This window comes from Wolbachia endosymbiont of Muscidifurax uniraptor (assembly GCF_054149795.1).
Genome location: NZ_CP083727.1, coordinates 519,042 through 576,712, shown reverse-complemented (window position 1 = coordinate 576,712; position 57,671 = coordinate 519,042). Strand labels below are relative to the sequence as shown.

General features: G+C 35.5%; 44 protein-coding genes and 6 pseudogenes (2 of these 50 cut by a window edge). 26 read left to right on the top strand and 24 right to left on the bottom strand.

The features are described 5' to 3' along the window. On the top strand, positions 1-593 hold the final stretch of the coding sequence (locus LA754_RS02970) for an MFS transporter (RefSeq protein WP_006279889.1). 670 nt of this gene lie to the left of the window's left edge; only the last 593 of its 1,263 coding nucleotides appear in the window; its start codon lies off the left edge, out of view; its stop codon occupies positions 591-593. A 7-nt stretch (positions 594-600) separates the two neighbouring features. Here LA754_RS02970 and LA754_RS02965 read toward each other — a convergent pair whose 3' ends face one another. Beyond that, a complete protein-coding gene (locus LA754_RS02965) occupies positions 601-1,524 on the bottom strand; it encodes an RluA family pseudouridine synthase (protein WP_006279888.1) in 924 nt (307 codons plus the stop codon). A 408-nt stretch (positions 1,525-1,932) separates the two neighbouring features. Next, a complete protein-coding gene (gene pdhA, locus LA754_RS02960) occupies positions 1,933-2,913 on the bottom strand; it encodes a pyruvate dehydrogenase (acetyl-transferring) E1 component subunit alpha (RefSeq protein WP_006279887.1) in 981 nt (326 codons plus the stop codon). Positions 2,914-2,968: 55 nt separating this feature from the next. Between pdhA and hemJ the strand changes: the two genes are divergently transcribed. The 3 genes from hemJ to tnpA (LA754_RS02945) all read left to right on the top strand — a co-directional run bounded on the left by hemJ (position 2,969) and on the right by tnpA (LA754_RS02945) (position 4,515). After that, positions 2,969-3,397, top strand: a complete 429-nt coding sequence (gene hemJ / locus LA754_RS02955) for a protoporphyrinogen oxidase HemJ (RefSeq protein ID WP_006279885.1) — start codon at positions 2,969-2,971, stop codon at positions 3,395-3,397. Between the two features lie 88 nt (positions 3,398-3,485). After that, a complete protein-coding gene (gene tnpA / locus LA754_RS02950) occupies positions 3,486-3,923 on the top strand; it encodes an IS200/IS605 family transposase (protein ID WP_006279602.1) in 438 nt (145 codons plus the stop codon). 154 nt (positions 3,924-4,077) lie between these two features. Next, the gene (tnpA, locus tag LA754_RS02945) at positions 4,078-4,515 is read left to right on the top strand and encodes an IS200/IS605 family transposase (RefSeq protein WP_006279552.1); all 438 of its coding nucleotides are present in this window, start codon (positions 4,078-4,080) and stop codon (positions 4,513-4,515) included. Between the two features lie 2 nt (positions 4,516-4,517). Here the strand turns inward: tnpA (LA754_RS02945) and LA754_RS02940 are convergent, their stop codons facing one another. Together LA754_RS02940 and LA754_RS02935 are read right to left on the bottom strand one after the other, a co-directional pair. Continuing rightward, positions 4,518-4,715, bottom strand: a complete 198-nt coding sequence (locus LA754_RS02940) for a hypothetical protein (protein WP_457923716.1) — start codon at positions 4,713-4,715, stop codon at positions 4,518-4,520. A 33-nt stretch (positions 4,716-4,748) separates the two neighbouring features. Beyond that, positions 4,749-5,697 (bottom strand): annotated as a pseudogene (locus LA754_RS02935) (IS5 family transposase). 72 nt (positions 5,698-5,769) lie between these two features. Between LA754_RS02935 and LA754_RS02930 the strand changes: the two are divergent. Both LA754_RS02930 and miaB read left to right on the top strand, forming a co-directional pair. Continuing rightward, entirely contained in the window at positions 5,770-6,024 is a 255-nt protein-coding gene (locus tag LA754_RS02930) for a hypothetical protein (protein ID WP_006279601.1), read from the top strand. 550 nt (positions 6,025-6,574) lie between these two features. Next, positions 6,575-7,894 (top strand): tRNA (N6-isopentenyl adenosine(37)-C2)-methylthiotransferase MiaB, encoded by a 1,320-nt coding sequence (gene miaB / locus LA754_RS02925; protein ID WP_006279599.1) that lies wholly within the window; start codon positions 6,575-6,577, stop codon positions 7,892-7,894. A 139-nt stretch (positions 7,895-8,033) separates the two neighbouring features. Here the strand turns inward: miaB and LA754_RS02920 are convergent. Then, a pseudogene (locus LA754_RS02920) lies at positions 8,034-9,500 on the bottom strand (peptide MFS transporter). A gap of 98 nt (positions 9,501-9,598) precedes the next feature. After that, entirely contained in the window at positions 9,599-10,036 is a 438-nt protein-coding gene (tnpA, locus tag LA754_RS02915) for an IS200/IS605 family transposase (protein WP_006279552.1), read from the bottom strand. A 232-nt stretch (positions 10,037-10,268) separates the two neighbouring features. Here tnpA (LA754_RS02915) and LA754_RS02910 point away from each other — a divergent pair, with 232 nt between their 5' ends. Beyond that, positions 10,269-13,637, top strand: a complete 3,369-nt coding sequence (locus LA754_RS02910) for a class I tRNA ligase family protein (RefSeq protein ID WP_457923715.1) — start codon at positions 10,269-10,271, stop codon at positions 13,635-13,637. 54 nt (positions 13,638-13,691) lie between these two features. After that, positions 13,692-16,439, top strand: coding sequence for a hypothetical protein (locus tag LA754_RS02905; RefSeq protein WP_457923714.1), 2,748 nt, complete (start codon positions 13,692-13,694; stop codon positions 16,437-16,439). On the opposite strand, the gene pheT is transcribed toward LA754_RS02905, so the two are convergent. Together pheT and LA754_RS02895 are read right to left on the bottom strand one after the other, a co-directional pair. Continuing rightward, positions 16,430-18,769 (bottom strand): phenylalanine--tRNA ligase subunit beta, encoded by a 2,340-nt coding sequence (gene pheT / locus LA754_RS02900; protein WP_077190135.1) that lies wholly within the window; start codon positions 18,767-18,769, stop codon positions 16,430-16,432. The two genes, LA754_RS02905 and pheT, sit on opposite strands and share 10 nt — an antisense overlap. A 120-nt stretch (positions 18,770-18,889) precedes the next feature. Next, complete coding sequence (locus LA754_RS02895; RefSeq protein ID WP_006279257.1) at positions 18,890-19,177, bottom strand: hypothetical protein; 288 nt, start codon at positions 19,175-19,177, stop codon at positions 18,890-18,892. A gap of 229 nt (positions 19,178-19,406) precedes the next feature. Here LA754_RS02895 and LA754_RS02890 point away from each other — a divergent pair, with 229 nt between their 5' ends. The 6 genes from LA754_RS02890 to LA754_RS02865 are packed head-to-tail and all read left to right on the top strand — an operon-like array spanning position 19,407 to position 24,009. Further along, positions 19,407-20,132, top strand: coding sequence for a F0F1 ATP synthase subunit A (locus tag LA754_RS02890; protein WP_006279256.1), 726 nt, complete (start codon positions 19,407-19,409; stop codon positions 20,130-20,132). A 58-nt stretch (positions 20,133-20,190) separates the two neighbouring features. Next, a complete protein-coding gene (locus tag LA754_RS02885) occupies positions 20,191-20,418 on the top strand; it encodes a F0F1 ATP synthase subunit C (protein ID WP_006014985.1) in 228 nt (75 codons plus the stop codon). Between the two features lie 3 nt (positions 20,419-20,421). Then, positions 20,422-20,901, top strand: coding sequence for a F0F1 ATP synthase subunit B family protein (locus LA754_RS02880; protein ID WP_077188072.1), 480 nt, complete (start codon positions 20,422-20,424; stop codon positions 20,899-20,901). A gap of 8 nt (positions 20,902-20,909) precedes the next feature. Beyond that, positions 20,910-21,386 carry a F0F1 ATP synthase subunit B family protein gene (locus LA754_RS02875; protein ID WP_077188071.1) on the top strand — a complete coding sequence of 159 codons (477 nt, stop codon included), beginning with the start codon at positions 20,910-20,912 and terminating at the stop codon, positions 21,384-21,386. A 14-nt stretch (positions 21,387-21,400) separates the two neighbouring features. Further along, on the top strand, positions 21,401-22,999 hold the full coding sequence (locus tag LA754_RS02870) for a glycosyltransferase family 2 protein (RefSeq protein WP_006279479.1): 1,599 nt from the start codon (positions 21,401-21,403) through the stop codon (positions 22,997-22,999). Then, entirely contained in the window at positions 22,981-24,009 is a 1,029-nt protein-coding gene (locus LA754_RS02865) for a COX15/CtaA family protein (protein WP_006279478.1), read from the top strand. Before LA754_RS02870 ends, LA754_RS02865 begins: the two co-directional genes overlap by 19 nt. On the opposite strand, the gene LA754_RS02860 is transcribed toward LA754_RS02865, so the two are convergent. Continuing rightward, positions 23,958-26,033 carry an acetyl-CoA carboxylase biotin carboxylase subunit gene (locus LA754_RS02860; protein WP_006279477.1) on the bottom strand — a complete coding sequence of 692 codons (2,076 nt, stop codon included), beginning with the start codon at positions 26,031-26,033 and terminating at the stop codon, positions 23,958-23,960. The genes LA754_RS02865 and LA754_RS02860 overlap by 52 nt on opposite strands. Before the next feature lie 61 nt (positions 26,034-26,094). Next, entirely contained in the window at positions 26,095-26,757 is a 663-nt protein-coding gene (locus tag LA754_RS02855; protein WP_077190134.1) for an aankyrin, read from the bottom strand. 149 nt (positions 26,758-26,906) lie between these two features. Here LA754_RS02855 and gltX point away from each other — a divergent pair, with 149 nt between their 5' ends. Beyond that, on the top strand, positions 26,907-28,259 hold the full coding sequence (gene gltX / locus LA754_RS02850; protein WP_077188067.1) for a glutamate--tRNA ligase: 1,353 nt from the start codon (positions 26,907-26,909) through the stop codon (positions 28,257-28,259). A gap of 334 nt (positions 28,260-28,593) precedes the next feature. On the opposite strand, the gene LA754_RS02845 is transcribed toward gltX, so the two are convergent. Further along, the gene (locus LA754_RS02845; RefSeq protein ID WP_186811184.1) at positions 28,594-28,731 is read right to left on the bottom strand and encodes a hypothetical protein; all 138 of its coding nucleotides are present in this window, start codon (positions 28,729-28,731) and stop codon (positions 28,594-28,596) included. 176 nt (positions 28,732-28,907) lie between these two features. Between LA754_RS02845 and sdhA the strand changes: the two genes are divergently transcribed. Further along, on the top strand, positions 28,908-30,713 hold the full coding sequence (gene sdhA / locus LA754_RS02840; RefSeq protein ID WP_006279700.1) for a succinate dehydrogenase flavoprotein subunit: 1,806 nt from the start codon (positions 28,908-28,910) through the stop codon (positions 30,711-30,713). Here the strand turns inward: sdhA and LA754_RS02835 are convergent. The 5 genes from LA754_RS02835 to LA754_RS02815 all read right to left on the bottom strand — a co-directional run bounded on the left by LA754_RS02835 (position 30,685) and on the right by LA754_RS02815 (position 37,356). Further along, the gene (locus LA754_RS02835) at positions 30,685-33,048 is read right to left on the bottom strand and encodes an ankyrin repeat domain-containing protein (RefSeq protein ID WP_077190133.1); all 2,364 of its coding nucleotides are present in this window, start codon (positions 33,046-33,048) and stop codon (positions 30,685-30,687) included. The two genes, sdhA and LA754_RS02835, sit on opposite strands and share 29 nt — an antisense overlap. A gap of 282 nt (positions 33,049-33,330) precedes the next feature. Next, complete coding sequence (gene gmk / locus LA754_RS02830; RefSeq protein ID WP_077190137.1) at positions 33,331-33,939, bottom strand: guanylate kinase; 609 nt, start codon at positions 33,937-33,939, stop codon at positions 33,331-33,333. Then, a complete protein-coding gene (locus tag LA754_RS02825; protein ID WP_077188063.1) occupies positions 33,923-35,728 on the bottom strand; it encodes a pentapeptide repeat-containing protein in 1,806 nt (601 codons plus the stop codon). Before LA754_RS02825 ends, gmk begins: the two co-directional genes overlap by 17 nt. Next, a complete protein-coding gene (locus tag LA754_RS02820; RefSeq protein ID WP_077188062.1) occupies positions 35,721-36,914 on the bottom strand; it encodes an ankyrin repeat domain-containing protein in 1,194 nt (397 codons plus the stop codon). Before LA754_RS02820 ends, LA754_RS02825 begins: the two co-directional genes overlap by 8 nt. Before the next feature lie 82 nt (positions 36,915-36,996). Continuing rightward, on the bottom strand, positions 36,997-37,356 hold the full coding sequence (locus LA754_RS02815; RefSeq protein WP_457923713.1) for a transposase: 360 nt from the start codon (positions 37,354-37,356) through the stop codon (positions 36,997-36,999). Between the two features lie 60 nt (positions 37,357-37,416). Here LA754_RS02815 and tnpA (LA754_RS02810) point away from each other — a divergent pair, with 60 nt between their 5' ends. Next, positions 37,417-37,854, top strand: coding sequence for an IS200/IS605 family transposase (gene tnpA, locus LA754_RS02810; RefSeq protein WP_006279552.1), 438 nt, complete (start codon positions 37,417-37,419; stop codon positions 37,852-37,854). Positions 37,855-37,915: 61 nt separating this feature from the next. Here the strand turns inward: tnpA (LA754_RS02810) and LA754_RS02805 are convergent. Then, positions 37,916-38,600, bottom strand: a pseudogene (locus LA754_RS02805) (IS630 family transposase); the annotation flags it as partial. Between the two features lie 144 nt (positions 38,601-38,744). On the opposite strand from LA754_RS02805, the gene LA754_RS02800 reads away from it, so the two are divergent. Further along, complete coding sequence (locus LA754_RS02800) at positions 38,745-39,128, top strand: hypothetical protein (RefSeq protein WP_457923712.1); 384 nt, start codon at positions 38,745-38,747, stop codon at positions 39,126-39,128. A 42-nt stretch (positions 39,129-39,170) separates the two neighbouring features. Here the strand turns inward: LA754_RS02800 and LA754_RS02795 are convergent, their stop codons facing one another. Beyond that, on the bottom strand, positions 39,171-39,365 hold the full coding sequence (locus tag LA754_RS02795; RefSeq protein WP_410529736.1) for a hypothetical protein: 195 nt from the start codon (positions 39,363-39,365) through the stop codon (positions 39,171-39,173). Continuing rightward, complete coding sequence (gene ychF / locus LA754_RS02790) at positions 39,358-40,452, bottom strand: redox-regulated ATPase YchF (protein ID WP_077188061.1); 1,095 nt, start codon at positions 40,450-40,452, stop codon at positions 39,358-39,360. Before ychF ends, LA754_RS02795 begins: the two co-directional genes overlap by 8 nt. 117 nt (positions 40,453-40,569) lie before the next feature. On the opposite strand from ychF, the gene LA754_RS02785 reads away from it, so the two are divergent. The 4 genes and pseudogenes from LA754_RS02785 (at position 40,570) to LA754_RS02770 (ending at position 43,366) form a co-directional block, all read left to right on the top strand. Next, a complete protein-coding gene (locus LA754_RS02785; RefSeq protein WP_457923711.1) occupies positions 40,570-40,746 on the top strand; it encodes a hypothetical protein in 177 nt (58 codons plus the stop codon). A 78-nt stretch (positions 40,747-40,824) separates the two neighbouring features. Then, positions 40,825-41,262, top strand: a pseudogene (gene tnpA, locus LA754_RS02780) (IS200/IS605 family transposase). 64 nt (positions 41,263-41,326) lie between these two features. Next, positions 41,327-42,106, top strand: a pseudogene (locus tag LA754_RS02775) (hypothetical protein); the annotation flags it as partial. 87 nt (positions 42,107-42,193) lie between these two features. Further along, entirely contained in the window at positions 42,194-43,366 is a 1,173-nt protein-coding gene (locus LA754_RS02770) for a CCA tRNA nucleotidyltransferase (RefSeq protein WP_006279937.1), read from the top strand. On the opposite strand, the gene LA754_RS02765 is transcribed toward LA754_RS02770, so the two are convergent. The 5 genes from LA754_RS02765 to LA754_RS02745 all read right to left on the bottom strand — a co-directional run bounded on the left by LA754_RS02765 (position 43,363) and on the right by LA754_RS02745 (position 53,488). Continuing rightward, entirely contained in the window at positions 43,363-43,752 is a 390-nt protein-coding gene (locus LA754_RS02765) for a hypothetical protein (protein ID WP_077188059.1), read from the bottom strand. The two genes, LA754_RS02770 and LA754_RS02765, sit on opposite strands and share 4 nt — an antisense overlap. Positions 43,753-43,760: 8 nt before the next feature. After that, positions 43,761-44,744 (bottom strand): hypothetical protein, encoded by a 984-nt coding sequence (locus LA754_RS02760; protein ID WP_457923710.1) that lies wholly within the window; start codon positions 44,742-44,744, stop codon positions 43,761-43,763. A 58-nt stretch (positions 44,745-44,802) separates the two neighbouring features. Next, positions 44,803-45,240: an IS200/IS605 family transposase gene (gene tnpA / locus LA754_RS02755; protein ID WP_006279602.1), complete on the bottom strand. Its 438-nt coding sequence runs from the start codon at positions 45,238-45,240 to the stop codon at positions 44,803-44,805. A 1,037-nt stretch (positions 45,241-46,277) separates the two neighbouring features. Then, the gene (locus LA754_RS02750) at positions 46,278-50,867 is read right to left on the bottom strand and encodes a hypothetical protein (protein ID WP_457923736.1); all 4,590 of its coding nucleotides are present in this window, start codon (positions 50,865-50,867) and stop codon (positions 46,278-46,280) included. 29 nt (positions 50,868-50,896) lie between these two features. Continuing rightward, complete coding sequence (locus tag LA754_RS02745; protein ID WP_457923709.1) at positions 50,897-53,488, bottom strand: leucine-rich repeat domain-containing protein; 2,592 nt, start codon at positions 53,486-53,488, stop codon at positions 50,897-50,899. Between the two features lie 389 nt (positions 53,489-53,877). On the opposite strand from LA754_RS02745, the pseudogene wmk (LA754_RS02740) reads away from it, so the two are divergent. The 4 genes and pseudogenes from wmk (LA754_RS02740) to wmk (LA754_RS02725) all read left to right on the top strand — a co-directional run. Continuing rightward, a pseudogene (wmk, locus tag LA754_RS02740) lies at positions 53,878-54,800 on the top strand (WO male-killing family protein Wmk). A 171-nt stretch (positions 54,801-54,971) separates the two neighbouring features. Further along, positions 54,972-55,640, top strand: a complete 669-nt coding sequence (locus tag LA754_RS02735; protein ID WP_341810163.1) for a JAB domain-containing protein — start codon at positions 54,972-54,974, stop codon at positions 55,638-55,640. 351 nt (positions 55,641-55,991) lie between these two features. Continuing rightward, a complete protein-coding gene (locus LA754_RS02730; RefSeq protein WP_457923735.1) occupies positions 55,992-57,191 on the top strand; it encodes a hypothetical protein in 1,200 nt (399 codons plus the stop codon). Between the two features lie 170 nt (positions 57,192-57,361). Continuing rightward, positions 57,362-57,671, top strand: the beginning of a protein-coding gene (gene wmk, locus LA754_RS02725) for a WO male-killing family protein Wmk (protein WP_457923708.1). Its footprint extends 647 nt past the window's final position; only the first 310 of its 957 coding nucleotides appear in the window; the start codon lies at positions 57,362-57,364; its stop codon lies off the right edge, out of view.

The window sequence follows — 57,671 nt, the reverse complement described above, 5'->3', positions numbered from 1 at the left end:
AACTAGTAAGAAACTATAAAAGACCGCTTATTATTTCAATCAATCTGGGAATTGCTCAGAATGCAATTGTCTACGCAGCAATAATGTTTTATAATATATCAATAAAAGAGCTAGTTATTTTATCTATTAGTGTTAAAGATTTAATGAGGATAGTAGTACAGGTTGTATTTGCAGCATCTGCGGTACTTTTTTCAATTTCATCTGATAAAGTTGGAAGAAAACGCGTAATGATTCCTGTACTGATTATGCTATCTCTGATTGGTACATGTGTATTACCATTATTATCTTCCGTTAACCACTATGTCGTAATAATAACTTACTTATTGATTACTATACCAGTAGGTGCATCTTTTGGAATATATGGCTCTGTTATTTGTGAACTGTTTCCAACAAAAGTAAGATGCACTGGCGTAAGCTTAGCAAATAATATATCTGCAGGAATTTTTGGTGGCCTTTCTCCATACATATGCATGTGGCTTATAGAAAAAACCGAAACAAAACTTGCAGCAGGCATTTATCTTACTGCCTGCGCATTAATTAGCCTAATATCTGTGCTTCAAATTAAAGCCAAAGACAGAAAAGTTGATTGGTGAAATCGTTTCAGTCGAAAAATAGCGCTTCAATGGATTTTTCGATGTGTTTAGTGATAGGAGCGGTGATAGTGATTTCTTTATTGTTTGGCAGTTTTAAAGATAAAGAATGCGAATGAAGGTGAATTTTATTTGCTATCCCATCAATAAAAGCTTTTTTACCACCATATTTACCGTCACCAAGAATAGGGCAATTTATATGAGCTAAATGTGCACGTAACTGATGGGTTCTGCCGGTAATTGGTTGTAATTTTAAATAAGCAACATTGTGTTTGGATTTTGCTATAATTGAAAAATGCGTAGTGGCATTCTGAGGTGAATTTTCATCAACGACCACTTTTTCTTGACCTGAAACATATTTTTTCACCAATGGATAGTCTATTGTTCCACTATCCTTGCTCGGTATGCCAGAAGTTAATGCTAAATAAGTCTTTTTTACTCTTCGTCCTTTAAATTCTTCCATAAGGTATCTGGCAACATTAGCGTTGCGTGCGAATATTATCACTCCACTCGTATCTCTATCTAGCCTATGGACAATTTTAAATGTTTCTCCCTCTCTTATTTGGTCAAGCAAATCACTCATGCTAATCTTTACTTTTACGCCACCTTGAACGATGACCCCTGCGGGTTTGTTTATAGCTAGTATATATTCGTCTTCATATAATATGTTCTCTCTTAGTAGATTCACTAACTTTTCATTATATTTGCGATCAGAATTAGCGTTTTCAATATAATTCAAGTGCTTCAGCGTTATAGTTTGCCCAGAATTTACTCTATCACTGGACTTTGCTTTGCAATCATCAACTTTGATTAATCCTTTCCTTAAAGATTTTTCAATTACAGATTGCTTTAGATCAGGAAAGATTCTTCTGATGTACCTATCCAGCCTCACGTTATCGTCTTCTATTAATATGGTTTTTATACTTTGTAGCATTCCATTATTTATAATGAATATCTAGTGAAATGTCAATTATTGGTGTCATTCCAGTGTCAAGCACTGGAATGACACCGAAGGGGCTACTGCCGTCATAAAGGAACCAGTGTCAGCTACTCGGATGACAGGAGAAGGAGACTACTGAGATGACAGCTAGCCTGACAACCGTCATCCCGCTGCTTGTTAGCGGGATCTAGAGATACCGCGAATGAATCGCGGTATGACGGTTCGCGGCGGCATGACGTAGAGCTTGCGTTAGCTATACTTTTATACTCACCAACTCAGCTGGATCCAAGTAGTCGGAGCACTGGGATGACAAAAAAAGGAGGGCACTTGGATGACGGGAGAAGGAGCTATTTGGATGACATCGTTTACTATACAATGTTTGTACAGTTCTGGATAAAAAAATTAGCTAACAAATTTATAAACATCAGTATACAGCTCATCAACGCTTGGTTCTTTACTATTTTTGGCAAAATCTTCCGACTTTTTTACTAAATCACGTATTTCCTTATCAATTACTTTGCACTCTTCTTCTGAAGCCATTTTATTATCTGTCATGTATTTCTTTAAAGTGCTTATAGGGTCATGATTTTGCTTCATATCTTCAACTTCTTCTTTTAAGCGATAAGTAGCAGGATCTGACATTGAGTGACCGCGATATCGATATGTCTTCATTTCAAGCAGGATAGGCCCTTTTCCGCTGCGTGTGTGTTCCGCTGCTTCGCTTGTAGCCTCATAAACAGAGAAAAAATCCATTCCATCAACTTGTTTTCCAGGAATACCAAAACTTTCTCCTCTTTTATATAACTCTGTTACTAAAGTTGATCTTTGCACGGAGGTTCCCATTGCGTATTCATTATTTTCTATGATGTAAACCACAGGCAACTCCCACAAAGATGCCATATTAAACGATTCATATACTTGTCCTTGATTTGCAGCACCGTCGCCAAAATATGTAAATACCACATTATCTTTTTTCTTATATTTATTAGCAAATGCTATTCCTGTGCCAATTGGAACTTGTGCTCCCACTATTCCATGCCCGCCGAAGAATTTTTTTTCAACGTCAAATACGTGCATCGAACCACCTTTACCTTTCGAGCATCCTGTTTCTTTGCCGGTAAGCTCTGCCATTACAACATTTGGATCAGAATCACATGCGAGCATTAAGCCATGGTCTCTATAACTTGTGATAAAAGCGTCACCTAATTTTGATGCAGCTTGAGTTCCAACTGCAACTGCTTCTTGTCCTATTGATAGGTGACAGAACCCGCCTATTAATCCCATCCCATATAATTGTCCTGCTTTTTCCTCAAATCTGCGTATGAGTAGCATTTTCCTGTAGAATCCAATTATCTGTTCTTTAGTGAAATTTTCTGCTTTCATATCGATTTCTTTTTCATTAAACTAACACAATACCAGGAATTTTAAATTTTTGCTAATGAACTATTACCACTGGCTTGAGGCTTTTCATGTTATCTCTGTTATCATGTGGATGGCAGGTATGCTTTATTTACCCAGGCTTTATGTCTACCATGCAACTGTAAAACCGGGATCGGAAAATGATAGCTTGCTTCAAACAATGGAAAAGAGGCTACTTAGACATATCATAAACCCTGCAATGCTTTTCTCACTTGGTCTTGGAATTACACTAATGGTTATTAGGGAAGCATATCGTGAAGGATGGTTTCATGTAAAAGCATTTGCAATACTTTTGATGTTAATTATTCATATGCTACTTGCAAAATATAGGAAAAATTTTGCAATGGGTTCGAATAAGAAGTCACATATTTATTTTCGCGTTTTAAATGAAGCAGTTACAGTATTGATAATAGTTATAGTTATTATGGTTGTTGTAAAACCTTTTTGACTTTCCATAAGATGGTACAAGCCTCCACCTTCTAGGTGGAGAAACTTTAGTTTGTCAATGTCATAACTGTACTTTATAAAGTATAGTTATGACGGAATATGACAAAGGAAAACACACTGTATTTTATCATAGGTACCATATAGTCTGGATTACAAAATATCGGTACAGAGTATTAACTAAGGCTATGAAGGAGAGAGTACGAACAATCATAGCAGAAGTATCTGAAGAAATGGGGATTAAGATAGAAAACGGAGTAATATCATCAGATCATTTACATTTATTCGTAGTAATACCTCCTCATATAGCTGTGAGTGATTTTGTTCAAAGAGCCAAAGGCAGGTCTTCACGCAAAGTTCAACAAGAATTTCCAGAGCTAAATAAAATGTACTGGGGAAAGCGTTTTTGGGGAAGAGGATACTTTAGTGCTACCAGCGGACATATCACAGATGAAGTCATTAATGAGTACATCAATAAACATACAGATGCACATCAGCCTCATTCTATATCTAGTATAAGATTGGAGTAGCTTTAGCTTCTCATCGCGCTTCCAGCGCTATATCCAACCTTTCGGCTCTCAGCCGATAGTGGTTGAGTTTCCATAAGATGGTACAAGCCTCCACCTTCTAGGTGGAGAAACTTTAGTTTGTCAATGTCATAACTGTACTTTACAAAGTATAGTTATGACGGAATATGACAAAGGAAAACACACTGTATTTTATCATAGGTACCATATAGTCTGGATTACAAAATATCGGTACAGAGTATTAACTAAGGCTATGAAGGAGAGAATACGAACAATCATAGCAGAAGTATCTGAAGAAATGGGGATTAAGATAGAAAACGGAGTAATATCATCAGATCATTTACATTTATTCGTAGTAATACCTCCTCATATAGCTGTGAGTGATTTTGTTCAAAGAGCCAAAGGCAGGTCTTCACGCAAAGTTCAACAAGAATTTCCAGAGCTAAATAAAATGTACTGGGGAAAGCGTTTTTGGGGAAGAGGATACTTTAGTGCTACCAGCGGACATATCACAGATGAAGTCATTAATGAGTACATCAATAAACATACAGATGCACATCAGCCTCATTCTATATCTAGTATAAGATTGGAGTAGCTTTAGCTTCTCATCGCGCTTCCAGCGCTATATCCAACCTTTCGGCTCTCAGCCGATAGTGGTTGAGTGACCTTACCCAAAAAAAAGCAGAAAGCTCGTATCTGTTCAGATGCATGGCTAATGTACAATACTGAAATAAAAATTCCAGTGCTCCCTTTCTTGTCATCCCAGTGCGTGACACTGGGATGGCTTTGTTGCATCGCTCTTCGGATAGTAGGTAACGTACAATAAATTCATGAAGCTATCTCAAACTTAGCCATGCCTATTTCAGTAAATTTGTTAAGCAAATAACACTTGAGTAGCAGTTCCTTCTCACGATTAATTTCAGATTTGCTCCTAAAACTAAACCCAAATATTCGCTTCAACCTTGAGAAAAATCCTTCAATATACGATCTTTTTCCGTAATTTACTTCTTCTTTCCATCTTTTTATACCATTCTCACCATGTAATTTCATTAACTGAATAGCGGCATTTCTATCAAGCATATAATCCAATTTTGGATGCTCTGCTGCGTTGTTTTTCGGAGGAATTTTCGTTTTTATACCATATTGATTACACAGCTTATAGAGCTTTTCTCTGTCATATGCCCTATCTGCATATAGTACTTTTATGACATACTGAAAATCGACTTCTTTTAGCAAATCACAAGCTCCATAGTGATCAGAGTAGACACCGTTACTGTATTTTACAGCTATGGCTTTTTTGCTGTTTGTATTCAACATTACATGCAATTTTCTTGTCTGTTCATAGCTGCGATACTTTCTATCTTCGCTATTTTCTTTGCTATGACCAGGAGTGTTGTTGTATATACTAATTCCTGTACTGTCTATAGCAATTTCGATATCTTCCATATTATTTTCTGCAATCATTGATCTTAATATTGAGTTTCTTAAACCTTCTTGATGATTGTGAATAGCTGATAACTTGCAAATTTTTCCCAATTTGCTCAAGGTATCCTGCTATAAACCCAACTGTTTGCCTCAGGCCTATTCTAAATAAACAAGTTATTATGTGCACCAAAATTACAACTTTATCGCTATAAATATTGTTGCCACCTGGTATTTTTGGACCATTCTCGTACCACTTTTCTATGGCTTCGTTGATATAATGAAAAATATTTCCTCTTTTTTCTAGAAATTTGTTATATTCGCTATGGTTACTGACCCTCATTTTTTGTGGCATATTTTTTCTTTCAAGGTTAAATGGCTATTTTATAATGAATTTTGTCAGTAGCCACCAGATTTTTCAGTTGCTATGCAACAAAGCCCACTGGGATCCAGCTTTCTTTACAAATTCACCAAAAGTGCTTCATTCTATAACGCAAAACCCATACTCACCAAACTCAATGCATTACTTGCAATTAAGTTTCCTGGATGCCAGTGTCAAGCTACTCGGATGACACCATTCTTTTTCCTGGATCCCAGTGGGCTTTGTTGCATCGCTAGCTATGATGGATTAAAGATAAAAAAGATGGAGAATATCAGTAGCTTATTATTCTGGTATTTATAACAAGAACGGTCAGTGAATACCTAAATTTGAGTAAAAGAAATTTCACTACCACTCACTAATCCGGCTAAAATTCAAGAATTTCAATGCTTTAGCTATTTTCAATAGAATTAAATTTATTAATGTAAATAATAAATTACTATTCTTAAATTTGATCAGATTGATTGCAAAAAAACAAGATTTTCAATAGGTTGCTTATAATCCTAACTATAGTTAGCCTTTCATAAGTAGCGATGCAACAAAGCCATCCCAGTGTCAAGCACTGGGATGACAAGAAGAGGGCACTGCCCTCTTGGATGGAAGCCAGTGTTAGCTACTTTCATGACACCCTGACAACCGTCATCCTGCTACTTGTTAGCGGGATCTAGAGATACCGTGATGGTATGACGTAGGGGTTGCCGAGAACTTGTCATCCCAGTGCTTGACACTGGGATCCAGTTTTTCGTATAATTTTGTCAAAATCTATTGTGCTAGCAAGTTCACTAGCGTCACGCGCTGGTCTGTTAGACATTTACGTGTAGGGTGAAGAAATTTTGAAAAAGACATACCAAATATGAAAGGCCTATATATTAAAACTTACGGCTGTCAGATGAACGTTTATGACTCCGTTTTAATGGAAAATGTAATTAAACCTTTGGGGTTCAACGTTGTTAGTGATGCAGGGAAAGCCGATTTAGTGATACTGAATACTTGTCACATTAGAGAGAAGGCAGCAGAAAAACTTTACTCAGAGCTTGGGAAGATTCATTCGTTACGAAAAGAAATGACTATAGTGGTGGCTGGGTGTGTAGCGCAAGCAGAGGGAGAAGAAGTGTTCAGAAGGGCTCCTTTTGTTGATATTGTTGTTGGTCCGCAGAGTATCGCTACCTTACCGGAGCTGATAGTCAAAGCAAGCAGAAGTAAAGGTCATGTAATAAACACTGATTTTCCTGAAGTTGCAAAGTTTGATAAATTGCCAGATGAATGCTATGGCAATAGCCAGGGGTCTTCTGCGTTTCTTGCCATACAAGAGGGTTGTGATAAATTTTGTACGTTTTGTGTAGTGCCCTATACTCGTGGAGCTGAGTATTCACGGCCAGTGAATGAAATATTTCATGAAGCATTGAAATTAGTTGCAAATGGGGCAAATGAGATCAATTTGCTTGGTCAGAACGTCAATGCTTACCATGGGGAGTGCGAAGGGGAAGTGTGGGATTTAGGAAAATTAATTAGTCATATTGCTAAAATTGAAAAGCTAGAGAGGATTCGTTATACAACTTCTCATCCAAGAGATATGCATGAATCTCTCTACTTGGCACATGCGGAAGAGCCAAAGCTCATGCCGTTTGTTCACCTGCCTGTGCAGTCTGGTTCGAATAAAATATTGCACGCGATGAACAGGAAACACACTGCAGAGGAGTATTTGGAAATAATAGACAGATTTCGCAAATTGAAACCTGAAATCGAATTTTCTTCTGATTTTATTGTTGGTTTTCCTGGAGAAACCGAAAAAGATTTTGAAGAAACTATGAAATTAGTAGAAAAAGTTAGATATGCTCAGGCTTATAGTTTTAAATACAGCCCAAGACCAGGCACACCGGGAGCGGAAAGAAAAGATCAAGTACCAGAAGAGGTTAAAACAGAGCGCCTTCTTCGTTTACAGAAATTAATTAGTAAGCAACAACTTGAGTTTAACCAGAGTATGGTAGGTAAAACTATACCTGTTCTGTTTAGCGATAAAAAAGGTAAACACCAAAACCAAATTATTGGTAAAAGCCCATATATGCAATCAGTGTGCATTGATGATTCTGAAGATAAATACAGGGACAAAATAGTAAATGTGAAAGTGTTGGAAGCTCGGCAGAGTAGTTTGCTGGGGTGTGCATTTCACTGATTTTAAGCAGCGTTAAATATAAATCTTAAGCAAAGAGTATTGAAAAAATGCAATCATAATCTTTTTCAAAAGTTACAAAGTTTAATTGCTACCTCTGCTGAACGGGTACCTTAAACCTACAAATTTGAGCTTACCTATATCAATTTTTTGTACAAGATGAGTTAGTAACAACTTTATGTATAAAATTGAAGAAGAATAAAAATACAATAACGAGCATTAAATTAAATATTCCCACCTTTAAAAAACCCTCTTTATATATTTCTAAAGATTCTAAATAATTTATTTTACCGTTTACTGAAGGAACTGACATAAATTTTGATATTGCAACTCCGGCTAGGTTAGAAAATGCTAACGACATCGTTGTTATACCCATTACTACTCCTTTAAAATTTGGGGGAGCTAGTGCAGTTGATTGTTCTAAAACTAAGGGAGCAATGCATAATTCTCCCAGTCCCATAAAGGAGATAGCAATTATTAAATATAAGTATTCTACTTTACCTTCGCTGTTAGAGTTTAAACATCCTATGTACAGTGTGAAAAAACACATAGCCATTGTCAGAAGGCCAAGGGTAAACATGGAAGTTGCATATTTTTGCTTAAACTTCATGTATGTTCCAAAAAGAAAGCCAAGTATTATAATTGATAAAGGATTTATGGCTTGAGAAACTGAAGCTGGAATTGTTATACCTAATACATTGTTAATAACGTTTCTTTCGGTGAATAAGTTAACCAAAGAGCCAAGCTGCATTTCTAAAGCAAAAAAACACAAGAAAAATACCACAAGAATAGATAATGCCACTAATTTTCGTCTTTGTTCTGCTGATAATTTAGATATTATATAAATAAATATGCCTAGAGCTGTTATTCCAACAAATATGAGCATATTAGTAAAAAATTCACTATGTATAAGCATTTTAGCAATTATTGATGATTACAGAAAGCTTCCTATCAATACTATACCAAAGATTTTAATCCCTAATATGCGCTTATTCATAAGCTCTGGATAAGGAGAAAGGCCGCTATCTCCTAAAAGACTCTGAAATTTGAGAAAAAAGATTAGCCCTATAGACATCCCAATGCCAGCTAAACCAAAGCCGTAGTGCCAACCAAATAAGTGGGCTACATAACCACATGAAATAGAAGCCAATATTGCTCCAAGGTTTATACCTACATAAAATAAAGTAAAGCCTCTGCTACGTTCAGGATCGTCTTTGCCATAGCATGAACCAAGTAAGTTAGTTACGTTTCCTTTAAACATACCAGTACCTACGGCTATTAGAGATAAACCTAAATATAATAAACCTGGTTCAAACTCAACCAATGACATGCAGGCATGACCTGCTATCATCACTATCCCTCCAAGCAATACCATGTTGCGGAATCCCATCAACTTATCAGCTAAAAAACCTCCAAGTATTGGTATAGCATAACCTGTTGCAGCAAATAATGAGTAAATAGTAAAGGCCCTCTCATCAGTGAAACCTAAGTGAGAAGTCAAAAATAGGACCAAAAGTGCCCTCATTCCATAGTAAGAGAAACGTTCCCACATTTCAACAAAGCACAACATTTTTAAAAATTGTGGAAACTTATCTGTCTTCTGATCCATAAAATACCCCTAAAGCTTGGGTTAATGTTAACTCAACCACTATCGGCTGAGAGCCGAAAGGTTGGATATAGCGCTGGAAGCGCGATGAGAAGCTAAAGCTACTCCAATCTTATACTAGATATAGAATGAGGCTGATGTGCATCTGTATGTTTATTGATGTACTCATTAATGACTTCATCTGTGATATGTCCGCTGGTAGCACTAAAGTATCCTCTTCCCCAAAAACGCTTTCCCCAGTACATTTTATTTAGCTCTGGAAATTCTTGTTGAACTTTGCGTGAAGACCTGCCTTTGGCTCTTTGAACAAAATCACTCACAGCTATATGAGGAGGTATTACTACGAATAAATGTAAATGATCTGATGATATTACTCCGTTTTCTATCTTAATCCCCATTTCTTCAGATACTTCTGCTATGATTGTTCGTATTCTCTCCTTCATAGCCTTAGTTAATACTCTGTACCGATATTTTGTAATCCAGACTATATGGTACCTATGATAAAATACAGTGTGTTTTCCTTTGTCATATTCCGTCATAACTATACTTTATAAAGTACAGTTATGACATTGACAAACTAAAGTTTCTCCACCTAGAAGGTGGAGGCTTGTACCATCTTATGGAAAGTAAAACAATAAAAACTGCAAGTAAAACTTAAAAAAAGGTATTGGAAACTCGGCAGAATAGTTTGTTGGGGTGTGAGCTACGGAAATATTTTTGAATTTGTAATTTTTCAGAAAGCCCTATATTCTTTAGTTTTACATAGCGAACATGAAGTCAAAGCATTATCCTGATACAGTAAGTAGTCCTGATTTTTCGTCGTTAGAAAAGGAAATCATAAAATTTTGGCAGGAAAACAAAGTTTTTGAGCGGTCAGTTGAAGAACGTTCCAAGGATAATTGTTTTGTCTTTTACGATGGGCCTCCGTTTGCAAATGGACTTCCGCATTATGGACATTTACTCACTGGTTTCATCAAAGACGCATTTGCAAGATATCAAACTATGCTTCAAAAAAGGGTTGAACGTAGATTTGGCTGGGATTGCCATGGATTGCCGGCTGAGATGGGTGCAGAAAAAGAACTTGGAATATCTGGTAGAACTGAGATAGAGAAGTTTGGTATAGATAAATTTAACGATCATTGCCGTACTTCTGTGATGAAATTTTCATCAGAGTGGGAAAAATATGTCAATAGACAAGCAAGATGGGTAGATTTTCACAATGACTATAAGACCATGGATAAATCATTCATGGAGTCGGTCATGTGGGCATTCAAGCAGCTTTATGATAAGGGTCTAGTGTATGAATCAGTGCGCGTTGTTCCATATAGCTGGGCGTGCGAAACTCCATTGTCTAATTTTGAAACAAGACTAGATAACGCGTATAGAGAAAAGACTAGCAAAGCTGTAACTGTTGCATTTGAGCTTTTAGAAAACCCACAGCAGTTTAAAAGTGTTAAACGAAAGTGTAAATTACTTGCTTGGACTACAACTCCCTGGACGTTGCCGAGCAACTTGGCTTTAGCAATAGGAAAAGATATTAAGTATTGTGCAGTGTCAGTCCACCCTTTGATGTCATTCCAGCGCGTGACGCTGGAATCTATTTCTGGATCCCAGTGTCGAAGCACTGGGATGACAGGGGAGGGGGCTACTGGGATGACAGGGGATAATGCAAAAGATCTAGTTAACGATGAAGTTTACATCTTCGCTGAAAGTTATTTAGGGAAATTTGTCAGCCACTGTGAACAAAGCAATATTCCATATGAAAACTGCAATATAAAATTTAAAGCAGATGATCTTGTAGATCTTTCCTATAAGCCGCTGTTTGATTACTTTAAAGATACAAAGAATGCATTCCGTGTTTTTGTTGCTGATTATGTTACAGGAGAAGATGGTACTGGCGTTGTACACACTGCTCCTGGATTTGGTGAGGAAGATTTTTACCTTTGCCAAAGTCATGATATTCCAGTTATTTGTCCAATTGATAACAGTGGAAAATTTACTGCTGAAATTTCAGATTTGGCAGGGGTTCATGTTTTTGATACCAATGATATAGTAATAAAAAAATTAAAAGAGCAAGGGAATTGGTTTAAAACTGAACAATATATTCACAATTATCCACACTGCTGGAGAACTGACACTCCTTTGATCTATCGCACTATGCCTTCTTGGTATGTTGCTGTTACAAAATTCAAAAGCAGAATGGTAGAGCTAAATAAGAGAGTTAATTGGATACCAAACCACATTAGAGATGGTCAATTTGGAAAATGGCTTGAAGGGGCACACGACTGGTCAATTTCACGCAATCGATTCTGGGGTACGCCAATCCCTGTATGGAAATCAGATGATGCGAGATATCCAAGAGTAGATGTATATGGTTCAATAGAAGAACTGGAGAGAGATTTTAATGTTAAAATAGACGACTTGCACAGACCATTTATCGATACTTTAACAAGACCAAATCCTGATGATCCAACAGGAAAATCAGTTATGCGCCGTGTACCTGACGTGTTTGACTGCTGGTTTGAATCTGGCTCGATGCCATTTGCGCAAATCCACTATCCGTTTGAAAATAAGGAGTGGTTTGAATCTGCGGATTTTATCACTGAATACATAGCGCAAACCAGGGGGTGGTTTTATACGCTCTTTGTATTGTCCACTGCTTTGTTTGATAGGGAACCATTTAAGAACTGCATATGCCACGGTGTTGTTTTGGATGTAAAAGGGCAAAAGTTGTCCAAACGTTTGAATAACTATGCAGATCCAATGGAGGTTTTTGATAGATATGGTTCTGATGCACTGCGTTTTCTTATGCTTTCTGGATCTATTGTTTGTGGTGGTAATTTGCTGCTTGATAAAGAGGGAAACTCAATACGAGATGTTCTGAAAAACGTAATAAAACCTATTTGGAACAGTTATCACTTTTTTACTATGTATGCAAATGCAGATGGAATTAAAGCTGAAGTTTGTAAGGATTATCAAAGTACTATTGATCACTACATGATTTCCAAATGTTTTGAAGCTATAGAAAGTATCCAAGCTTCTATGAATAGCTATAACTCGCAAGAGGCTTGCAAAATTTTAATGAACTTTTTTGAAGTGCTAAATAATTGGTATATTCGTCGCAGTCGCGAGCGTTTTTGGAAAAGTGATTTGGATCAGGATAAAACTGATGCTTATAATGTTCTATATACGGTTTTTTATTACATACTAAGAGCTGCAGCTCCTTTGTTGCCACTTATAACAGAGAATATATGGCAAGGGCTTAAGTATGAAGAAACATCTGTTCATTTGGCTAATTTTCCACAATTAGAGAAGTTTGATAGTCAGCTCATTGCCAAGATGGATCTAGTGAGAGAGGTGTGCAACTCTGCACTTTCGATCAGAAACACTTTTAATATACGTATCAGACAGCCGCTTGGCAGTATGATCATTTATCATCAGTCTTCCTGTAGTTTTCTTGAAGGTGAACCGCTTTCTGTCATCCCAGAGTTCTCTCCTGTTATCCAAGTAGCTGACACTGGGATCCAGTGTGCTGCAGATTCAAATGAGTACCAGGAGATGATAAAAGATGAGGTAAATGTAAAAAAGCTAGAGTTAGTAAACAGGCTCGAAGGTATTGCATCACTAGAGTTAAAATTAAATTTTCCTGTGCTTGGAAGAAGAGTTCCAGATAAAATTAAGAAACTAGTTCAATATGTCAAAGAGGGGAAATGGTGGCAAGTTGAAAATGAGCAAATATTCCTCGGAGATGAAACAGAGAACTATACTATAAAAAAAGGCGAATATGAACTATTGTTAAAAGCAAACAGTGAATTTTCCTCCGTGTTTGATAATAACAGAGGAATTGTGATTCTGAACACCACTTTAAATGATGAATTAATTCTAGAGGGGCTTGCAAGAGATGTCGTGAGACTTATTCAGGAAACTAGGAAACAAGCTGATTTTCATATATCTGATCGAATTAAGGTGATCATAAAAACAAAAGATGAGAAAATTAGGAAAGCGACAAGTAAATGGAGTGAATACATAAAAGAGCAGACTCTTTCCTTATCTTTAGAAATTAATACAGAAATTGGAACTAACTTTTATTCTAAGGAATATCAGGATTTAAGTGTTGGTATTAAGTTAGATTGTCAGTAGTTGAAAATCGTCAGTGTTTGTGCTATACTTAAGGTAATTGGATAAGGTTATGGTATGAATGCTGTTGTAGATTGTAAGAAAGTTGTTGACTTAAATAACAATAGTGATGATTTAGGTGAAGTAGAATCTATTTCCAATGTTACTTTGGAAGAGGAAGAGTCTTTTGATGCTATGGAAGCTGTTTCTAATGTAGAAGAAGGGAATGATTTAGGTCTTGCTACTTCAGAAGAGGAAGAAGAATTTTTTGATGTTGTGGAAGAACAAGAGCCGTTAGCTAATTTTGACGTTCCACTCAGTATATTTCATTATAAAGATTATAACTCTGATTTTTTTACTTCTTGGTATAATATATCAAGTAGAATATTTAAAGAGGTAAATCGAGCTTGCCCGAAGAAGAAAGTATTAAATTTAGCTCTATCAGTTTTAATGTTTCCTTATATAGTTTTCACTGCGTTAGGATTAGCCGTATATAATAAATTAAAAACAAATGATAAGACACAAATCAGTTCAGAGGAGAATAAAACAAAAAAAAGTGAAGTAAGTGAAAGTACAGCAAAAAGACTGGCATATGGTGTTCTTGCTGCAATAGTGATTCTTGTTAATATAGCTATGCTTGCAGCATTACTTATTCCTGCAACAATTGCTTTGGCTACTTTTTATCTTTTAAATAGAGATTTATCTCACTCTTTAGTTACTGCTCTTAAAATAAGTATGGGGCGGTATTCTAATAAGCATCAAAATATTGAGGTGTCTTTTCATGAAAAGGAAGTTACTGGACCAAATATTGCGTGGGATATGGAAATAGAATTTCCACCGCAATTTAAACGATTGCTTAGAGATTTGTATGAAAATGAAAATAACAAGTGGTTTGATGTGACGCGGGATTCAGAGCATAGCATCGTACTGAAATTGTCAACTAACATCAATTTAAAAAATGGTCTTAAGCCCTTACGCAATGAAATCAAGGATGTGCTTGCAACTTCTATTCAAGAATTTGCGAAGACTATGGAAGAACTGATAAAGCTAGAAAAGAAAGAGATTACATATGATAAATTGAAGGAATTGTTGGACGAATTCAGGTTAAAAGTGGTAAGTAGCATAGATTTTAAGTTGACAACTCACTTAATATACAACGCCTATCAAGTTGCCTTTATACAAGCAGTTAGGTTTCAGCTGGATAGACGGAAAGAAGGTTTTTCACTGGAAGATGAGATAAAAAATTCTTTAGTGAGACAGGAATTAGAGAGTCGAGGTAAGGAATTACCAGGTGAGAAAGAAGTGATAATAAGAGATCTGAAAAAAGCAGGAGCAAAAGTACCGGATGTTTTAGATGATAGTGAGCTTCCTATATTTAAAGCAGAATGGAAGCGGCTTAAAGAAGAAGGGAAGATAGCTAAGAGAACAATTATTGATGTTTATAAATATATACATAGTAGAGAAACAGAGACAGCTCTAGGTAATGCTAAAGAAGAGATTAATCTTTTAAAAAAAGAAGGACAAAAAAGATATATTAGGATACATGAAAAATTGAAAGAAATATATGGAGATGTAAAAAAGAATAATTTAGCAGGTGATGTTTTAAGAAGAAGGTTAGAAGGTCTTTTTAAGTTCGAGTATGATGACCAAGAAGTTGAGCAAAGGCTAGTAAAATCAGTAATGAAAAAAGCCAAGGGTGAGTTAGGCCTATTAGGCATGCTCAGCTTAATAGACCAGTTTCGAGATTTAGAAAAGGAGATAAAAGGTTCTTTGAGTGAGAATTTAAAAGAAGCTTCAGATAAAGTAAATGCTTTTGTAGCAAAGATATATTTAGAAATAACGAAATGCAAAAAACAAAATGTACTCAAAGGCCAAGCAAAGGGTATAGAGGATTCATGTAAGCTGTTAGAGGAAAAGGAGCCGGATTTAGTACAGAGGATTAATGCGCACCGAGCGGAAATTGCAGAATGCTTAGAGCAACCTACATCGTTAAGGAAAGTAATAGAAGAAAATGAGGATTTAAACAAATATTTAGAAGGTGAGCGAAATAGGAAAGGAGAACAGCATCCAAGTACAAAATTAATAGAGAAGCATTTGAAAAATAACCAAGAAATTCTCAAAGCATTAAAACAGTTAGAATTAGAAGAAAAAGGATTGTTGATAAATGAAGAAACAAAAAATGATTACATAGAAGAACTAGAATCTCGCGAAAAAATAAAGTTTGCAATAATAGAGGATGATTTACTGAAGGAGTTCGAGCGTGAAACTTTTAACGAAGAAGCAGTTAAGAAGTTGTTAGAGGAAGCGGAACTTGAATACTATTTGGCAGAAAAATGCATAAAAAGTCCTGTGATAAAAACAAAAAATAATATCAAGCACTTTTATCAAGGTTTATTGTCTCCTTTGATAGATAATTTGACAAAAGATATAATAAATAATATACCAGGAGATAGTGAAGGTTGTATACAGAAAGTTAAGAACTGGAGTAAAGTTATGTTTGGTGCAATAAAGATTGGAGCATCAAATGTTTATAAAGAGACTACAGAGAGAAAAGCGTTAAATGTGGCACATAATACTTGTAAAGAAGGAGAGACATTTCTTCAATGTTTTCAGTCAAATTATGAAGGTATTGGAGCCTTTTTAGGTGATTTATTTTCTGATGGTGGGGTAACATTTAAAAATGATGTGTGGCCTAAAATAGAAGAGCATTTGCATGGAATGTGGGATAGATTTTTCAAGGATATTGAACTCAATATTGGAAATAAATTGGATGAAGTAAGTGTGACACAGCAACGGCAGGAAACTATGATTGTGACTCAACGATAAGTTCTCAAAGTTCCTTCGGTATTTTCACATACTAAATTAACTATAGCACTTGATTCTTTTTGGATCTCTTTTTCAGTTAAAGTGTGAGTTGGAGAGCAGAAAGTAACTGACAATGCTATAGACATCTTATTCGATTCTATATTATTTCCATGGTATACGTCAAATACTAAAACTTCTGTGATGAGCTCTGAGCTTTTTTTTACCACATTGATTATGTTACCTACTTTCACATCCTTATTTACAATAAATGCAAAATCACGTTTTACACTTTGGTATTTATAATCGATAAATTTCTTTCTACTTACAGGTAAATTTTCAATATTTTCTAATATCACCTCAAAACCTACAACTTTTTGCTTGATATCAAAAAGATCTAATATATTAGGATGCAACTCTCCAAAATAACCTGCTACTTTATTCTTAAAAGAGAGAGTGCCTGACTTTCCTGGGTGATAATGTTCTTTTTCTGCTCTCTCTATCGTTAAATTATCACAATTGACGTTAAAAAACTCCAAAGCTGCTATGCAATCAGCCTTTGCGTCAAAAACATCTACTTTTCTATCAGTATTATAATGGTTTCGCGGTAAATTATTTCCTGTTCTTATCCCACTTAAAACATGTTTAGACCGAGCTTCACCATCGTAAATCGGCCCAATTTCGAAGATTGCAAGATCAGATATTCCATGGGCAATATTATCAGCAGTAACTTGCAATAAATTTGGCATAATACTTGGTCTCATTATATTAAAGCTATTGTTAAACGGATTATCGATGATAAATAACTTATTCGAGTAACCAAATTTTTCAGCTGTTGATTCACTCATAAACGACCAGGTTAGCACTTCATGAAACCCTCTGTTTGTCATCAAAATACGCAAATTGTCGTATGTACTATCTACTTCTTCAACATTATTTGGTAGTGGTTCTTCTTTTATTTTGTCATAGCCGTATATCCTTGTTACTTCTTCGATTAGGTCAGCAGGTATTGTCACGTCCGGTCTCCAGCTTGGTATTTGTACATTCCAATTGCCTTCGGTTTTTTTATCAATACTAAACCCTAGTTTCGTTAAGATATCAAGCACCTCATCAGGCGATACAGACACACTTCCAAACTTGTTCACATCCTGATAATCAAAGCTCACCTTGGTGTCAGCACTATCTAAACTGCCAGCAGACACTACGCTTGAGGTTTCTCCACCACATAAGTCCAGAATCATTTTAGCTGCAAGGTTGAGTCCATCAAAAGTAAATCCAGGATCAACTGAACGTGCAAATCTGTAACTAGCGTCTGTGGAGATGCCGAGCTGCCTTGAAGATTTAGTAATAGAGATGGGATCGAACCAAGCAGACTCTAAAAAGATATCAGTAGTTTCAAGAGTACATTCACTGCACTTACCACCTATAATTCCAGCAATTCCATGAATATTTTTATCACCTGCAATAACGCTTATGTCTTTGTTTAATAAGTATTCTTTACCGTTCAAACCAGCAAATTTTTCTCCGTCGTTTGCTTTGCGTACTGTGAGCTCTCCTTCTATTTTTTTTGCATCATACGCGTGCATTGGGCGGCTGAAAGATATCATAATATAGTTCGTGATATCAACTATTGCAGAAATGGAGCGCATTCCTATCGATTCCAGCCTATCTTTTAACCATTTTGGGCTTTCTTGATTTTTTACATTGGCGATGTATATTCCACTAATAAAACTTTCCCCGTCAGTAACTTCAACATCGATTGGTGAATTTATGGAGCTGGTAAGTTGTGGAATGCTTAAAGTCTTTAATGTCCCAATTCCAGTTGCAGCAAGGTCGGGAGCTATTCTATAAATGCCTAAGCAATCTCCACGGTTTGGAGTAACATTTATATCAATTACAGGGTCACAATTGAAAAATTTATCCCCTACTTTATAATCATCGGAAAGCTCGATTATTCCTTCACTTTCCTCTTGAACCAGCGCAAGTTCAGAAGCAGAGCAGAGCATCCCTTCACTTAGCATTCCTCGTATTTTTGTGGACTTAATTGTGAGATCACTTTCTGGCAACGTGCTACCAAGAGATGCAAGTACAGTTTTCATACCTTCTCTAACATTGTTTGCTCCACAGACTATTTGTAGAATTTTACTTCCATCATTTACTTTACATAATTTTAATTTATCAGCATTTGGATGAGGTACGACTTCTAATACCTCTGCAACAATAAACCCAGTCAATCTGGAATTATCGATCACATCTTCTACTTCTAACCCTATGTGAGTTAATTTATCGGTAATTTCTTCTAAACTAGCATTGGTTTCTAAGTGTTCTAATAACCAAGATAATGTGAATTTCATGGACCTAAAAAGAAGTGAAAAAGTTATTGTAATGTAAAATGTAGTGATTTTAAAGCTTATTGTAGTGGAATGAAAAGTGACTTCTGTATCACAAGCAATGATGCAGAAGTTTTTGTAACTTTATATCTTCTTGTAAAGAGAATTTATCTTCTTTATATCACCTTTTAAATCTATCTTCGTAAAGGATTTAAGATTCATATTGTGGGTATCTGCATGGAAGCTATGAATGTAGCCATCTATAGTTAAGTCTCCTATCATATTATGGCTTTCATCTAGTATTTCGCTTCCTATTTGATAATGGCCAGTATATTCGTTAAAGGAACCATCTGTCAATTTGATGTATCCGTTACCAAATTCCTGCTCTAAATTTAAAGGATGATTAGCGTTAATAAAATCTATTTCGTTCATTATATACCTCACTAAAAATTAAATTATAATTAAAATAAGATGTTAAGTTAAATAATTTAATAAGATTAGTAAATTTTAAAATACAGAGCTGACTGTAATTAACACTCTAATTACATATTTTGTTAATGTATCAATGTTATAATAACACAGAGCCTTATCTTAACCCTTGACTTTGTCCTATAAAATTCATACTTTATTTACTGTTATAGTTCAAGTACATAGGGTCAAAATGGCGTTAAATCCGCTAGAGCAATTTAAAGTATATACAATAATAGAGTTACCTAGGTTATTTGGGTATGACGTAAGCTTTACCAATTCATCTTTTTTCACGATGATTTCGGTGATATTGATGATACTCTTTTTGCTTTTTGGAATAAAGAAGGGGTCAGTAATACCAGGATATTTGCAAGCTGCAGTTGAGTATGTATATGATTTTGTTATTTCAATAATAGAAAATAACACTGGAAGCAAAGGCTTGCAGCACATTCCATTGATATTCACAGTATTTATTTTCATTTTATCGTGTAATTTAGTTGGTGTTCTTCCTTATAGTTTCACGGTCACAAGTCATGTGATAGTCACCTTCGCTTTATCGATGGTGGTTTTTATTTATATAACGATTGTTGGATTTAAAGAAAGGGGAGTAGAATTTTTACGCATATTGCTACCAAAAGGAACTCCTTCGTGGCTTGCACCTATAATAATTATTATTAAGTTGTTTGCTTATTTAGTAAGGCCGGTTAGCCTATCAATAAGGCTTGCAGCAAATATGATTGCTGGTCATACAATCATCAAAGTGATAGCAGGGTTTATTGTAAATATGAACATATTTTTCACTCCTGCGCTGTTTTTGTTCATAATTGCATTGATAGGATTTGAAGTATTTGTTGCAATTTTACAAGCTTATATATTTACTATATTAACATGTGTATATTTGTCAGATGCAGTAAAGTAATTGACTTCCTTGTAGAATATTTTACAATTATATTATAAAGAAAAATTAAAGGTAATATATGGATTTAGTAGCTTTAAAGTTTATAGCAATTGGTTTAGCTGTGTTTGGAATGCTCGGTGCTGGTTTAGGTATAGCTAATATCTTTTCTGCTATGTTAAATGGGATTGCGAGAAACCCTGAATCAGAAGGTAAAATGAAAAGTTATGTTTATATTGGTGCTGCCATGGTTGAAATCATGGGATTGCTTGCGTTTGTACTTGCAATGTTATTAATATTTGCTGCTTAACAGATGCCACAGCTTGATGTTTCAACCTTCTTTTCTCAAGTTTTTTGGTTTTTAATTTTTTTCTCTTCACTTTTTTTCGTGGTAAGTTGTTTATTTTTACCAAAGTTAGATAAAATAATAAGCACTAGAAGTAAAGAAGTATTGGGTTCTTTTAATAGTTCTGTTCATCTTTTAAGACTCACGGAAGAGCAGATTGCCAAGTATAATGCCGCTTTAAACCAAGCTAGAATACAGGCAAAAAAAATCATAGATGATGCACTTGCTCAGGTAGAAGAAATGAGAGCTAATGTTAAGAATATATTAGAAGAGGAAGACAAAAAAAAGAGCAAGCTTATTGAAAAAAAAGTGGCAGAATTTAAATCTGAATATACTGATCAGTTAAAACAAATGGCTACTAGTATTGCTTTAATTTATTATACTAAATTGACTAATTCTGAAATTGAAGAGGAATTTATTGCTGACTTGGTGTCCAAAGAATTTTAGGGGTTTTTATGTCTACATCACTGATTATCGGTCTTGCCTTCTTGGTAAGTTTTGTCCTTTCGTATAAATTGCTAAAGAAAGTGATAAAAAATGCGCTTAACAATAAGCGTAACAAAAGCAAATTTTCAAGTGAAGAAACTGAAAAATTCAGGAAAGATATGTTGGAGTATTACAAAAAATCTTCTAAAAAATACAAAGAATTAGATGCAGAAGTTAATAAAATGATGAATGAAGCACTTGATAAAGCTAATAGTATCATTAAGCACAATAGACAGCAGCTAGATCAGACATTAGATGACAATGCCCATTCTAACTTGAAGAAAGTCACTGACCAAGTTGAAAAAGCTCTTGGGGATTTACAGACTAACACAGTGAATATAGCTGCTGATGCTGTAAAAAAAATAATGCATGAACGTAAAGATGATAAGCGTAGTAGCGAGGTCATATCTTCATTTTCACGTGACTTAAATAAAAAATTGCATTAGGTTCAATGCAACAATTGCCTATACTTCAAGCTGATAATGTAGAAAAAATTAAGTTTGATTCTAGTTTGTGCAAAGAGCCAGAGAAACTTTTTTACTATAAATTTAATATAATTCCTTGGCAAAAATTAAATAATACTACTTTTTTTATGGTTGAAGACACAAGCCGAGATATCAACCGTTGGGTCGAAGCTCATTACGGTATTGACTATGTATTAATAAAAGTGGATAGCGAACAGATTTTAAATCTTCTTAACTCGCACTTTGGTATTTCAGAATTTGCAAGCAACTACTTATATTACAAGAATCCTAATTTTTCAGCTAAAAGCATTAAACTAAGCTCAATATTTTTTGCTTCTTTCTTTATTGTAACTTCAATTTTAACACTAACAGAGAAATATACATATTTTGCTTTGATGTTGATATTTATAATCGGATGTTCTAGTTATTTATTCAAGTTTATAGCTACAGTTTTTAGCTTGTGTGAAACCTCCAACCAAAAAGTGGATTATAGTAAGCTGAATGAAGAAGATTTTCCTATATATACTATTTTATTGCCTGCTTTTAAAGAAAGTGCAGTGATAGAGCAATTGATCGAAAGCATTGAAAGTTTGGATTATCCAAAATCAAAATTAGATGTGAAGCTTCAGGTAGAAAGTGATGACCAAGAAACGCTAGCAGCTATAGAAAAGTACACTTTACCGCAGTATTTTGAAGTAATAAAAGTGCCTCATTCTTTGCCTAGAACAAAAGCCAAGTCATGCAATTATGCTATGAGCTTTGCTAGAGGAAAGTATGCAGTAATATATGATGCGGACGATAAACCAGACCCATTGCAGTTAAAAAAAGTACTGATTGAATTTAATAAGGACGACGATAAGCTTGCCTGTGTACAGGCGAAATTAAATTACTACAATTGTGATTATAATTTTCTCACAAAATTCTTTTCTCTGGAGTATATGAACTGGTTTCAATACTTATTGCCTGGATTCCAAAAAATGAACATGCCGATGCCTTTGGGTGGTAGCAGTAATCATTTTTCAGTAAAAATTCTAAAAAAAGTGTTTTTCTGGGATGCTTACAGTGTTACCGAAGATGCTGACCTCGGTTTGAGACTTGCGCAAATGGGATATAAAACCAGGATGATTGACTCAGAAACATTGGAAGAGTCACCAATTGTTGTATTTGCTTGGATTAAGCAAAGAGCGCGCTGGATCAAAGGCTATATGCAAACTTATATTGTTCATTTAAAAAATATAAAGTCACTTTATAAACACACTGGATTTAAGGGAATTTTGCTATTGAATCTTTTTGTTGGCTCTGCAGCTTTTATATTTTTTACTACTCCATTTTTACTGCTTTCATTGATATTAACTAAAGTTTTAAATGAATTATTTTTGTACTACTTTGTAGTGGTATACGTTACTAACCTGATTCTTTTGGTAATAGCTGTCAAACAGCAAAAGATGCCTTTTTATTTTTATATAGTATCGATATTTTTTCCGGTCTATAGTCTGCTACATAGTGTTGCAGCTTTTCTTGCCTTATGGGAATTTATTCTTTACCCTGAGCGATGGAACAAAACTCAGCATGGTTTATGGAAGCAAAACCTGTAGCTATTTGGCTTTTTCTCTGCTCGATCATGGTAATTCTCATGGTAGGGATTGGTGGATTTACCAGACTTTCAAAAGCAGGATTGTCAATCACAGAGTGGAAACCAATTACTGGAACATTACCACCACTGAGTGAACAAGACTGGCTACAAGAAAAATTAAAATACGAAGCTACACCTGAATATAAAGCACTTAACTATGGTATTAGTATGGAGGAGTTTCGCGCTATATACTTAATAGAATATGTACACAGATTGGTTGCAAGACTAACAGGTTTAGTTTTTGTCCTGCCATTTATATATTTCATATTAAGAAGAAAAATATCTAAAAAGGTAGTAATAAAGCTATGTGTGGCATTATTATTTGGAGCTTTACAAGCTTTTGCTGGTTGGTATATGGTAAAAAGCGGCTTGGTAGCCAAGCCTCATGTTAGCCACTATAGGCTCGCACTTCACTTATTATTAGCATTAGTTATCTTTGCATTATTGTCATATCAATTTTTTGATTATCAGATAAGGCCACAACAAACAAAACTTAAGGTTAGTGGTAACACTATATACTACGCAAGGATGATTTTGGTCCTAATTGTAATACAAATAATTTTCGGTGCATTTGTTGCAGGATTAAATGCTGGTTTGATTTACAATACCTTTCCACTAATGGACGGACAAATCGTTCCAGAAGATTTATTTTTCTTACAGCCTATATGGCTGAATATCTTTGAGAACAGAGCGACAGTGCAATTTATACATCGAGCACTGGCATTGCTAATACTAACTTTGGTAGTAATACTCACAATAAAAAATGCTAGCATAAAACCGGTATATATTATGCTGCTCTCCGTCGTCATTCAGATCATTTTAGGTGTAATTACTCTATTATTGCACATACCGATAGCCATTGCCATAGCTCATCAAGTGTTTTCATTTATCTTGTTTGGGTCAAGTTTATACTTCTTGTGTTATTTAAGGAAGCAGACTACATCACCAATCTGCACATTTTTTCCTTCTTGAACGGGAATATTTTTTATCACCATTGCTGCTTCAGCACATATGATATTTTCCATTTTCATTGCCTCCACCACAAATAAAGGTTGTCCTATTTCCACCTGATCTCCTACATTTACGTGCAATTTAACTAATAAACCAGATATTGGGGATTTTACAGCATCTGCTGAAATCCCTTCTGTTTCATTATTTAGCATTAACTTACTTAATTCAGCTACATGAGGTTTTAATATACAACACTCAGCTTTCATACCTGCATGTCTTATGAAGTACTTGCTGCCTTGTCTTTCTATTTTAAGTGCTATATTGGTATCGTCATTAATTGTGATATATAGCAATCTATAACTTGATTTCCACTTGCCTATAACGGAGTATTTATTGTGATTATATACCGTTATTAATATATTATCTTGGTATTTTGCATTTACGGAGTACTCATTGTCATTTATATTCACTATGAATAAATCTCTTGCACGGTCACCTGCCATCCGAGTAGCTGATACTGGTGCCCCTTCTTTTTTACTAGATTCCAGTGTCACGCACTGGAATGACACCTGAGATGTTTCATTCACTGCTTTATGATGGTACCTTTCTTCATTTTCCAAATGAACATATAACGCAGTGAAAATAAATATTTTAATATACTCCTCTGTAACAAAATCGCCGTGAAACCCACTAGGGTAATGATCTGGAATGAATCTCGTATGGAGCTTTGCTGCGATAAAATTTGGGTGATGGAAGATGGATTCTAGAAATTCTATATTATTTGTTACTCCTTCTATATAGCATTCAGACAATGCTTTTTGCATTCTGCTGATCGCTTCTACTCTATCTTTTCCATATGTTATCACTTTGGCAATCATCGAATCATAGAACATGCTAATTTCTGAACCTGCAGCAACTCCATCATCTATTCTTACATAATCATTTTCACCCGGTTTATCGTAATATTTTATTCTTCCGCTGGAAGGGAAAAATTTCTTCGATGGGTCTTCAGCGCAAATTCTACTTTCTATTGCAGAACCAGTAAGTTTAATATCATCCTGATTGAATCTCAATTTCTCTCCACAGGAAGTTCTAATCATTTCTTCTACTATGTCTATTCCAGTTATAAATTCTGTTACTGGATGCTCAACTTGCAATCTCGTATTTACCTCAAGAAAATAGAAGTTTTGGTCTTTATCTACAACAAACTCAACAGTGCCTGCTGAAAAATAGCCAACTTGCTTTGCCAGAGAAACACATTGAACATACATTTTTTGTCTTACTTCTTCACTAATGAATGGACTTGGCGTTTCTTCTATTATTTTCTGATTATTCCTTTGTATCGAGCATTCTCTTTCTCCAAGACAAACTATATTGCCATATTTATCTGCTATGATTTGTATTTCAATATGTCTTGGCAACTCTATATATTTCTCTATAAAGATACTGCCATCCTTAAAACTTTTCTCTGCTTCATTTGTGGCTGATGTAAATGCTAGTTCAATTTCTTTTTTGGAGTTTACAATTCGCATTCCTTTGCCACCACCGCCTGATGCAGCTTTAAGCATAACGGGAAAACCGATCTCTTTAGCAACTTGAGCTGCGTGGGCAACATCGCTGATCTTACCCATATATCCTGGCACTACATTCACTCCAGCTTTTTTTGCAGCTTCTTTTGCTGTTATTTTGTTGGCTGTAACTTCTATTGTTTCTGCACTGGGGCCGATGAAGTCTATATTATGTTTTTGAAGAGCACGTGGAAAATCTGGATTTTCTGCTAAAAAACCATAGCCAGGATGAACCGCCTCAGCACCTGTTTCAACTGCTACTTCACATATTTTTTCAATGTTTAAGTAACTGAGGCAAGATGGCGAAGGGCCGATATATCTTGACTCATCTGCTTGTCTTACATGCACAGAATTTACATCTGCATCCGAATATATGCATACACAAGATATATCCATCCTACGAGCAGTTCTGATAATCCTGCAGGCAATCTCTCCTCTGTTTGCTATTAAAATCTTACTGTACTTCTTTTCCGTCATCGTATGAGTATACTTTCTTAAGTTGAGAAAGTAAATTATTGCCTGCAAGTAATTTTTAGCTTCATGCTACAGCTAAATCACTATTTAAAAGTTGCATAACATCAGGATCTGTCACTATAGTACTTTCATCATACAAGCCGTATATTCCGTTACATGCCTTAAACAACAAACATGTAGATCCTCCAGAAGCTATTGTAGCTACTGAAGCTAGTGCAAGAGATTGAGAAACCAAAAATAAAAAGTACAAGGATAAACATAAGGCAGCAATACACGCTATAGCTCCTATTATGTATAAGCACGAATGAAATTTGCTATTACATATAAAACCGCCCTTTATACCTGCAATTTGCTTAGCTTCTTCCCGTTCTGCAGCATTTAAAAAATAAAGAGGAGCTACCGCTACTCTCCCATGAAGAATGCAGCTTTTATCACAGAGTGCTTCTTTAATATATCTCTTATTATCCTTAAGTTTCTCTTTTAATCTTTCTGATTCTTTCCAATTTTTAGCTTCTTCTGCTTTTTTAACCTTACTCTTAGTACCTTCTTCCAAATTTCTCACAATCTCTTTGAGTGCAGGTAGCAGAATTTCTTGACTTGCTGCTATATGAAATGGGTTCTCATTTTCATCAAGCCTATGCTTAGCTGCATAAGCAACATTCTCTGTGCAAATTCTGACAAATTCATCTTTATTTCTTGCTTTTGCAACTTCAAATAAGTCAGCCATAACATACCTCGCTATATTTAACCAACACTAAATTATACAACATAACTTACGAAAAACAAGTAGATTTTATCTCTCAGAATAAATAAATTCTAAATTGTTACAAACATAAATTTTAGCTATCATCATTTATATTACTGTAATAGACAAATATGCCAGACGTAGTCACTAGATTCGCTCCATCACCCACAGGGTTTTTGCATATTGGAGGGGCCCGCACTGCGTTATTTAATTGGCTCTATGCAAAGCATCATGGTGGCAAGTTTTTGCTGAGAATTGAAGACACCGACAGAAAACGTTCAACGCAAGAAGCAATTGATGCAATTATAGAAGGACTAAGATGGCTAGGTATGAGCTATGATGGGGAAATAGTATATCAGTCAAAAAGAATAGAGCGGCATAAAGAAGTAGCAAACCTTTTAGTTGAGAAGGGTAGGGCGTATCACTGTTATTGCCCTGAGACAGAAAGGAAAATAAAAGCGAGAGAAGAAGGAAAAATATATAAGCACAAATGTATTAGTGTGACATCAAACGTAAAGCCTGTTGTCCGCTTTAAAGTGCCAGACTCGCAAGAGATCGTCATTGATGATAAAATATACGGCCAAATCAAAGTAAGTAGCGAGCAGCTTGATGATATAGTGATCTTACGCTCTGATAACACTCCAACATATATTTTTGCCGTAGTAGTTGACGATCATGATGCTGGAATAACTGATATAATACGTGGCTCTGACCATCTCACTAATACCTTTAAACATCTGCTAATATACCAGGCTCTTGATTTTGACATTCCACGCTTTGCACATGTGCCGCTTATCCATGGGGAAGATGGGAATAAGCTATCCAAAAGGCATGGTGCCACAAGCGTTTGCGATTATGAAAAGATGGGAATATTGCCAAAAGCGATGCGTAATTACTTGCTGAGACTTGGCTGGAGTCACGGCAACGATGAGATTATTAGCGATGAGCAAGCAATAGAGTGGTTTAATTTAGAAAGTATTGGTCGTTCACCTGCACGGCTCGATTTCAAAAAACTGGAGCATTTGAATAACCACTATATTAGTAATATGAGCAATGAAGATATTCTGACTCTAATGCTTAGAGAAAATACTCTAACTGACAAAAAAAAGGGCTATTTACTGCAGGGACTGACAGAGCTAAAAAAAAGAGCAAACTACCTGACCGAATTATTGGATTTAGCAAAATTTTATATTCAAGATCCGCCACTTGATTTAAGTGAAGAAGCTTGTCAAATTGTCAAATCTAACCTCAATATAATTAAGTTACTCGCATCATTTCTGTCAAAGATCGGTGATGAAAATTGGAATAAGGGTTTTTTATCTTCTCAGATCAAGGAATGTGCAAAATTGCACGATATGAAAATAAGCGATGTATACCACTCATTACGCGCCCCTATAACTGGAGTAATGGATGCACCTGGAATCATTGATATCATGGTGATTCTTGGTAAAGATGAGTGTATAAGAAGGTTACAAGCAATTTAAATGAAATAAGAAAATTACTTGACATCCTTCGCCAGCCCCCTTATCATGAAACTGAAGCTATTTATTTATCTTCGCAATCTGCAGATTAAAACGACAAAGGGAACTTTGTATTTGGCGTAAATCATGCTTAATTTTTTGCACTATGTGCACCTCATGTCTTTATAAAACTTCTGGGTTTCTGCCTATACAAGCCGAAACGCGCTTATAAAGCGTTTAAGACATCAAAAGACGTCAAATAGAACAAGGGAGAATTTGAATACTAGCTACCCTAGGTTTTCTTTGCCTTTTTTTTATTTGGTAAATTTCTTAAATATTTATAGCTAAACGACAATCGTCATCCCGCTGCTTGTGAGCGGGATCTAGAGATACCGCGAATGAATCGCGGTATGACGGCTAAGTAGGGTGTCATCCCAGTGCTTGACACTGGGATGACATCATAGGGGCACTGGGATGACACCCTGACAACCGTCATCCCGCTACGTGTTAGTGGCTGAGATACTGCGGCGGTATGACGTAGGACTGCTGTCACCCCGATACGTGTTAGCGGGATCTATTATGAAATACCGCAGCGATATAGCTACAGAAAACTTGTATAGATTTTTTCTACTTCTGTGATATCATAAGCCTGTAATGATAAAATAAGTAAATATGGATAAGTCAGCGTATGAGATCATAGAACATGAGTATGATGTGGTAGTAGTAGGTGCAGGTGGAGCAGGGCTCAGAGCAACGCTTGGGATGGCTGCAACTAATTTTTCAGTTGCCTGCATTTCTAAAATTTTCCCTACACGAAGTCATACAGTTGCAGCACAAGGCGGAATTAGTGCAGCTTTAGGTAATATCGGTGAAGACGATTGGCGCTGGCATGCATATGACACAATAAAAGGTTCAGACTGGCTTGGTGATCAAGATGCAATAGAATATATGTGTAAAAACGCTGCTAAAGCTGTTATTGAACTTGAAAATTTTGGCGTACCTTTTTCTCGTACAGAAGATGGCAAAATATACCAGCGTTCCTTTGGTGGAATGACAACTCACTTTGGTAAAGGAAAATCAGCTCAACGCACTTGTGCGGCGGCAGATAAAACTGGGCACGCAATCCTTCACACTCTATATCAGCAGTGTCTTAAATTCAACGCTGAATTTTTTGTTGAATACTTTGTGATTGATTTAATTATGGATAGCGAAACCGGAGCATGCTGCGGAGTTCTTGCTTGGTCGCTATGCGACGGCACATTACATAGATTTTGTGCGCATAGAGTGGTGTTAGCAACAGGTGGATATGGACGTGTTTATTTCTCTGCAACAAGTGCGCATACCTGCACAGGTGATGGTAATGGCATGGTAGTAAGGGCTGGATTACCACTTGAAGATATGGAATTTGTACAATTTCATCCAACAGGAATATATGGCTCAGGGTGCCTGATGACAGAAGGATGCCGTGGTGAAGGGGGGTACCTCGTTAATTCTCAGGGCGAGAAGTTTATGGAACGTTACGCACCAAAAGCAAGAGATTTAGCTTCCCGTGATGTGGTAAGTCGCGCAATAACAATTGAAATTAGAGAGGGAAGGGGAGTTGGACCGAAAAAAGATTACATGTATTTAACTATAGCGCATCTTGATCCGGAAGTAATAAAACTCAGATTGCCGGGCATCAGCGAAACCGCAAGAACTTTTGCTGGAGTTGATGTCACTAAAGATCCAATACCGGTCATTCCGACTGTTCACTACAACATGGGTGGCATTCCAACCAATTATCATGGAGAAGTGATTACGCTGAAGCAAGGTAAGGAAGAAGTGGTAGATGGACTATTTGCAATTGGAGAAGCTGCGTGCGTCTCTGTGCACGGTGCAAATCGACTTGGTTCTAACTCGCTTCTTGATCTTGTGGTTTTTGGCAGAGCTGCAGCGCTCAGAGCAAGAGAGAAACTAAAATCCGGTACACCACATAAAAAATTGCATTCAGACTGCACAGACTGGATAGTAGATAGATTCAATAAAATGCGATTTGCTTCTGGTGGGCTAAAAGTAGCAAAAATACGCAGTGAAATGCAGAACACTATGCAAAAATACGCATCAGTTTTCCGTGTTGCTGAAGTTTTAGAAGAAGGCAAAAAAGCTATAAAAAAGGTAGCAAAAATGATGCCTGATATTTCACTTGAGGATCGCAGTATGATGTGGAATAGTGATTTAGTTGAAGCACTGGAGATTGCTAACATGATCCCACAAGCGGTTATTACCATGGAATGCGCAGCTAATCGCGAGGAAAGCAGAGGTGCCCATGCTCGTGAAGACTTTCCTGAACGTGATGACAAAAACTGGATGAAGCACACTATAGCGTGGCTTGAAGAAAAGAAAGGGCAAATTAACGTAAAAATTGATTATAAAAAAGTGGCTGAAAAAACTCTGAGCGGTGAGATTGATTTCATAGCGCCAGAGAAGAGGGTTTATTAGTCAGCCCATCTAGCTTATTCATGAATTGACGTAGTATTGATACATCGCTCATTTTAGTAGCTGGGTTTTCTGTATGCTCTGGTTGATTTGGTGACTCTTGTACTGCTTGATTTTTAGTCTCATTTCTTAAATTCTGTTGATCATTATTAACAAGGTTCTTCGAAGCTTGATTCTGCTCTGTTGTTGAATTAGAGCGGTTTTTGTCGTTAAATGTGTCCTGTGCTTTGTTGGTTGATTTTTCAAAAAGTTTCTTAATACCACTAAATCCTAAAGTTAAAGTAAGGCATATAACTCCAGCAACAGCTATGATAGGAATGGCTGCTCCAATTGCCATTTGACCCTGAAAGAAAGCAAATGTTACCATTGCAATAACAGTAATCGTTATCGTGATTGCTAACAGTTCGCGGGTCCTTTTTGCTGGATCTATGAATCCTGCTACAGCAGATACTCCTTTTTTTATACCAGAACCTGCTTCTTTAATGCCAGACTTGCATTTTTTTGAAGCAGTTTTACAGTGGTATTTTTCTTCAAGCTTCTCTTTTAGTTCTTTAGCTTTCTCCTGTGCTTTCTGTGGAGTCCCTGAATAATCTTTTAGATCTCGTAAAGTTAAATAGTACTTTTTAGTATGGAATTTTGGATCTTTCAGCTCCAGAGAACAGGGATCAGCGCCTATTTCTAGCAGCATTGTACAAAATTTTGTTGTATTGTCATAAGCAGTTGCTGTATCAAAAATTGTTCCTTGCGGTAGGTATTCGATACTTCTTTTTTCTGCTTTTTTCTTTAATGCCAATTCTAGGGGTGTGTTCCCTTCTCCATTCTTAGCATTTATAGCTTTACCTAATTTATCTTTAGATATTGTTCCATTTTTTACTAAACCTAAAATCAATTCCAAACATGTAACTTTTTGTTCTCCTTTGAATGAAGCAATATAGTGCAGAGCATTTTTTTCATCTTTATCTTGCACAGTAATATCTGCACCGTTTTTTAGCAATAGTTCTAGGGTTTCATACCTTTTAGTTTTTTCAAATTTTCTATCTGTACATGATCGATCCTCATTCTTTCCTTTTATATGCTGAAGCAGCTGATGAAGAGGTGTTAATCCTTCCCTGTTAGTAGTATTTACAGCATCATCTTTATTTGAAATCAACTCTAAACATGTAACTTTTTGTTCTCCTTTGAATGAAGCAATATAGTGCAGAGCATTTTTTCCATCTTTATCTTGCACAGTAATATCTGCACCATTTTGTAGAAATAACTCTAAGGCTTTATACCTATTTGTTTTTTCAAATTTTCTATCTGTACATGATCGATCCTCATTCTTTCCTTTTATATGCTGAAGCAGCTGATGAAGAGGTGTTAATCCTTCCCTGTTAGTAGTATTTACAGCATCATCTTTATTTGAAATCAACTCTAAACATGTAACTTTTTGTTCTCCTTTGAATGAAGCAATATAGTGCAGAGCATTTTTTCCATCTTTATCTTGCACAGTAATATCTGCACCATTTTGTAGAAATAACTCTAAGGCTTTATACCTATTTGTTTTTTCAAATTTTCTATCTGTACATGATCGATCCTCATTCTTTCCTTTTATATGCTGAAGCAGCTGATGAAGAGGTGTTTGTTCTTCCTGATTTTCACTATTAATGAGTTGTGCTAAATCTTCCTCGGTGACCGTTTTTATTAGGGTACCTAGAAACTTGCATTTCTGTTTCTTTTCCAATGGCACGATAAGGTGTAAAATATTATTTCCTTTTTCATCTTTTATGCCGTTAACATTCGTACAATCTTTTAGATATTTTTTAAATTTCCTGTTATTTCCATTTTTGATCGCTTTTAGTAATTGAACATTATTATTCGTTATCCCGTTTATTTTATGATCATCTTCAACATCACTGCCGTAGCCACTTTCTGCTTCACTATTCCTACGATCATTTTGGTTACAATATCTGCTATTACAAGTAATTTTAAAAATTACTTGCTTTACTCGCTCTTTTGTTTCATTTGGTATTTTTTTCGATCGTTCTATTACTTCATCTAGCACTGGAAGAAAGCATTGGACATAATACCTATAATATTTTTCTTGTTCTCTAAGTGATTCTTCTAATTTAGTTAATACTTCAGGGCTAGCACCTTCCTTGAATAACCTTTTACACTCCTTGAGAGCTCCATCTTGACCTCTTGGTTTTTCACGCTTGTGTTCTTCTTTTTTTACCTTTCTCTCTATAATGCCATACAATTGTTCGTCTTTTCTATCCCGCTCTTGCTTTTCATTTTTATCTATGTATTCATCTAATTTTTTTGCATTAGTAGTTAGTGCAGTTATATCTATACCCATACTAAAACCTCAATATTAAAAGCTATTTAAGTTGTCAGCACTAAACTAACAACCAAGAAGTTTGACTTTTAAATTGAGCTAAACGTTGTATATGTATAGGTGGAAAGGCAGAAAACTAGTTTCTATTAGAAAATCTGTTATCATAGTCAAATCCTCACTTGAACAGTTGCTACTATTTTAACCATTTAATCTTAAAAAATAATAAATATAGCTAAACTGTGAAACGTGCTATTGGCTAAAATAGGATAAGAAACTATAGCTGCAAATATCCAAATTGATTTTTTATAAATCTTTCAGGCTTGGTTTTTCTTCTGATTTTTTAAGTCTTTCTTTATTTAGTATGGAGCTTATCTCTTCTACACTTTTATCAATATCATCATTGATTATTACATAATCATATTTATCACGTTTGCTTATCTCTTTTTGAGCTTCGGCTAATCTGCGCTCTATTTCGCTTGCATCATCACTATTACGCTTTTGCAAACGCAACCTAAGCTCTTCCATTGAAGGGGGAAGTATAAAAACACTTACAACTTTTTTTCTTATGAGCTTGAATAAGTGAAATGCTCCTTGCCAGTCTATGCTGAGTAAAACGCTTATTCCATTGCTTAAGTTTTGCTCTATAAAATTTCTTGGTATACCATAAAAATTCTCAAAAACTTTGGCGTATTCAAGCATTTGGCCAGCTTTGCATAACTCGTGAAATTTTTCTTCGGTAACGAAAAAATAGTCTTTTCCATTTATTTCGCCGGTGCGAGGCTTGCGCGTAGTCATAGAAACAGACCTAACTAAATTAGTTGATCGCTCAAGTAATTTTGCTGATATAGTAGTTTTTCCAGCTCCAGAAGGGGAGGATAGAACCAATAATACGCCCTCACTTTTTATGGTCATTTTTCTTTGCATTTTTTAACATGGTGCTTTTTGGATCAGAGTTTAAAAAGCTAGAACCTTCTAAATTAGAATTTGATAAGTTGGTGCCAATGAGAGAAGAGTTATCAAAGACAGTATAGCGCAAATCGGTCTTTTCAAAATTTGCCTTATTCAAATTAACGTTTACAAACTTTGCTCTACTTAATGTTGAATTAGAAAAATCGGCATTTTCTAAATTCATATTCTTAAATTCAAAGTAAGAATAATTTACATTAAATTTTTCACCCTGTGATATTTTCTCTTGCAAATCTTTAATCGAAGTTATAGCATTTTCTGAACCTGCAAGTTTTTTCTGTCCTTTATTGTCAATCAAAATTGAATTATCAAATTTGCAACCTGTTAAGTGAGCATCAACAACTGAACTTTTATATATGCTTGAAGAGAGAAAAGACATATCACTAATTGTTGAATTGCTCAAATTGCTAAGAAAAAAGCTAGTTTTCCTAAAGGCATTAGCGTGAAGCAAAGAAGATCTGAAATCGCTTTCAATAAAATTTGAATTAGTTACTTTTAAATTAGACCAGCTTGAATTATCAGCTAATAAATTAAAGAATGTTGAATTTTCTATTTCACTGGAATCAATATTATGGCGAGAAAGTGTACTGTTATAAACTTGAGAGTCTTGGATTTTTATCTTATACATTGAAGTTGTAGAAAGGTCTGAATCTTCTATCTTCGCAGAGGTGAATAGTGAATGGTCAAAAAATGAGCCATTCATGTTAGAATTCGCAACTTTAGTATTATGAAACTTTCCGTGACGAATGTCAGCATTAGAGACATTAACTTGATGCAGTTCACTAAAACTAAAATCAATATTGGATAAATCAGCATCCTGAAGATTTGCTTCAGAAACATATGTATGCTTTATCTTGGAACCATTTAGTATAGATTGAACAAAACTTGAATTATCGTCATTCACATAGGAAATTTGTGTGTTGCTTAAATTAGTTTCGTCGAAGTTACTGTTAATTATGATAGAAGAATTAAGGTAGGCAGCGGAAAGATTGCTACCTGTAAAGTCTGATTCTTTTAACTCTGCACCATATATGTTAGCATTTTTTAATGAAGAAAATTGTATCTTTAATTTATATGCATCCACTCCAAAGAAACTTGCATTATCAAGGTTGTTTTTCTGCATAACAGTATCGTTTATTTCACTATCACTAAAATTTACGTGGCTAACATTCGAGTTTGATAAGTTGGAGAAATTCATTTTCACATTCGAGAAATTAGTATGCAAACCAATTACGTTGTGCATACTCACTTTTTTGAGATCGGAACTGATAAAATCAGCATAACTAACATTAGACTGATCAAATACGATATCTGTTAAGTTTGCAGAAACAAATTTTGTAAAACTCAAATTTGTACCTTTTATTTTAATGCCATGTAAATTAGCATTGGAGAAATTAGCACCACGTAAATCAACATCAATGAAAGACACGTCGGATAAATCGGTGTTAGAAAAATCAGCACCAATCAGACTTACTCCATCAAAAACAGATTTACTTAGGTACAGTTGGTTAAAATTAGCTCCATTTAAGTTAGAACCAAAACCTTTCTTAAAATCTTCTGGCACGCCCTCTTTGTGGCACTGCACCAAAAATTCAGCAAAGTCTTTTTTACTGTAAGATACGTATTTTGCATCACGCAAAGCGTTTAAAAAATCACTAATCTGATTTTTTTCATCATTTGTTTCGTTTCCATAACATAAATGACCAACTAAAATTAATATCAAAAATCTAATCATCTTGCTTATCGCACTGTATTTCTTTCGTTTTCACAGCCCAATCGTACATTGCTGAGCTTTCTTTATTGTCTATTTTTCTATCCTCCAAAAGATGTGGCATCATTTCGGCAATCGCATTTATTATATTGATCTGCTTTTTTTCGATTGCTATATCAATTGGGGATTGAAAATTATTGTTAACTACTCTAAGATCAGCACCTTGTAATAAGAGAAAGCGCACTATGTCTACCTCACCTTGTTTAACTGAATAAATGAGAGGAGTATCACCCAATTTATTTCTAAACCTTAGTATCTCTTGAATTGTTAATCCAATTTTTTCTAGCTTACTTATTACTCCTCTTAAGCAAGTTAAGTTGTTCTTCTTAATGCAGTAAAAAAATTGCTTACTGTAATCATCAATAAACACAGTTGTAGGAAGATGCTCATTAAGGCTATCATATTGTCGTTTATATATTGACTTGCTTTGTATGTCTTTATGACCCCATTCTTTTATTGGTTCTCTGTTTAGCTTTGTCCATTTTTGTAAACTTTTCTTTTCACTTTGCTCTTCTTCATCTTTTTTAGTTATAGGTTTTACTCTATTGCGGTCCTTGGAATTACTGTTTGTTTCTTTCACTTTTTTTTCTTCAGACTGATTCTCTACTTTTTCTTTTTTTCCCTCTAATAATTGACTCGCATCACTTTTTGAAAGTTCATTATCTTTTATATCAATCTTCTGATCAGCTTGTAGATTTTTTTGCGGGTTAGCTGTATTCTCATTTAAATCAGCACTTAAAGGCAAAGGCTCTGGTTTCAAATCTTTATTCACTTCTTTATTGGCCACATTTGGTAAATTTTGAGCAAATTTGTCTGTGCTTCCTTCTAGCTGGTCATTTGGCAAATCTTTATCAATCCTTTCACCTTCACTTATAGTTTTTTCAACCACGAAAGCTTTGTTCTCGTTGTGTTGCAGTTTCTCTTTATCGGTAGTGCCGTCTAATCTTTTGCTCTCAGCCTCTTGTGTTTGTTTAGCATCGACGTTGCTTTTTAACTCATCTTTTTGATTTGTGCTATCTTGCTTCCTTACACCTACATTTTCGTTTTTATGAACTGATTCAATTTTCTTTTCTTCAAATTGCTCTACAGCAAATAGGCTCAGTGATCCGAATACAACAGCTAATAATATAAAATATAAAATATTTTTCATAAATATCCCAAGCATAAGCTTAATTAAAATGATACTATAATCAAATGATTAATCTACAGTAAAAAATGCCTTATACCAATTCTCATTGTTGTCCAGTCAAATAGGAAACATTGCAGAGTTGTTTAGTTGTGGAGCTGGCAAGAGAAGTAATAAATTTGCACAAAGCACCCTCAAGTAGAGCAATTGTATCGTATATTTTGTTGCGCAAAATGTTCTGTTTTATATATAACCAAAGCCTCTCAACAGGATTTAGCTCAGGTGAGTATGGAGGTAGGTATATAATGTCGATATTTTTAGGTACCTTTAAATTTTTTGACCTATGCCAACTAGCACAGTCCATAACGAGAAAAGCCTCTCGTGTTTCTAGATATTGCGAAATTTGCTCAAGAAATATGTTCATGCAATCAGTGTTGACTTTCCATAAGATGGTACAAGCCTCCACCTTCTAGGTGGAGAAACTTTAGTTTGTCAATGTCATAACTGTACTTTACAAAGTATAGTTATGACGGAATATGACAAAGGAAAACACACTGTATTTTATCATAGGTACCATATAGTCTGGATTACAAAATATCGGTACAGAGTATTAACTAAGGCTATGAAGGAGAGAATACGAACAATCATAGCAGAAGTATCTGAAGAAATGGGGATTAAGATAGAAAACGGAGTAATATCATCAGATCATTTACATTTATTCGTAGTAATACCTCCTCATATAGCTGTGAGTGATTTTGTTCAAAGAGCCAAAGGCAGGTCTTCACGCAAAGTTCAACAAGAATTTCCAGAGCTAAATAAAATGTACTGGGGAAAGCGTTTTTGGGGAAGAGGATACTTTAGTGCTACCAGCGGACATATCACAGATGAAGTCATTAATGAGTACATCAATAAACATACAGATGCACATCAGCCTCATTCTATATCTAGTATAAGATTGGAGTAGCTTCAGCTTCTCATCGCGCTTCCAGCGCTATATCCAACCTTTCGGCTCTCAGCCGATAGTGGTTGAGATTCGGTGCAAATAAGCTAGAACTCTCTCCATTTCTAGGATTAACTGCACTATAGAGATAGAAATTTTGCCTACCTAATTTTGTTTTAACCTGTGTTCTAATCCCCTTTTTAAACCACCCATGTCCAACTTTTGAATGTGTGCCAAACCGTGATTCATCAAAGAAAAATAGCTCTTTTTCTGGATACTTGCTAATAGCTCAATTGAGATTTTTTTTTGAATTCCTCTTGTTTGCTTTTATCTTGTCCATTATGAACTGGTCTTGGTGTAATATATGAGAATTTCATCTTTTGCATATGGCGGTGTACTGTAGATTTGCTGATATTTAATCCGAACTTTTCCTGGATTCTTATTCTCATTTCTTTAATGGTGATATTAGGATTTTCTTCTATCCACTCTTCAATTTGCTGTAGTTGAGCCTGATTTAATTTAGTTTTTCTACGACGTTGTGAAGGAGCAAACAGTTTTTCTTCTCTGCCAATTTTCAAGAGTTTTACCCACGAAGTTAGTGCGCTTCTTGAAATGCAATATATTTTTGCTACAGCCGTTATACTGTACTTTTTTGCTGCAATTACAGCATTTAGTTTTTTTGAAACATATGCATTATTCCTTACTTTCTTCAGCATTTCTTTTGCTGATTCTACTACTTTTTCATCCAATAATTTTGATCTTAATGCCATTTAAACCTCGCTATTTTACTTACTTCAGTATGGCTTTTCTTCCATCATTGTCCATCTGTTTGCCCTGTAATGGGAATTGGTATTAGGATTTAATTTATAAAAAAACAATAGATTTTTTGTATCTGTTCAGGGGCATCGCAAATATTGAAGCAAAGTGGTCAGTGCTTACTGTACGAACATTGTGATTTGAGAGCAATCTCCGCTAGGGAGGATGTCATCCCAGTGCTCCTTTCTCGTCATCCCAGTGCCCAGACACTGGGATCCAGAAAAAAGAATGGTGTCATGCAAGTAGCCTCCTTCTCCTGTCATCCCAGTGCCCAGACTACTTGGATCCAGAAAAGTTTGCTTGTAAGCAAGCAAACTAGCATAGAAAGTGGTTACAACATTTTCGATGAGATTATATGGAAAACTGGATCCCAGTGTCTGGGCACTGGGATGACAAAGGAGGACGTTATTCCAGTGCCAAGCATTGACCATTTGCTGTGCAATTTACCTTCAAAAATGAATGTTCGTACAGCTATGGAATGAATCGCGGTATGACGTAGGACTGCTGTCATTCCAGTCTGGAATCTAGTCTTTACTGGGGAGAAGAAACTCTCCTTCTACAGTGTATCCGTTTAGGGGAGGTATCTGTTCAGATGTATGGCTAATGTACAAATATTGAAACAAAAACTCCAGTGCTCCCTTTCTTGTCATCCCAGTGCCCAGACACTGGGATCCAGAAAACTTAACTTTAAATAAGTGGCTGCATAATAAACTACACATTAAACCTAAAGTGCATTATATCACCATCTTGCACGATGTAATCTCTGCCTTCAAAGCGAATTTTTCCTGCGTCTTTGCAAGCTGATTCACTTCCATACTTTATGTAGTCTGCAAAGCTTATTGTCTCTGCTTTTATAAAGCCTTTCTCAAAATCAGTGTGGATTACACCTGCTGCTTTATCGGCTGTTGACCCTATTTTTACTGGCCATGCCCGTGCTTCTTTGGGGCCCACAGTAAAGAAAGTTATCATACTCAGCACTTCATACATAATACGCGCTACTCCATCAAGGCCTGATTCTTGTAAGCCAAATTCTGATAAAAAACTCTGTTTTTCCTCTTCACTATCAAGATTTGCAATATCTGCTTCGAGTTTTGCTGAAATGCAATAAAATTTGCTTTTATTTTCCTCCGCCATCCTCTCTACCTTTTTAGATAATTCATTGCCAGTTATAACATTTGTATCTGCAACATTGCAAACGTACATAACGGGCTTTGTTGTCAGCAATTGAAGCAACTTCATCTCATCTTCATTGATATTCTCCAAGCTTCTTGCAGGTTTACCTAATTTTAAAGTAGCTAATACCTCTTGCATTAATTCAAGTTGTCTTTTTAGCTCTTTATCACCTTGCTTTGCTTTCTTTTCCAATTGAGGAAGCCTTTTTTCTATGCTATCAATATCAGCTAGGATTAATTCCATTTCTACCACTTCAGCATCTGATATTGGATCTATTTTACTGTGTATATGGCTGATATCGTCATCCGTAAAGCACCTGAGCAGATGAACGATGGCATCAACTTCTCTGATATGGCTTAAAAATTTATTGCCAAGCCCTTCGCCTTTGCTCGCACCCTTTACCAGACCTGCAATATCTACAACTTCTAATTGGTTGTAGATTACCTTCTCTGAGCCTGCAATTGCTGCGATTTGTTTCAAACGTTGATCTTTTATCGAAATCTTGCCTATATTTGGCTCGATTGTGCAAAAAGGATAATTTGCAGCTTCGGCTGCACTTGACTCTGTAAGCGCATTAAATAAGGTTGATTTTCCTATGTTTGGTAACCCAACTATACCGCAGTTAAAACTCATATTTGCTATGTAAAATTATAACTATTGCATAATTTAAAAATTTCTGCTATACTTAATTAGTCGCTTATTGATAATTTTGTTGGTATAGTAATATATAGCTTAAATTAAGGTAAAACTATGACTACAGCTAAGAAACGGAAACTACCAAGTGACTTTCATGATGTTGAGGTTGGAATAAAAAGGCCCAGGATCTCAGGGCAAGAAATAACTCTTTTAAATAGTAACCCTTACCCTGACAATTTCTATGTAGGACAAGCAATTGGTAATGGAAGCTGCTTTTTTGACTTTCCATAGGATGGTACAAGCCTCCACCTTCTAGGTGGAGAAACTTTAGTTTGTCAATGTCATAACTGTACTTTATAAAGTATAGTTATGACGGAATATGACAAAGGAAAACACACTGTATTTTATCATAGGTACCATATAGTCTGGATTACAAAATATCGGTACAGAGTATTAACTAAGGCTATGAAGGAGAGAATACGAACAATCATAGCAGAAGTATCTGAAGAAATGGGGATTAAGATAGAAAACGGAGTAATATCATCAGATCATTTACATTTATTCGTAGTAATACCTCCTCATATAGCTGTGAGTGATTTTGTTCAAAGAGCCAAAGGCAGGTCTTCACGCAAAGTTCAACAAGAATTTCCAGAGCTAAATAAAATGTACTGGGGAAAGCGTTTTTAGGGAAGAGGATACTTTAGTGCTACCAGCGGACATATCACAGATGAAGTCATTAATGAGTACATCAATAAACATACAGATGCACATCAGCCTCATTCTATATCTAGTATAAGATTGGAGTAGCTTCAGCTTCTCATCGCGCTTCCAGCGCTATATCCAACCTTTCGGCTCTCAGCCGATAGTGGTTGAGTCGTTCAGGCAAAGTCTAGAACAACAGACAGGAGAGCAAGTTACTGTCGAAAAATTAAGAAATGATTGTAGGGAATTTGCGCAAAAGAATCCACCAAAGTGGTTTACAAATGCAATTGTCAATAGTCATGATAACAATGGCCAGCACCGTAGTGAAACTGTAGATGATTATACAGCAGACATTATGCGTAACAGTAGGTGGGGTGATCCTGACGTTGAAGGCAGAATACTTTGTGAAAAGTATAAGGTAAAGCTACATGTTATAGAGAACCGGACTGTTGATAACCAAGATCTGTCTTTGCATGAATTAATAGACAATTCAGGTTCAAAAAGTGCAGGTGAATACAATAAAGTTGATTATGATGATAGTAGTATTGTGCATATAATAAACAAAGGCGGATTGCATTTCGAACCATTGCTTGATAGAAATAAAAGTTTAGCAAAACAACTGCAAGAGGAAACCAAACTTAAACAAGAGCAAGAACAAGAAGATTTCCTATTAGCAAAAAAACTGCAGCTAGACGAGATCTTAGAATATTGTAACCTTTCAAAGGATATCTCTGAGAGAGCAGAGTTTGAAAAGGGATTTGATAAGTTATTGGCAGAAAATGCTGATGGAAAAATTGGTGATGTTGTAGGGCAGTGCGTTAGTGATATAAAGCAGCGCATAGAGCGCTCTGAGAAGCAAAACCCTTCAAGCTCACCAAGATGTAGTATGGAGGAATCAAGAACAGAAAAAACATTTCATCAACAACAAATATCACAATTGGAAGTGTAAAATAAATCTTCATAGCTCTGTATATTTTTATATAGGGCTTTTGCAAGCATTTCATATAATATGAACTTGCAGTACGTACTAACCTAAATGCAAGTTGACCATGAGACTAGTTTAATTATTGATGCCATAGAGGAATTTGGCGGTGAGGCTAGGCTTGTCGGCGGATGTGTGAGAGACTCAATTTTGCAGCGTGATGTTCACGACATCGATTTAGCTACTAATTTGCTTCCCAATCAAACGATTAAAGCGCTAAAACTCCGTAATATAAAAACTATTCCAACTGGCTTAAAACATGGAACTATCACTGCGGTTCTAAATCAAAGATCTTTTGAGATCACAACACTAAGGCATGATGTGAAATGTGATGGTAGGCATGCAAAAGTAGAATTTACCAATAATTGGCAAGCGGATGCTTCAAGGCGCGACTTTACATTTAATGCTCTGTATGCAGATAAGCATGGCCATATATATGACTACTTTGGTGGTATAGAGGACTTAAAAGCGCGAAGGTTAAACTTTATAGGCAACGCTGAAGATAGAATTAAAGAAGACTATCTACGTATTTTAAGAGCATTTCGTTTTCATGCAAAAATATGTGCCGGAGATTTGAGTGATGAAATACTAAGCGTATGCAAAAAGCATTCGCATATGATTCAAAACCTCTCTGGAGAGAGAATAAGAGATGAAATACTTAAATTGCTGGAGTGCAATGATCCTTTTCCAACACTTAAGAGCATGCAAGAATCTGATGTTTTGCAAAAGATTATCCCAAAAGAAGTAAAATGCGAAATTCTGTCTTCGTCACTTCTTTTGGGCACTGATGCACTAGTAAAATTAGCGTTACTTCTTAGGACCACCAAAAATGACAGGCTAAGTCTTGGAGAATATGTAAGCAAATTTTTACGTCTTTCGAACAAGCAAAAGAAAAAGCTGCTATTTTTACTATCCAACGATATCAAAACAGAGCTTTCGGAAAAAGAGCAAAAAAAGTACATATCTTTATTTGGTAGAGAACTATATTGTGATTTAATAAAAATTTGTGGTGTTGAGTCTGGAGAAAATATTGACAAATACATTTCATTTGCTAATACATTCAATATTCCAAAATTTCCTTTATCTGGCGATGATTTAATAAGTATAGGTCACCAGCCAGGAAAAAGTTTAGGTAAAAACTTAGAATTGCTAAAACAACATTGGGAAGACAGCTCCTATACTTTAACAAAAGAGGAGCTGGTGCTTTATGCTAAGAGCCTACTTTAACTTGCTTTCCGACTGTTCAATGAATGTATGCTTACAGTATTAGTGTGACTCATCGAGGAATTAGGTGTGTATTCTTTTTTAGCTTTTTCTGTTAATTGGTATTCGTTTACTCCTCCTTGAGTTTGATTACACATTCCCTGATCTGTAGATAAAAATTTATCTCTTATGCTTGATGTCAGTTGTAACTCTTGAATCTTATCTAAAAAAAATCTCATTCTAGCTTCTACTAGCTCTTTCACAACAATTTCTTTAAGTAATTCTACTGAGTCGTTATTATTATTATTCTTGCTATTAAAGCTGTGCAAGATAGAGTCTACAATCTTATTTACCCCTTCTTGTTTGTTAAATTCTAATTTTTTTACGCATTTTCTAACAGAAGGTGACAACTTGGCTTTTAAGCGGATTGTTTCAAATTACTTTCTAATAATTCAAGCAGCTTACTGCTTTCAAATTTGCCATCATCTTGATTTGATAGAGACTTTATAGTTTCATTAAGCACGTTATGGCAAAAGTGTTTCTCTTTAAATTCAGGAAAACCTTTTTTTAACTCCTCGTTTTTCCCAGATAAAAAGTTATTGAGACCCTTATCCCTAGAAAGCTTATTAGCCAATTGACCTTCTTTTGCTTCCTGTAGTTTCTTAGTGTCAGCTTTCAATTGACCTTCTAAATCAATCTCCAATTGTTGTTTAGATTCTTGAACACTTTGTAATTGCTTCCCCAAGTTCTCCATTTCACCCAATTGAGCAGTCAATGTATTCACACTTAATCGTAGAGCTTTGTCTTCATGACCTAAGTCACTGACTTTATTTTCTAATTCAGTATTTTTGTCTTTAGCCTGACACAATTTATCAGTCTGTGATTTAAGTAAAGCCACTAATTTGCTAGCTTGCCATTGTTGATTCAATTCAATTAATTTATCCTCCTTGTCCTTTAACCTACTCTTAAGTTCTATTATTTGTGCTTGCAGACTTTCATTATCTTTCCTAGTAGCTTCAATTTCTTCTCCTTGCTCTCTTATTATCATGTATTGATCAAATATAGTTTTCTGTTGTTCATCAACTTTATCCTGCATTGCTTTTTTATCTTGTTTGTATTTGGTTAGTTCATCTTCTCGTTCGCCTGCATCTTCTGTAAGTCCCTTATAACTCTTTTCAAGTCCTTCAATTGCAGATCGTAATTCTCTATTTTCTTCTTTTAAGGAAGCATTTTGTAAACGTTCAAGTTCTAATTCCTGATTTATGCCCTCCAGCTGTTCTTCTAATGCTTCATCATCTTCCTCTGTTATCAATGCTACTCCATCAGTCTGAACCCCTCCATCTTTGTTTATCACTACACTTTGGCTCTCTTTCTCTACAACTTCAGGTTTTAACTCAACCACTATCGGCTGAGAGCCGAAAGGTTGGATATAGCGCTGGAAGCGCGATGAGAAGCTAAAGCTACTCCAATCTTATACTAGATATAGAATGAGGCTGATGTGCATCTGTATGTTTATTGATGTACTCATTAATGACTTCATCTGTGATATGTCCGCTGGTAGCACTAAAGTATCCTCTTCCCCAAAAACGCTTTCCCCAGTACATTTTATTTAGCTCTGGAAATTCTTGTTGAACTTTGCGTGAAGACCTGCCTTTGGCTCTTTGAACAAAATCACTCACAGCTATATGAGGAGGTATTACTACGAATAAATGTAAATGATCTGATGATATTACTCCGTTTTCTATCTTAATCCCCATTTCTTCAGATACTTCTGCTATGATTGTTCGTACTCTCTCCTTCATAGCCTTAGTTAATACTCTGTACCGATATTTTGTAATCCAGACTATATGGTACCTATGATAAAATACAGTGTGTTTTCCTTTGTCATATTCCGTCATAACTATACTTTGTAAAGTACAGTTATGACATTGACAAACTAAAGTTTCTCCACCTAGAAGGTGGAGGCTTGTACCATCTTATGGAAAGTCAAAATTAGTGGAGAATGCTGAGCCCTGCAGCGTTAAAAAAGATAGAATTGTTTACCTTGTCAAATTTGTAAAAAAGATCGCATCTTTGTGAGAACAAGCTACGTAAAAGTAGGGTTATGAAAATAGAAGATTTAAATTATTTCCATAAGCTTAGGCAAAACAGTTCGTATGTAGATATGGATGAAATGTGCTAATATAGTTGATTTCAGCGTATAATAAATTACCATATTAAAAAGTTCGTATGTATCGTGTGGTAGACCATCCCATCCCAAAACAAAAAGCTCTCTCCGCCCTTGGTTTTGAACGCTGGAAATGGTTATTTTATTTAAGTTATTAGTAAAATGCATTAATAAACCAACATTACTCCACTTGCAAATGTATAGAATGCAATTCTTTTTATTAACACTTGTATAGAAATATTCCAAACTTCCCTATAACTTTTTCTGGCTAAGGTTACTTCTTGATTTCTTTCTACTTCCTTTGCAGACATGCTCTAAACATTGGATTGTTAAACGCTTGGCTTTCGAATTTTAGAAGTATGAGAAAAAATTATGAGCATTTTACTCTTACCTCAAAGACCAATATCTTCCTTTAATATGATCACCATTATGCTTCACAAATAGTTCGTTTTGAAGCTTGAAGACATATTCTAAGTATGTATAAAACCAATTTATAGCTCTTTATAATACTCCGAACGAGATAAGGCATGTGTTTATTGTTATATATAGGCCAGTAGCGTATTATGATCTGTTTGGACTATTGTAAAAAGAGCTATACTTATCAACATATACACTGACTATAATTTATATACCTCTACACATGGTGCAAATAGAAAGTATTTTTTATTTCACAACACAACTTAAGATTCAATTTTTATAATTTTCTTGTTGAACTATAAGACGGCATCTTTCTGTAGATGAAATTTTACAACTTCAAAAAGAAACAGATTAATACCTTTGTGACTCTTTCGGTTGACTATTTATTGTTACACTACTCAAATAATGATTAGGATTATCATCTGCTCTGCTATTATTCTCTGACAGTTGGCTTTTCTGACTAATTACAGCAGTCAAAAGATATTCTATTAGTTGCTTCATAGAAGACTTAAGTGCTGGGCTACGTTGATGTTCTGCTTCTTTAACTTCTCGATTTGAACCTTCAAAAGGAATTGCTTTGGTTGCTTGTACTATCTCTTTCACATTTTTGCTATTTTGTAAGTTATCAAGGTATTCTCCAGCTGTTATACTTACTTCTTTTTTATCTAAATAATCAAGAAATTTTTCGCTATTTAACTGCATATCAGCATTAATAAGCAATGGCACGCTACCTTTGACATTAAATTTAGTTCCAAAGTCATATAATTGCACTCTGGATACTTCTTGACCATTAACTTTAATAAGACCAAGCTCTTTATCCTGTTCTGCAAGAAGTTGTCGTTCTGTTTTAATTTCTCTTGTTAAGGTTTGCTTATCTTTATCAGCTAATAGGTCATTAGCTTGATTAACATTAAAGTTTTCAATGAAAAAGCCTTTTTCTCCCATTTTATAGCCAGCAAATCCTATTCCTTTTTCCACAACCTGCATAAGCTGATCAACACTTTTTAGCTCAGAAATAAATGCCGCATTGCTATCAAAATACGCGTAATTATCACCTATTCTGTAAATGGCTACAACATGGTTACTTGTTACTAAATGAAGAGCAAAATCATCATTAATTCCAGCTATGTAATTTGATAAATCACTAAGCATTCTACAACTCCTACTATGAGTTAAACTTGAATGTAAAGTACTTGTAACACAATCTACCTGCTCTTCAAAATTACTAAGCAGTTTACTAAAAGTAAAAGCCTCTTTTTCTTCCCTTTTAGATATCTGTTTACCTTGAGCTATACGCTCATAAATTTCAGATGAAGTTTTTAGATTATTTAAAAGTGATTTGCCTTTGTGTAAAGATAAAGCTTGAGATAAACTACGAGTAATTGCTACACATTTACCATTAACATTAACTCCTCGCTTTTCAAAAGAAGGCAAATAAAGACCTTGTTTCACTAATTCAATAGATGCATTTGGAAAGCTGCTAGATACAAACTGTAAAAGTGCTGCTTGTTGCTCTTCATCGAAGTGTAATGACTGTATACTAGGGGATGTTAATTTTAAGTACTCTAATAGTAAGCGCCTGACCCTAGGATTACCCTGACTGTTTATAATAAAAGACATGACACTCTTAGGATCCCTACCAGCATCAGCCTCAAAGTCTTTAATTTCCCTTGAGATATCTCTTCTCAGACCTTGAAAGTACCCCTCATTTCTAAGACTTTTTTCATCAACTATATTATTCAGGCCCGGAACATTTAATGTAAGAGAATTACGCATTTCATCTAACACACCTCTAACTTGGTTTCCAAGATTGTTATTTCGTTTTAAAACTTCATCCATATCTCTAGCATTTTCCAATGCCCAGAAGCCACAATTATGTCCATCTCTTTCTCCTTGTTGTACTAACCGACTCCCTTGCTGATCAATAAGGACATTACGGAGAGTAATACCATTATCTTCTAAAGCTCGTTTGATACCATGCGGAACATCATTACTAAGCGAGTCAGCATAGTACCCAATATCATTCCCATTTTGGTGATCAATCACTAATGTGACCCAATGATCACCATTTAAATTAACAATTAAAATCGACCTTCGAGGTCCTACACCTCCCTCATCTCGAAAATTTTCAATATGAGTTCTCAAAAAGCCGACCTGACCATTTTCAATACTCATAATACGAAACCGCATTTCATTCCCAACTAGGAAATTATATCTTTGTGCCCTTGCAACATAATCAATATCATGTTTTTGAAGGGAGTACCTATAAAATTGATTATTGGTTGCAAAACCTAGTGTAATTAGATGATTGACATCTTGTATGGTATTAAGATCTCCAAGAACCTCTTCTATTCGTTGTAATATTTCTTTTCCACAATCAGGACTTTCATCTCCTGCAGAATCACTAACGTGAACTCCTTGTTCCAACAAGCATTCCCTTATGGGAACATCTAAATCTCCTCGACTCTTTGTTCTTAAAATAATTTTTTTCAACTCAATAAGACGACTTCCAAGTTTAGAAAGGATGAGCAAAGTCTTTTCCTCCATAGAGACTTCTGATAAATCAAGTAATTCAAGCTTTATAAGATGACAGCCGATAGCTGTTGCAGCTTGAACATTAATGCTGCAGTTATTTGATAAAACCATTTTTCTAAGCCCTTTTAACTCACCATTAGCTAAACTAAGCATTCCCCTATGACAAATATCATTACCTCTTAAATAAAGTTCCTTCAGCTGTGGTAAAGGAGCCAAGGACAATCTAATTGCACCTTGGTCACCAATAAGGTTGTCATTCAAATTAAGTACTGTAAGCCCTTGTAAAGCATTATGAGCTGAAACTATTACAGATAAGCCCTCTAGAAGCATGTTGCAATTTGCTAGCTTTATAAGAGAAAAGGATTCATCACCTACTTCTCTATTTGACAAAACATCAGATAAAAAGGAAGTTTTCAAACTTCGATTGCTTAAATCTAGTTGACACCCTTTGCTTTTTCTTGTTGTAGAAGATTCACGAGTACTGTCTGAAAAGCTTGATTGCTCAGAACTCTCGGAAGTTCCATTGTGTTTCCTTTTCTTTCTTGTAGAAGATTCACGAGTACTGTCTGAAAGGCTTGATTGATCAGAACTGTAGTAAGTTTCATCGTGTTTCCTTTTCTTTCTTGTAGAAGATTCACGAGTACTGTCTGAAAGGCTTGATTGATCAGAACTGTAGTAAGTTTCATCGTGTTTCCTTTTCTTTCTTGTAGAAGATTCACGAGTACTGTCTGAAAGGCTTGATTGATCAGAACTGTAGTAAGTTTCATCGTGTTTCCTTTTCTTTCCTGTAGAAGATTTATTAGTACTGTCTGAAAGGTTTGATCTACTAGGAATGACGTACATTTCACTAATAGGAGATGAGCTAGATAAAGTAGGTTGAAAGGTATTACTTGCAGAATCCGACAATGATTTATTAGCACTTTCAGTATCTGTAACCATCAACGTGGGTACCCTAGCGGGCTGAGGTTGCTCATATGGAGAAGAACTTGCACTTGTATTTTTAGGTACGCAGAACTTATGCTTTCCATCAGAAACCTCTACCTCGAAGTCAACAACTTTCGCAACTAATAAACTTTCAGGAATTTTCAACAAATCTCCCTCATTAATATTGTTATGAGCTAAATTATAGTAAACGACGCGTACGAGAGTACCTTGAACTAAAGACAATAGTCCTGTTACACTAATCAAGTTACAGCTTAAATCAAGGGAAGTAAGGTTTGTAAATTCAGCTTTAGCTAAAGCTCCTGGACCCATATCATTGATAATGTTGTTGCTTAAATTAAGGGAGGTAAGGTTTTTAAATTTAGCTTTAGCTAAAGCTTCTACACCCACATAATTGATAATGTTGTTGCTTAAATTAAGGGAGGTAAGGTTCGTAAATTTAGCTTTAGCTAAAGCTTCTACACCTGCATTATAAAGAGTGTTGCCCGCTAAATTAAGGAAAGTAAGCTTTTTAAGATTACCTTCAGCCAAACTTTTTGCACCTAAATAACCAATACTATTGTGGCCTAAATCAAGGGAAGTAAGGTCTGTAAATTTAGCTTCAGCGAGATATAGAATACCTCCATCACTAACAGTGTTATTGCTTAAATCAAGGGAAGTAAGGTTTTTGCATTTAGCTTTAGTTAAATCCTTCATACCAAGATCATCAATACTGTTATCACTGAAAGAAAGCGAGACAAGATTTGAAAACTCACTTTGAGAAAAAAGTTTCAGATCAGCTCCATCAATATTGTTCTTTGACAGAATAAGCGTCTTGATATTCCTAGACATCGTTGAGGCGATAATCTCCATACCTGAGCAGCGAATATTGTTGCCGCTTAAATCAAGCAGCGCAATTTTATTCAATTTTATACAACGGAACTTCTCTATTTGACAGCCGCTAATTTCATTATTCGCCAAATAAAGTTCCTTGAGAGATTGAAAATTACCTTTAAGTACAGCAACCAGACCACGCACACCAATCTTGTTGCCGCTTAAGTTAAGCAACTCAAGGTGTGCAAAACCATCTTCCGCCAGAGTACTTACAGCATCATCATTGAGACGATTGTTTTGTAAATAAAGTCGTTTAAGACTTTGAAGATTATCTTTACTGAAAGATTTTATATCCTTTTGATTTAAATCGTTAGAACTTAAATCAAGATGAAGGAGATTTTGCAGTTTACTGCAAGTCAAGGCACGAATGCCCACACTACTGAACGAACTACCACTTAAGCTGATGTACTTAAGGTGTATAAGATCAGCCTGAGCTAAAGTTTCCAAGCCCTTGTCATCAATACAATTAAACAACGAGATTCCAGTAACTTGTTTGTTCTCTCTGAGAAAAGTTACCAAATCATCCATCTTCACAGATTCATCCTTAATTTTAAGGAGACTATGTTCTAATAAATATTCAGCGTAATTCACCAAAAAATCTCCTCAAATTCCATACTTCCTTACAACTTTGACCTAGGTCTCTTAAAGACGGGAGTGCATTCAGAATGAGATAGGTTGTTACCAGGCACCATATCTAGGCAATCCGAATCAGCTCTTTTTCTTTTTAAAACAAAACCTGAATCGAGAAATGAAAGACCACGTGAAAGCGAATCTTGTAAAGCACCTTGAGCAATATTACTATATGCTAACTCAGTGGAAGAGAGACTTCTAAGACTAGAGCTAGATACAGCCCATTCTTTAGCTTCGTTGCTAATATTGTTATTGCTTAAATCAAGCTTAGCAAGGTTTACAAGCTTACCTTCACCTAAAGCCTTCATACCTCTAGAGGTAATATCATTACTTGCTAAGGCAAGGAAAGTGAGGCTTATAAGCTTACCTTGAGCCAAAGCTCTTATACCTGTATCTTTAATATCATTATTGCTTAAATCAAGAGAAGTAAGATTAACAAGCTTACCTTCAGCTAAAGCTTGTACACCTCTAGCGCCAATACCGTTATTGCTTAAATCAAGAGAAGTAAGATTAACAAGCTTACCTTCAGCTAAAGCTTGTACACCTCTAGTGCCAATACCGTTATTGCTTAAATCAAGGGAAGTAAGATTAACAAACTTACCTTGAGCCAAAGCTTGTACACCTGCACCTTTAATATCATTATTGCTTAAATCAAGAGAAGTAAGATTAACAAGCTTACCTTCAGCTAAAGCTTTTGCACCTCTAGTGACAATACTGTTATTGCTTAAATTAAGAGAAGTAAGATTAACAATCTTACTTTGGGCCAAAGCTTGTACACCTGTATTTTTAATATTATTACCGCTTAAATCAAGGGAAGTAAGATTAACAAATTTACCTTTAGCTAAAGCTTTTGCACCTTTATCATCAATATCGTTATCCATTAAAATAAGTGACCTAAGAGCTACAAGCTTACCTTCAGCTAAAGCCTGCACACCTTCGTTTCCGATATAGTTATTACTTAAATCAAGGGAAGTAAGGCTTGTGAATTTAGCTTGAGCTAAAGCCTTTGTACCTTCAACACCAAAACCGTTATCTTTTGAAACAAGGGAAGTAAGACTTGTAAATTCAGCTTGAGCTAAAGCCTTCGCACCTTCAGCATTAACACCGTTATTGCTTAAATTAAGGGAAGTAAGATTAACAAACTTACCTTTAGCTAAAGCTTGTATACCTTTAATGCCAATACTGTTATTGCTTAAATTAAGGGAAGTAAGATTAACAAACTTACCTTTAGCTAAAGCTTGTATACCTTTAATGCCAATATTGTTACCGTTTAAATTAAGGGAAGTAAGGTTTGTAAATTTAGCTTTAGCTGAGGCTTCTGCACCTTTATCACCAATACTGTTATTGCTTAAATCAAGGGAAGTAAGATTAACAAGCTTACTTTTGGCCAAAGCTTGTACACCTGTATTTTTAATATTATTATCGCTTAAATCAAGGGAAGTAAGATTAACAAATTCACCTTTAGCTAAAGCTTTTGCACCTTCATCACCAATATCGTTACCACTTAAATCAAGGGAAGTAAGGTTTGTAAATTTAGCTTGGGCTAAAGCTTCTGCACCTTCATTACCAATATTATTATCGCTTAAATCAAGGGAAGTAAGATTAACAAATTCACCTTTAGCCAAAGCTTTTGCACCTTCATCACCAATATAGTTACCACTTAAATCAAGGGAAGTAAGGTTTGTAAATTTAGCTTGGGCTAAAGCTTCTGCACCTTCATTACCAATATGATTATTACCTAAATCGAGCTCAGCAAGGTTTGCAAGCTTACCTTCAGCCAAAGCTTTTGCACCTTTATCACGAATATCGTTATCACCCAAATCAAGCTTAGCAAGGTTCGTAAGCCTACCTTCAGCTAAAGCCTCTGCATCTTCTTGACTAATCCTGCTCACCCGCAAGACAAGTTCAGCAAGGTTCGTAAGCCTACCTTCAGCTAAAGCCTGCACACCTAGCCTACCAATAACATTACAGCTTAAATCAAGCTTAGTAAGCTTACTAAGCTTACTTCTAGCTAAAACCATCACACCTTTCTGACAAATGCCATTACCCCTTAAATCAAGCTCAGTGAGGTTTGCAAGCTTACCTTCAGCCAAAGCTTTTGCACCTGCATCACCAATAGTATTATAGCTTAAATCAAGCTTAGTAAGCCCACTAAGCCTACCTTCAGCTAAAGCTTCTGCACCTCTAGCGCTAATATTGTTGCTACTTAAATCAAGGGAAGTGAGACTTATAAGATCACCTTCAGCCAAAATCTTTACACCTAGCTGAGAAATCAAGGAACTTCCTAACCCAAGCAACTTGAGCCCACTAAGCCTACCTTCAGCTAAAGCTTTCGCACCATCATCGCCAACAAAATTGCCAGTCAAGTTAAGCGTAGCAAGGTTTGTAAGCTTACTGTCAGCCAAAGCCTCTACACCCCTATCATCGATAATATTACCAGTTAAATCAAACGATTTGAGGGTTTTTAAGCCAGAACGAACCAGAGTCTTTACACATTGCGTACTGATGCTACATGACTTTAAGGAAAGGTCAGTAATCGATCGTTCGGCTTCCAAGAAGCCCACTAAATCATCTATATCCACAGCGCGCTCATCTAATATAAGCGCACTACCAACAAGGTAATCCCTAAAGTCCATTGTCTTCAATCCATAATAATTAGCCTTAGCCTACTAACAAATTCAGTAATCTTCAACACTTTTTTAACAAGCTGTATCAATCAACAAAATTCGCCTTCATTTTGCAACCGCTAATTCTGGGTAGCTCTGTTGCATAGTGTATGGTCCCAGAGTGTGATGGAGGGAACTCAGCATAAATAAGTCATGAGACTTTGTCCATTAAGAATGTAATAAATTCACAAGAAGTAAGAACCTTAAGAGGTTAGAGTCTTTTAGCGCAATTATATGCCATAACAAAGGGACAAGGTTCCCAACTAAGTATACGTAACAGTTTTTCTGATTATGAAGTATAAGATGTGAGAAAAGAGAATAAATACTCTAATTTTTTAGATTACAAAGTAATAGGACAGGAAGTAAGAAATCGTAAAGGGATATACTCAAAAAGATTTAGCAAAAAAAATCGGAACAACATATCAGGTAATACTGCAATATGAAAAAGGAACACGCAGAATTTCAATTAAGAAGTTATATGAATTAGCAGAAGCATTATCAACAACTGCTAGAGATCTAGCTTGCGGACAAGAAGTATCAAATGAGGAAAGGTATGAGGAAGAAGAGATATTAAATCTAGTAAGAAGACATAAAGAGATTAAGGACCAAGAATTACGTGAAACGTTTTATTTATTAACTAAATTTATCCGTATTAGTGAGGAAAAAAGTGGAAAGGCAGTAAAAATAGAAGTGGAAAAGGGTTTAGTTAAGGAAGGAGTTTCTGCTCATGTTATCTCTCGAACAACCAATTTATCTGTTGATGAATATGATAATGATGAGAAAAAAATTTCCATTCCGTATAAAGTAGGTCAAAGAATAAAAGAATGGAGGTTGAGAAGAGGATACACTCAGGAAGATTTAGCAAGTAAAGTGGGCATAATAAATCAAAGAATATATGAATATGAACAAGGACGAGCTGCTGTTGCACTTGAAATATTAGATGAAATAGCAAAGAATTAATATTACAGACCTACTTCCAGAAACAACAGAAAATGAGAATAGTGAAGTGGAACTATCAAGGTTAATAGAAGAATACAAAAAGATTAAAAGCCAAGAACTACGTCATGTACTAATAAAATCTCTGTTTGAAAGCATACAAATTTGTGAGGAGAAAATTAGAGAAGAAGAAAGAATCAAAATTGCAAAGAACTTAGTTAAAAAAGGAATTTCTACCGATATTATTTTGCAAATAACAGGCCTCTCTTTAGGCGAAATTCAACAAGTTTAAAATAAAAAAATCACCATATATTAATATCTTCACCTATTCATGAAAAAATAAGTAAAAAAGATTGAAAAATTGATTTGACTTCACTCGGAAGCTATGGCTTTATGCCAAGACTGCTAAAAAAGTAGCAGTAAACAATTAAAAACAATTTGTTATTAACGAGGAGTATATTTTATGAATAATAGTGAAAAACTTACAGAAGAAATAGAGAGAGTACTACAAAGCGGAGGAGGAAGTGCTCTATTTGATCGCGAAATAGTGGCAGTGCTTCTAGGAGCAGTTCATGACAGAAAGCAAGCACAAGATGTGACTAAAACTTTAATGGATAATTGCCCAGGAATAGGAGAAATTTTAGGGCGAGAAATCGATGACCTGAAAATGATAGACGGAATGACTGAACATGCAGCCGCAGCAATTGAATGTGTTAAAGAAGCTTACAAGAGGGCACTAAGAGAAGGGTTAAAGAGAGGCCCTGTAATGGATAGCCAAGAAAAGCTCATAGAATATGTAAGGGTAAGTATAGGCTTTTCAGCAAAAGAAGCTGTCCAGATAATATATTTGGATACACAGTACCGTTTGATAAGAGACGAAGTGTATTTTGGTACAATAGATGAGGTGCACCTATCTGAAAGGAAAGTGGTAAAAAAGGCATTATCAATGGAGGCAGCATCGATAATATTAGCTCACAACCATCCAGGAGGGAGTTTAGAACCATCAGAAGATGATAAAGTTATGACTAGAGAATTAGTGTCAGCATGTCAAGGGGTGGGAATTGAGCTAGAGGATCACATTATTGTGACGGACAAAGGATATTGCAGCTTTAAGGAAAGAGAGCTGTTATAAAGATGGATGCCAAATTTTTCAGGTTTGGGAAGTTTGGCTACCACTGCTAGTGGAAACAATACGAAATATGAATATAAGTGCTTTAAGAAAAGCGTATTTCTATAGCTGAGATTTGGAAAAAGACATAACAAAAGTTGTAAAACATACAAGATCTTTATATAATTTGCATGTTAAGTTATAATAAACGAATAAAAGCCCAAAAAGCTCTATTCTTTTGTTATAATAGTTGCAAATCATACAAGATATTTCTAATATTTGTATATTAAGTTAATAGTAAAGCAATAAATTGCGCTATAGACTTAGATAATATGCTTAATATAGGAGGCTTATATGGCTAGTAAAAAAATTACAATGGTTGGAAAAGACCCAAATAAAAAGAATCGTAAGTTCAATATTAACCGCAAGTTATTGGGCAAAATATTTAGTGCTCTTGAGGGCATTGATATACAACAGTCCAACCTTGTGAGCAAAATTAATAACCGGAATCCTGAAAGTACAATGCCTTCCCCTAGTAGAGATGGTCGCGAAAACCAAATAAACTTCGAAGAAGGACTTGATCGTGTTTATGGCACAAAACCAGCAAGTAATCAAGAAGATTATCCAGAGGGGTTAAATCCATTTGCTTCAGGCCTGCAAAAAATAAAGCTAAGTGCAAGGGAAAGTAAAGGATTGAGCCGGTTAAAAAGTGCAATTGTAACAGCAAAAAATCCAAGTGAGCTGAACAAAGTTGTAGATGAGGCAATAGCTGCTGGAATGAGGATGAATGGGTGTGATGAGGGAGGCCGGAGCTTTGCTGAGTATGTAATACTGGGTATGCATTTTCACAAGTTCAAAAAAGGTGATCAGAAAAAGATAATGAGTAAATTAATACTAAGAGGAGCAGAGTTTCATGACAATCTGTTGCAGAATAAACTGTTAGGTGAAATTTATAAAGAACTGCAACCGGAAGTTCAGCCACAGATAGATAAGCGGCTTAAAGAACTAAGGAAAGTCGGTGAAAGTGCTGTTCAAAGAGGGGCCGTAATAGACGTGGAAATGGACAACAAAACATTTTTTATGGAATTCTCTGAGGATAGTAAAATAGAGGTTGCCAAAGTACTAGAAGGCACAAGAAATTTAGGTCTAGACAAATGGTTAGGAAGTAACATTATAAAAATGGGCGGTAGTGAAGTTGAGGTCAAAAGCGAGAAAGGAGGTAAGAGAGACTATACCGATGTATCAGACAACAGTGCCGTTGAGATAGCATTTCCAACAAGCATTGGTAGCCTAAGGGTTGTAGTATACCATAGCGCAGAAAATGACCATCAAGTACAGGTAAGAGTAGCAGATATAGAAATGTGGGCTGAACTACAAAAAAGAGGCGAAGTAATAGGAAAAGGGTGCCTCTTTGGGGGAATGACAGTCAAAGAAGCGGTAGAAAAAGGAAGTTTCCCTAGGGATGGCAAGTGGAGTAAAGAAAAGGTTACAGAAGAAATAAAGGCGGTTAGTGAAACACTATCGTGGGTGGATAGGACATGTGGAGGTAGCCAAGAAGCATTTAGAAAACGTTAAACAAAGGACTTCCTTCTCAAATTGGACTGCGTAAAAGCTTTATATAAATCGCAGTCCAAGCCGAGCTCTTCCAATAAACATAAGCTAAATTTAATCTTTTGACAAAGTAGGTTATAGCAAAAAGCCTATTAACAGGGTATACATGTTTATTTCCGTAAAACCGTTGCAGCATGGCAAATATCTCTATAAGATACAAAATAGCGCAGAAAGTAAGAAGCTGGAGGTTAAAAAGAAAATATACCATAAAAGACTTAGCAGACAAAACAGGTATAAACTATCATACGCTGCGAAGATATGAACTAGGTGTATGTGGCATTCCAGATAAAGAGTTACAAACAATAGCAGAGGCATTATCAGTTAGTTTGAGTGATCTACTTACTAGACAAAAAGTACTCAAAGAAAATCGTTGTTGTGATAAGACTCAATGGATGTTCAATTTCATAGAAAAAACAAGGGGACGCAAGGCAATCTACGCATTAA

Excerpts from the sequence above, each read along its gene's own strand:
- tnpA (WP_006279552.1), bottom strand. The coding sequence starts at position 10,036 with ATGACGGAATATGACAAAGGAAAACACACTGTATTTTATCATAGGTAC.
- LA754_RS02965 (WP_006279888.1), bottom strand. The coding sequence starts at position 1,524 with ATGCTACAAAGTATAAAAACCATATTAATAGAAGACGATAACGTGAGG.
- LA754_RS02875 (WP_077188071.1), top strand. The coding sequence starts at position 20,910 with ATGTCTACATCACTGATTATCGGTCTTGCCTTCTTGGTAAGTTTTGTC.
- LA754_RS02855 (WP_077190134.1), bottom strand. The coding sequence starts at position 26,757 with ATGGCTGACTTATTTGAAGTTGCAAAAGCAAGAAATAAAGATGAATTT.
- LA754_RS02770 (WP_006279937.1), top strand. The coding sequence starts at position 42,194 with ATGCAAGTTGACCATGAGACTAGTTTAATTATTGATGCCATAGAGGAA.
- LA754_RS02910 (WP_457923715.1), top strand. The coding sequence starts at position 10,269 with ATGAAGTCAAAGCATTATCCTGATACAGTAAGTAGTCCTGATTTTTCG.
- LA754_RS02785 (WP_457923711.1), top strand. The coding sequence starts at position 40,570 with ATGACTACAGCTAAGAAACGGAAACTACCAAGTGACTTTCATGATGTT.
- LA754_RS02880 (WP_077188072.1), top strand. The coding sequence starts at position 20,422 with ATGCCACAGCTTGATGTTTCAACCTTCTTTTCTCAAGTTTTTTGGTTT.
- LA754_RS02885 (WP_006014985.1), top strand. The coding sequence starts at position 20,191 with ATGGATTTAGTAGCTTTAAAGTTTATAGCAATTGGTTTAGCTGTGTTT.
- LA754_RS02865 (WP_006279478.1), top strand. The coding sequence starts at position 22,981 with ATGGAAGCAAAACCTGTAGCTATTTGGCTTTTTCTCTGCTCGATCATG.
- LA754_RS02860 (WP_006279477.1), bottom strand. The coding sequence starts at position 26,033 with ATGACGGAAAAGAAGTACAGTAAGATTTTAATAGCAAACAGAGGAGAG.
- ychF (WP_077188061.1), bottom strand. The coding sequence starts at position 40,452 with ATGAGTTTTAACTGCGGTATAGTTGGGTTACCAAACATAGGAAAATCA.
- tnpA (WP_006279602.1), bottom strand. The coding sequence starts at position 45,240 with ATGACGGAATATGACAAAGGAAAACACACTGTATTTTATCATAGGTAC.
- tnpA (WP_006279602.1), top strand. The coding sequence starts at position 3,486 with ATGACGGAATATGACAAAGGAAAACACACTGTATTTTATCATAGGTAC.
- miaB (WP_006279599.1), top strand. The coding sequence starts at position 6,575 with ATGAAAGGCCTATATATTAAAACTTACGGCTGTCAGATGAACGTTTAT.
- gmk (WP_077190137.1), bottom strand. The coding sequence starts at position 33,939 with ATGACCATAAAAAGTGAGGGCGTATTATTGGTTCTATCCTCCCCTTCT.
- LA754_RS02835 (WP_077190133.1), bottom strand. The coding sequence starts at position 33,048 with ATGGGTATAGATATAACTGCACTAACTACTAATGCAAAAAAATTAGAT.
- pheT (WP_077190135.1), bottom strand. The coding sequence starts at position 18,769 with ATGAAATTCACATTATCTTGGTTATTAGAACACTTAGAAACCAATGCT.
- LA754_RS02735 (WP_341810163.1), top strand. The coding sequence starts at position 54,972 with ATGAATAATAGTGAAAAACTTACAGAAGAAATAGAGAGAGTACTACAA.
- LA754_RS02795 (WP_410529736.1), bottom strand. The coding sequence starts at position 39,365 with ATGTGTAGTTTATTATGCAGCCACTTATTTAAAGTTAAGTTTTCTGGA.
- LA754_RS02730 (WP_457923735.1), top strand. The coding sequence starts at position 55,992 with ATGGTTGGAAAAGACCCAAATAAAAAGAATCGTAAGTTCAATATTAAC.
- gltX (WP_077188067.1), top strand. The coding sequence starts at position 26,907 with ATGCCAGACGTAGTCACTAGATTCGCTCCATCACCCACAGGGTTTTTG.
- LA754_RS02890 (WP_006279256.1), top strand. The coding sequence starts at position 19,407 with ATGGCGTTAAATCCGCTAGAGCAATTTAAAGTATATACAATAATAGAG.
- LA754_RS02905 (WP_457923714.1), top strand. The coding sequence starts at position 13,692 with ATGAATGCTGTTGTAGATTGTAAGAAAGTTGTTGACTTAAATAACAAT.
- tnpA (WP_006279552.1), top strand. The coding sequence starts at position 4,078 with ATGACGGAATATGACAAAGGAAAACACACTGTATTTTATCATAGGTAC.
- tnpA (WP_006279552.1), top strand. The coding sequence starts at position 37,417 with ATGACGGAATATGACAAAGGAAAACACACTGTATTTTATCATAGGTAC.
- LA754_RS02930 (WP_006279601.1), top strand. The coding sequence starts at position 5,770 with ATGCAACAAAGCCCACTGGGATCCAGCTTTCTTTACAAATTCACCAAA.
- pdhA (WP_006279887.1), bottom strand. The coding sequence starts at position 2,913 with ATGAAAGCAGAAAATTTCACTAAAGAACAGATAATTGGATTCTACAGG.
- LA754_RS02820 (WP_077188062.1), bottom strand. The coding sequence starts at position 36,914 with ATGAAAAATATTTTATATTTTATATTATTAGCTGTTGTATTCGGATCA.
- hemJ (WP_006279885.1), top strand. The coding sequence starts at position 2,969 with ATGAACTATTACCACTGGCTTGAGGCTTTTCATGTTATCTCTGTTATC.
- LA754_RS02845 (WP_186811184.1), bottom strand. The coding sequence starts at position 28,731 with ATGACGGTTGTCAGGGTGTCATCCCAGTGCCCCTATGATGTCATCCCA.
- sdhA (WP_006279700.1), top strand. The coding sequence starts at position 28,908 with ATGGATAAGTCAGCGTATGAGATCATAGAACATGAGTATGATGTGGTA.
- LA754_RS02895 (WP_006279257.1), bottom strand. The coding sequence starts at position 19,177 with ATGAACGAAATAGATTTTATTAACGCTAATCATCCTTTAAATTTAGAG.
- LA754_RS02825 (WP_077188063.1), bottom strand. The coding sequence starts at position 35,728 with ATGATTAGATTTTTGATATTAATTTTAGTTGGTCATTTATGTTATGGA.
- LA754_RS02940 (WP_457923716.1), bottom strand. The coding sequence starts at position 4,715 with ATGCAACAAAGCCATCCCAGTGTCACGCACTGGGATGACAAGAAAGGG.